At 46.9% G+C, this 57671-nt stretch carries 35 protein-coding genes (2 of these 35 running past the window's edge); 28 read left to right on the top strand and 7 right to left on the bottom strand.

The genetic code is table 11. The features are described from left to right. The 12 genes from AC1DOV_RS20545 to AC1DOV_RS20490 form a co-directional block, all read left to right on the top strand. Nucleotides 1–6849, top strand: the 3' portion of a protein-coding gene (locus AC1DOV_RS20545) for an amino acid adenylation domain-containing protein (RefSeq protein ID WP_477550929.1). The gene continues 5259 nt to the left of window position 1, outside the view; only the last 6849 of its 12108 coding nucleotides appear in the window; its start codon lies off the left edge, out of view; it ends in the stop codon at nt 6847–6849. Between the two features lie 30 nt (nt 6850–6879). Continuing rightward, nucleotides 6880–7734: a lysostaphin resistance A-like protein gene (locus AC1DOV_RS20540; RefSeq protein ID WP_477550928.1), complete on the top strand. Its 855-nt coding sequence runs from the start codon at nt 6880–6882 to the stop codon at nt 7732–7734. Between the two features lies 1 nt (nt 7735). Further along, nucleotides 7736–8536, top strand: coding sequence for a lysostaphin resistance A-like protein (locus tag AC1DOV_RS20535; protein ID WP_477550927.1), 801 nt, complete (start codon nt 7736–7738; stop codon nt 8534–8536). Next, complete coding sequence (locus AC1DOV_RS20530; protein ID WP_477550926.1) at nt 8533–9324, top strand: lysostaphin resistance A-like protein; 792 nt, start codon at nt 8533–8535, stop codon at nt 9322–9324. Before AC1DOV_RS20535 ends, AC1DOV_RS20530 begins: the two co-directional genes overlap by 4 nt. Before the next feature lie 64 nt (nt 9325–9388). After that, a complete protein-coding gene (locus AC1DOV_RS20525; RefSeq protein ID WP_477550925.1) occupies nt 9389–22852 on the top strand; it encodes an amino acid adenylation domain-containing protein in 13464 nt (4487 codons plus the stop codon). Nucleotides 22853–22940: 88 nt separating this feature from the next. After that, nucleotides 22941–23912, top strand: coding sequence for a cysteine peptidase family C39 domain-containing protein (locus AC1DOV_RS20520; protein WP_441876005.1), 972 nt, complete (start codon nt 22941–22943; stop codon nt 23910–23912). A 41-nt stretch (nt 23913–23953) separates the two neighbouring features. Next, entirely contained in the window at nt 23954–24682 is a 729-nt protein-coding gene (locus AC1DOV_RS20515; protein WP_441876008.1) for a thioesterase II family protein, read from the top strand. A 15-nt stretch (nt 24683–24697) separates the two neighbouring features. Beyond that, nucleotides 24698–27910 (top strand): non-ribosomal peptide synthetase, encoded by a 3213-nt coding sequence (locus AC1DOV_RS20510; RefSeq protein WP_477550924.1) that lies wholly within the window; start codon nt 24698–24700, stop codon nt 27908–27910. Then, nucleotides 27904–29175 carry an ACP S-malonyltransferase gene (fabD, locus tag AC1DOV_RS20505; RefSeq protein ID WP_477550923.1) on the top strand — a complete coding sequence of 424 codons (1272 nt, stop codon included), beginning with the start codon at nt 27904–27906 and terminating at the stop codon, nt 29173–29175. Before AC1DOV_RS20510 ends, fabD begins: the two co-directional genes overlap by 7 nt. A 43-nt stretch (nt 29176–29218) precedes the next feature. Then, complete coding sequence (locus tag AC1DOV_RS20500) at nt 29219–30562, top strand: M20/M25/M40 family metallo-hydrolase (protein WP_477550922.1); 1344 nt, start codon at nt 29219–29221, stop codon at nt 30560–30562. Nucleotides 30563–30616: 54 nt separating this feature from the next. Further along, nucleotides 30617–31306 carry a 4'-phosphopantetheinyl transferase family protein gene (locus AC1DOV_RS20495; RefSeq protein ID WP_477550921.1) on the top strand — a complete coding sequence of 230 codons (690 nt, stop codon included), beginning with the start codon at nt 30617–30619 and terminating at the stop codon, nt 31304–31306. 169 nt (nt 31307–31475) lie between these two features. Continuing rightward, nucleotides 31476–32207: an MOSC domain-containing protein gene (locus AC1DOV_RS20490; RefSeq protein WP_477550920.1), complete on the top strand. Its 732-nt coding sequence runs from the start codon at nt 31476–31478 to the stop codon at nt 32205–32207. 65 nt (nt 32208–32272) lie between these two features. On the opposite strand, the gene AC1DOV_RS20485 is transcribed toward AC1DOV_RS20490, so the two are convergent. From AC1DOV_RS20485 to AC1DOV_RS20475, 3 genes are read right to left on the bottom strand one after another with little or no spacing between them, the layout of a single operon-like run. Next, on the bottom strand, nt 32273–34258 hold the full coding sequence (locus AC1DOV_RS20485) for a CotH kinase family protein (RefSeq protein WP_477550919.1): 1986 nt from the start codon (nt 34256–34258) through the stop codon (nt 32273–32275). Between the two features lie 18 nt (nt 34259–34276). Further along, entirely contained in the window at nt 34277–34993 is a 717-nt protein-coding gene (locus tag AC1DOV_RS20480) for a DUF4956 domain-containing protein (RefSeq protein WP_477550918.1), read from the bottom strand. A gap of 1 nt (nt 34994) precedes the next feature. Continuing rightward, a complete protein-coding gene (locus tag AC1DOV_RS20475; protein WP_477550917.1) occupies nt 34995–35708 on the bottom strand; it encodes a polyphosphate polymerase domain-containing protein in 714 nt (237 codons plus the stop codon). A gap of 238 nt (nt 35709–35946) precedes the next feature. Between AC1DOV_RS20475 and AC1DOV_RS20470 the strand changes: the two genes are divergently transcribed. Then, nucleotides 35947–37128 (top strand): purple acid phosphatase family protein, encoded by a 1182-nt coding sequence (locus tag AC1DOV_RS20470; RefSeq protein WP_477550916.1) that lies wholly within the window; start codon nt 35947–35949, stop codon nt 37126–37128. A 63-nt stretch (nt 37129–37191) separates the two neighbouring features. Here AC1DOV_RS20470 and AC1DOV_RS20465 read toward each other — a convergent pair whose 3' ends face one another. Continuing rightward, entirely contained in the window at nt 37192–38169 is a 978-nt protein-coding gene (locus AC1DOV_RS20465; protein WP_477550935.1) for a VanZ family protein, read from the bottom strand. A 226-nt stretch (nt 38170–38395) separates the two neighbouring features. Here AC1DOV_RS20465 and AC1DOV_RS20460 point away from each other — a divergent pair, with 226 nt between their 5' ends. Next, nucleotides 38396–39427, top strand: a complete 1032-nt coding sequence (locus AC1DOV_RS20460) for an ROK family transcriptional regulator (RefSeq protein ID WP_477550934.1) — start codon at nt 38396–38398, stop codon at nt 39425–39427. A gap of 68 nt (nt 39428–39495) precedes the next feature. Further along, the gene (locus AC1DOV_RS20455) at nt 39496–40056 is read left to right on the top strand and encodes a maltose acetyltransferase domain-containing protein (protein ID WP_477550915.1); all 561 of its coding nucleotides are present in this window, start codon (nt 39496–39498) and stop codon (nt 40054–40056) included. 51 nt (nt 40057–40107) lie between these two features. On the opposite strand, the gene AC1DOV_RS20450 is transcribed toward AC1DOV_RS20455, so the two are convergent. Beyond that, complete coding sequence (locus tag AC1DOV_RS20450; RefSeq protein WP_441876044.1) at nt 40108–40881, bottom strand: copper amine oxidase N-terminal domain-containing protein; 774 nt, start codon at nt 40879–40881, stop codon at nt 40108–40110. A 176-nt stretch (nt 40882–41057) separates the two neighbouring features. On the opposite strand from AC1DOV_RS20450, the gene AC1DOV_RS20445 reads away from it, so the two are divergent. Continuing rightward, nucleotides 41058–42248, top strand: coding sequence for an acyl-CoA dehydrogenase family protein (locus AC1DOV_RS20445; protein WP_076269411.1), 1191 nt, complete (start codon nt 41058–41060; stop codon nt 42246–42248). Between the two features lie 80 nt (nt 42249–42328). On the opposite strand, the gene AC1DOV_RS20440 is transcribed toward AC1DOV_RS20445, so the two are convergent. Continuing rightward, nucleotides 42329–43870 (bottom strand): sensor histidine kinase, encoded by a 1542-nt coding sequence (locus AC1DOV_RS20440; protein ID WP_441876047.1) that lies wholly within the window; start codon nt 43868–43870, stop codon nt 42329–42331. After that, nucleotides 43867–44553 carry a response regulator transcription factor gene (locus AC1DOV_RS20435; RefSeq protein ID WP_441876050.1) on the bottom strand — a complete coding sequence of 229 codons (687 nt, stop codon included), beginning with the start codon at nt 44551–44553 and terminating at the stop codon, nt 43867–43869. Before AC1DOV_RS20435 ends, AC1DOV_RS20440 begins: the two co-directional genes overlap by 4 nt. A 301-nt stretch (nt 44554–44854) precedes the next feature. Here AC1DOV_RS20435 and AC1DOV_RS20430 point away from each other — a divergent pair, with 301 nt between their 5' ends. The 12 genes from AC1DOV_RS20430 to AC1DOV_RS20375 form a co-directional block, all read left to right on the top strand. Then, nucleotides 44855–46510: a urocanate hydratase gene (locus AC1DOV_RS20430; RefSeq protein ID WP_441876053.1), complete on the top strand. Its 1656-nt coding sequence runs from the start codon at nt 44855–44857 to the stop codon at nt 46508–46510. After that, nucleotides 46507–47607 (top strand): DUF917 domain-containing protein, encoded by a 1101-nt coding sequence (locus AC1DOV_RS20425; RefSeq protein WP_477550914.1) that lies wholly within the window; start codon nt 46507–46509, stop codon nt 47605–47607. The genes AC1DOV_RS20430 and AC1DOV_RS20425 overlap by 4 nt, the downstream gene beginning before the upstream one ends. 45 nt (nt 47608–47652) lie before the next feature. Then, complete coding sequence (locus tag AC1DOV_RS20420) at nt 47653–49212, top strand: HAL/PAL/TAL family ammonia-lyase (RefSeq protein WP_477550913.1); 1560 nt, start codon at nt 47653–47655, stop codon at nt 49210–49212. Further along, a complete protein-coding gene (locus AC1DOV_RS20415; RefSeq protein ID WP_477550912.1) occupies nt 49202–50572 on the top strand; it encodes a dihydroorotase in 1371 nt (456 codons plus the stop codon). Before AC1DOV_RS20420 ends, AC1DOV_RS20415 begins: the two co-directional genes overlap by 11 nt. Before the next feature lie 39 nt (nt 50573–50611). After that, entirely contained in the window at nt 50612–51874 is a 1263-nt protein-coding gene (locus AC1DOV_RS20410; protein ID WP_477550911.1) for an allantoate amidohydrolase, read from the top strand. Continuing rightward, nucleotides 51867–53117 (top strand): allantoate amidohydrolase, encoded by a 1251-nt coding sequence (locus tag AC1DOV_RS20405; protein WP_477550910.1) that lies wholly within the window; start codon nt 51867–51869, stop codon nt 53115–53117. The genes AC1DOV_RS20410 and AC1DOV_RS20405 overlap by 8 nt, the downstream gene beginning before the upstream one ends. A gap of 96 nt (nt 53118–53213) precedes the next feature. After that, a complete protein-coding gene (locus AC1DOV_RS20400; protein WP_477509296.1) occupies nt 53214–53858 on the top strand; it encodes an ABC transporter permease in 645 nt (214 codons plus the stop codon). A gap of 18 nt (nt 53859–53876) precedes the next feature. Then, on the top strand, nt 53877–54782 hold the full coding sequence (locus AC1DOV_RS20395; protein WP_477550909.1) for an ABC transporter substrate-binding protein: 906 nt from the start codon (nt 53877–53879) through the stop codon (nt 54780–54782). 68 nt (nt 54783–54850) lie between these two features. Continuing rightward, nucleotides 54851–55807: an ABC transporter ATP-binding protein gene (locus AC1DOV_RS20390; protein WP_477550908.1), complete on the top strand. Its 957-nt coding sequence runs from the start codon at nt 54851–54853 to the stop codon at nt 55805–55807. 5 nt (nt 55808–55812) lie between these two features. Further along, nucleotides 55813–56451, top strand: coding sequence for an ABC transporter permease (locus AC1DOV_RS20385; RefSeq protein WP_477550907.1), 639 nt, complete (start codon nt 55813–55815; stop codon nt 56449–56451). A gap of 48 nt (nt 56452–56499) precedes the next feature. Further along, entirely contained in the window at nt 56500–57243 is a 744-nt protein-coding gene (locus AC1DOV_RS20380; RefSeq protein WP_477550906.1) for an IclR family transcriptional regulator, read from the top strand. Between the two features lie 145 nt (nt 57244–57388). Beyond that, nucleotides 57389–57671, top strand: partial view of a peptidoglycan-binding domain-containing protein gene (locus AC1DOV_RS20375; protein ID WP_477550905.1) — the 5' end (the start) only. Its footprint extends 869 nt past the window's final position; only the first 283 of its 1152 coding nucleotides appear in the window; it begins with the start codon at nt 57389–57391; its stop codon lies off the right edge, out of view.

Here is a 57671-nt window from a genome sequence, read left to right as displayed (position 1 = left end):
GGTATAGCCTATCATATCCCGCTAGCGCTGCGCTTAACTTGCCATGTTCAGCGAACGGATATGGAACGGGCCATAAAAGGACTTATTGCTCTGCATGAGCCGCTTCGTACATCATTCCAGCTTATTGACGGTGAGGCGCGTCAAATTATACATGAGTATGCTTCGTTCGAGCTTCAAGAGTTAAGCGATACAACAATAGATTTGGAGCAACAGTTCTGCGAATTTACCAAGCCGTTGCCGCTTTCACAAGCACCGCTCCTTGACGCACGGCTGCTCAGCAGCGAATGCGGAGAAACTTATTTGCTTCTAAATATCCATCATATTATTGCTGATGGCATTTCGGTGAGTCTGCTTATTGAAGAGCTAGTCAAACGACTAGACGGCAAGCGCTTGGAAGAGCCGCATATTCAGTACAAGGATTATGCGGTATGGAGAGCAAGCCAAGGGAATACGGAACGCATGCGCAAGAGCATCCGATATTGGGAGACCGAGTTAAGCGATCCACCCCCGAGCCTCGACATGCCGCTTGACTTCCCGCGTGGGGAACGGCAATCGCTAGAGGGGGAGACGTTTGGATTCCATGTCCCTTCAGAGCTAGCAATTCGGCTTCAATCTATATCCGATACGCTCAATATTAGCTTAAATAGTCTGTTGTTTGCTTCCTACGCTCTGCTTCTTCAAAAGTATACAAGTGGAAATGACTTGATTATTGGGGCGCTAGCGGCAGGAAGATCACATCCCGAAACGGCTAATATGATCGGTATGTTCAATAATTTTCTTCCAATTCGCCTTAAAATAGGCGATGGAATGAAATTTGATCAATTTGCGAAGGCGTCACATGATCATCTTCTTGCAGCACTCGAACATCAAGATGTGAGCTTTGACCAGATGATTGAAGCTGCGCAAATGACGATGGATCCCTCACGAAACCCGCTGTTCGATACGATGATGATTTTGCACAACCAGATCGGAAATGATCTGGAAGTAAAGGGTCACACTGTAGGGGTACAGCCTATACGCGCAGGTAAAAACATGACATCTAAATTGGATTTTAAACTTGATCTTTATCCTCATGGTGACGGAGGCCTTCGAGCAGAGCTAGAGTTCAATACGCGATTATTTCATAAAGCGACGATGATGAGGCTGGCGGACCATTGGCTCAATATACTGAAACAAGTGACGGATGAGCCAGGTATGAGATGCTCTTCCCTCAGCCTAATTATGAAGAAGGAAGCGCAAATGCTTCTTCAAGAATGGAATGATACAGCAAGGCCGTATCCTGGTGGCGAAACCATCCATGGCTGTTTTGAGGCACAGGTGCGCAAGACGCCTGATGCTCCAGCTATTCGATCGAACGAGGGCATGTTTACTTACCGTGAGCTTGATGAATGCGCAAATCGACTCGCTCTGCTGCTCCGTCAGAAAGGTGTTGGAGCTGACACAATCGTCCCGATTGTTGCAGAGCGCTCTTTTGAAATGATGGCAGCGATTTTAGGCATTCTAAAAGCCGGGGGCGCTTACTTGCCTATCGATCCGCATTTTCCAGAGGAGCGTATTGGGTACATTCTTGAAGATAGCGGAGCCAATATATTATGTTCCCAGCACAAATGGATGAACCAACTGCCGTTTAATGGTGAAATTATAGATATAGATGCTGTTGAAGACAAGGGTTCCCATGATACTGAGGAATGGCTATGGGAGCCTGCAGTGAACGCGCATCATTTGGCATATGTCATCTATACATCAGGTTCTACTGGAAAACCAAAGGGAGTTATGATCGAGCATGCTGCGGTCATCAACCGTATACATTGGATGCAAGATCAATATCCACTTGATTCGCAAGATGTCATTCTTCAGAAGACACCTATAACTTTTGATGTTTCAGTGTGGGAGCTGTTCTGGTGGAGTTTTGCAGGGGCATCTGTTTACTTGCTGGAACCGCGGGGGGAGCGGGAGCCGCAGGTCATGATGAAAGTCATCCGTGAGCAAGCGGTGACGGTCATGCATTTTGTCCCATCCATGCTGGGCGTATATCTCCAGTATGCATCGGAAGTTAAGGCGGACAAGCCTTTCGGAGGTTTGCGTTACGTATTTGCAAGCGGAGAGGCGTTGAAGCCTGCACAGGTGGAAGGGTTCTACAGCCAACATTCTGCAGGCAGCGAAAGTCCACGACTCATAAATTTATACGGACCGACTGAAGCGACCGTGGATGTCAGCTCATATGACTGCGCGAACTATAAGCAAGGATCTGTTCCAATTGGCTCACCGATTCAAAATATTCGGCTGTACGTTGTGGATGAGCAGCGGCGGCTGCAGCCCATTGGAATTCCGGGCGAGCTCTGCATCGCTGGAGTGGGACTCGCTAGAGGTTATTTGAACCGTCATGAATTGACAGCGGAAAAATTTGTACTTGATCCTTTTTTTGCTGGGGAACGAATGTACTTGACTGGAGATCGCGCGCGCTGGCTTGCTGACGGTCATATCGAGTATTTGGGTCGATTCGATCATCAAGTGAAGATTAGAGGATTTCGAATGGAATGTGGAGAGATTGAGCATGCGCTGATGCAGCTGGAGGAGGTTTCCGATGCGCTCGTCATGCCCGTGAAGGATCGGACGGGAGAACCAGCCTTATGTGCATATGTGGTTTCTTCTTTTGAACGCAATGAACGTGAGTTGAAGGAGAGGCTAAGGGGGATGCTTCCGGAATATATGATTCCTTCCCTGTTTGCCTGCCTGCATTCCTTTCCTCTTAATGCTAGCGGGAAGATAGACCGCAGTCGCCTTCCACAGCCGACGTTTGCTGATTCTATTGGCGGCGCCGATCCGCGCGGTGAGACGGAGCTCCGACTGGCAGAGCTATGGAAGAGCATACTTGGTGTTCACATCGTACGCACCGACGATCATTTTTTCCAGCTTGGCGGACATTCGCTGCGCGCAGCGCAGTTAACGGGTGCAGTGGAGCGGCAGTTAGAGGTCACATTTACACTAAAGGATGTGTTCGCCTACCCGGTCCTAGAAGAGATGGCGTCGTTCATTGATAGATCGCCGAAAAGGACTGCAGCATCTATCACAAGGGCCGAGCAGAGGGATGTTTACCCATTGTCGCTTGCGCAGAACCGACTATTCGTTTTGCATCATATGAAGCCTTCCAGTACAGCCTACAATTTGCCGCTCGCACTCAGTATGCGTGGTGAACTGAACGTTGAGAGATTGCAAGAGGCGCTGCAGCGGCTCATTGATCGTCATGAGCCGCTCAGAACAAGCTTTGAATGGCGCGATGGCGCCCCCGTGCAACGCATTCATGAGCGAGTAATGGTGCGAGTTGATGTAACAAAAACGGATCAAGTGGATGGATGGAGCAGCATGCAAAAATTCGTTCAGCCATTTGATTTGAGCATTGCTCCGCTGCTGCGCGCTTCGCTTATTACGAATGGCGCGCAAGAGCATTTGCTGTTGCTTGATATGCATCATATCGTATCTGACGGTATTTCAATGACAGTGCTGGCGCAGGATTTCACCAAGCTTTATGAAGGCGGCACGTTGCTGCCGCTTGAAGTCCAGTACAAGGACGTAGCTGTATGGCAGCAGGGCTTTATGAAGAGCCGCGAGCGGGATAGGCAAGAGCAGTACTGGCGAGAGGAGCTGGCGGGAACGCTGCCGCTTCTGGATTTGCGAGTGGACAAGCCAAGGCCAGCCGAACAAAGCTTTAAGGGGAGAAAAATCATTCATGCGCTGCCTCTCTCGTTAATGTCCGAGGTAGAGTCATTGGCAGCAACGGCTGGCATGACTAGTTTTCCATTATGGCTTGCTTGTTTTCACGTGCTGCTTCATAAGCTGACGGGGCAAGAGGATATCATCTCTGGTACACCGATTGGAGGAAGATCCCATCCAGAGACAGCCCCGCTTGTTGGGATGTTTGTCAATACCGTTGCTATCCGGAGCCAGCCATCTGGCGAGCACAGCTTTCTTCATTTTGCCCGACAGATCAAGGAGAAGGTGCTTGGTGCGATGCATAATGGGATGCTGCCGTTCGAGCATTGTGTAACCGCACTTGATGTAAAGCGAGACCTGAGTCGAAATCCAATCTTTGACGTCATGTTCGTTATGCAAAATATGGATGTGCCGGCAATGAAAGCTGATGTGCTGCAAATAAAGACGCAGCCGCTGGAGCACGCTGTATCCAAGCTGGATCTGACGTTTGAGCTTGCAATGCGTGAGGATGGTGCAGACCTTACTGTAGAATATGCAACGGATCTATTCGAACAACAAACAATCAACCAAATGATTAGTTACTATATTCGAATTGTGGAGCAAATTACAAAAGATACGCATATCTCTTTAAACCAGATAAGCTTGCTGAATTCGGATGAAGAAGCCATTCAACTTGTTCAATTCAACGAAACGGCTACCGCTTATCCAAGCCATATAACCGTTGAGTCTTACTTGGAAGCACAAGCTGAGTGGATACCGCATGCTACTGCCCTGATCTATGAGACTGGGGAAATGTCCTATCGTGAACTGAATGGGAAGGCCAATCGGCTGGCAAGAGCTCTGAGAAAGCACGGGGTGAAGCATGAGGATACTGTAGCCGTCATCATGGAGCGTTCTGTAGACATGATCATTGCGATTTACGGCATATTGAAGGCAGGAGCGGCGTATATCCCGATCTCACCTGGGCTTCCTGAAGAGCGAGTTCGATATATGCTGGATGACTCGGGAGCAAGGATTGTTTTGACTCGGGGCTTAGACGGGCAGATCGGCAACATGTCACTAGACTCTGAACGATTGAACATAGAGGAAGCGCTGCAGCATGAGCAAAATGATGGGCCGTTAGAAAAAATCCATCGATCGCGCAGCTTAGCGTATGTGTTGTACACCTCAGGGTCAACAGGACAGCCGAAAGGGGTAATGATTGAGCACCATTCCGTAGTGAATCGCCTTACGTGGATGCAAAACAGATACACACTTGATATGCATGATGTGATTTTGCAAAAAACGCCATTTACGTTTGATGTGTCGGTATGGGAGTTGTTCTTATGGAGCTTCTCAGGCGCTAAGCTATGCTTGCTTGCACCAGGCGGAGAAAAGGACCCTGGGGCGATATATGATGCCATTAATAAGTATGCGGTGACTACGCTACATTTTGTACCTTCTATGCTTCATCTGTTTTTGGATTACCCGGGCCTTGTTAAGGATAGTAAAAAGCTTGAGAGCTTACGTTATGTTTTTGCCAGTGGAGAAGCGCTTACGGTCAATCAAGTAGAGAGATTTAGAGAGCGAATCGGAGAACCTAATGCTGCGAAGCTCATTAATCTGTATGGTCCAACGGAAGCGACGGTCGATGTGTCCTATTACGAGTGTATAGGAGAGCAAAGTTTAACGAGCGTGCCTATTGGCAAACCTATCGACAATATTTCCTTATATGTGGTCAATGATGTTATGCAGGTTCAACCGGTAGGCGTGGCGGGAGAGCTGTGTATTGCGGGAGCTGGCTTGGCGCGGGGGTATTGGAAACGTCCTGATTTGACCTCGGAAAAGTTTGTCATAAATCCATTCGCAGCTAACGAGCTCATGTATCGTACAGGCGATCTTGCGAGGTGGCTGCCTGATGGCAGCATCGAATTTCTGGGACGAATGGATCACCAGGTGAAAATTAGGGGGTACCGCATTGAATGCGGGGAGATCGAGCATGCGCTTACGGGTCATCCAGACGTGAGGGAAGCCGTTGTCATGAAGCGTGACGGGGCTGCGGGGGAAAGCGCTTTTCTATGCGCGTATGTCGTAACGAGTGATGCAGTCACTACTGCACAATTACGTTATCATCTGGCTAAAACATTACCCGATTATATGGTTCCGGCTGTCTATGTGGAACTGGATCAAATGCCGCTTTCTCCAAATGGCAAGGTAGATCGCAAGTCATTGCCAGCGCCAGACGAGCGGTTGGATGCAGGCGTGCGTTATGTGGAGGCAGCAAGCGAAACGGAGAAAACCATTGCTATCGTTTGGGGAGAAGTACTAGGCCGAACCGCTATTGGGACGCATCATAATTTCTTTGATGTTGGGGGAGAGTCGCTGCTGCTTGTCCGTACCCACCAGCGACTGGAAGAGCTGTACCCAGGTTTACTCAAGGTGACGGATCTATTTAATTATCCGACGATTGCCGCGCTTGCGGAATATATTGATTCCCAAAGCAATCTTTCTCGCACTTGGCATTACGCTGGAATTGCTACAGGTGAGGACTCCTTCAATAACACATACACTGCGCAGCGGAATGGTTCGTACCAATTCACCCTTGAGGACGATTTAATTGAGGGACTGGCAGAAATGGCATATTCGGAGTCCGTGTCCATTACAACCGTTGCACTAGCAATCTATCTGCTCTTCTGGAAGCAGCAGTCAGGCGCTAATGATCTGGTAATGCCGGTTGCAACATCAAGGGGACGGCTCACACCTTTAGCGCTTGACTTTAGTACGGTGCTGGAGTTTAGCGAACTAATCCGAGCAGCCGACTCGTTGTTTGACGATACGAAAATTTCCTACGATTGGAATCAAGTGGAGAGAGAGCTTGGGAGCCATAATAGTTCCCGCATAACGCCTTTGTTTGTAGATCGCTCGCGCACAGGCTTCATTCCCGAAAATCAACTCATGCACCACTTCGATATCATTCTGACGTTAGACAGCGGCAGGGGAGGAGCAGGTAAAGGGATGAGCGGTTTATGGGAATTTAATGCACGTCGATTAAAGAAAGAAAAGGTTAAGGCATGGGCTCAGGGCTATATTAAACTGCTCAGAATGGCCGTTCATCAATTTCAGCAGACTTCTAATGCTAGAGCTGGCGGCAAGCAGTAAGGACAACCCTATATGCAAAGGAGCATTACGTTGAAAAAGATCTTGTTTATGCTCGGGAATATCGCATGGTATTTAGGTATCTTCTACGCTTTGCTTTATCTGCTGCGATCAACCTATCAGTATGAAGCTACACTCGGCCTTGCCAAGTTTATGGATCGTAACCCGGCGATGTTCATGGCGATATTATTTACCTCCATTTTACTCATCTATATGCTTGTTTTCCGTTTGAAGAGAAGCATATGGAAAGAGCAGAAACAAACTTTGTTTCAAGTTAGCGGATTCAAGAAGATCGGGGTCAAAGATGCCGGGTTGATGCTGGCTATGGGGGCAGCCGGATGCCTGTTTAGTATTGGTCTAATTGAAATTGATGTCATCGCTCGGCACTTTCCGTCCATCCCCTTTCTCGTAGATGATCTCATTAGGGGAGATTCCATTTTATTCGTTATTTTAGGTGCGGGGCTTATTGCCCCCATCTATGAAGAAATTTTGTTTAGAGGATTAATTTACGGACAATTACGTCAAGTGATGCCGCTGTATGCTGCGCTTATTTTGCAAGCATTGGTTTACGCCTATTTTCAGCCAAGCCTCAGCCTGTCATTCATTGGTTTTGGTTCTGGACTCATCTACGCGATATTGTATATCCGAATAGGGAGCCTATGGGCGCCAATTATTGTACAAACCTCAGCCATGAGTCTTATTTTTATAACAAAATACGTTGGATGGCATGAAGCGATTAACGAAATAGGAGAACCCGCGTTGTATGTTCTAACGGCTGGAAGCCTGCTCTTTCTCGTAGGAGGAACGGCATATATTTGGCGCAGAGGGCTCGAAAAAGGTGCAAGTTCAGTACAAGCAGACCCGATTACGGTTGGAAGAGGGCGATAAGATGAGAAATTGGACTGTATCGATAGGGCGTGTTCTACTAGTCATCGGGTTGTATTTCGCCTGGTTTCTTACCGTTACCAAGTTATTTTTTGCTTATATCTACCCGTTAAGTCCTTGGTTTGAACAAAATACGCTTATTGTCATTATATTAAATGACATTATTGGTTTTCCGCTTATGTACTTTGCAATAAAGCTAATATTTAAACAAAACCTATTCAAGGAAGCCCGATTTCAAAAGATGGATGGCAGCGCTATTTCCTTGTCGCTATGGGTGGGTTTGGGTGCGGGGTTGTTCACTGTAGCATTCTCGCAATTGCCTGCGATCCAGTCTGATCAGTTCAAATTCCAAGAGTTATTCGAATATTTGAATCGGGCAGAATGGTATGTTTTCCTCGTTTTTTTATTGCTAGGCAACGTATACAAGGAAACGTTATTCAGAGGTTTACTGCTGAACAGCTTTAGAGGCGTTCTGCCTGTCGCCGTTGCGATTTTGCTGCAAGGGTTGTTATATGGCGTTTTATTCTTCTTAGGTGATATTCCACTTTCCTTGTATGGGTTTCTTGGCGCTATCATTTTTGCCCTCTTGTACGTATGGTTTGATTCCATCTGGGCGCCGATTGCCGCGCAGGTGGCTTGCCAAGGAGTTCAATACTTGCTCTGGCATCTAGGCCCGAAGAGTGACGATATATTCATATTGTCAGCTGTAATGGCAGTTGCAGGTGCCATGATTGCAAATGGCTTATATTTGGGCAATCGCCGCTTTCGCAAGCCAAACAGTCACGAAGAGGTCATTCACACATGAGAACTTTAACCGTAATTAGTAAAGTTCTACTTTATTTAGCTATTTATATCTGCGTAGTTTTATTCACCAATTGGGCGTTGAACAATTGGATTCAAGATGATGAGTTTAGTGCGTGGCTTAGCAAAAATCCAGCGAGCTCTCTTATCGCAGCGAATACGATTGTGATCGCCATTTATGTACCGCTGCTTCGCTGGCAAAACATTCGAATGCAAGACCTCGGCTTCGTTCGACCACAATCAGCAGCGATGGCTGCTGGGACAGGAATTTGGCTTGGTCTGTTCATCGCGGTGTTCACACAGCTTGGTTGGATCGCTGAGAATTTCCCGGAAATTGCGAATTTGGTTCAATTTGTAGCTGGTGGAGGGAATTTCTATGTATTTGTATTAAGCAGCTTATTGCTAGGTTCTTTGCTCGAGGAATTGCTGTTCCGGGGGATGCTGATCCATGTATTCCGCCAACGATTCTCCTCTGCATGGTCTGTGCTGCTGCAAGCTTTGTTGTTTGGCACTGTATTTATGAGCGTAACCATTGGGGCCTTCGCTGCTCTTGGAGCGATTATTTATGGTGTAATTCGCGTGACCACTGGATCGATATGGTCATCTTTGCTCGCGCATGTGTTCAGTACAGCAACCTTGTATGTCGTCTCTCATTTTATGAAGGATTCCTCTCCCGAAACTTTTCTTATTCTGTCGTTCATAAGCGGATTAGCGATTATTGTGCAATTGTATATATTGCTGCGTAGACAATCGGAGAATTTGAAGCGGCACAATAAAAGTATATCGAGTTAAATCAATGATTTATGGTAGTGATCACATTGCCACTGCAAACAACCGCAAAAGAGGAGTGTGCAGCATGTTCCAGTTGGATTTGTTGGAACCAAATCGCAATGAAAATGAAGGAGACGCAAGTAGTGACGCGGTGCTGGAAACCGCAAGCCAAGAAATTGCGATCATCGGCATTTCTGCCAAGCTTCCGAAGTCAGACACACACCGAGAGTTTTGGGATATGCTGCAAAATGGAGTGGACGGTGTACGTTCCTTCCCGCAGTCGAGGCGGCAGGAGTTGGAACCGTATCTTCGTCGCCTGAGCGCATTGTATGAAACCATTTCAATATTTGATGGTGCATATTTGGAGGATATCTCTTCCTTCGATTATTCCTTTTTTCGATTGTCTCCGAAGGAAGCTTCTCTAATGAGTCCGAACCAGCGCATGTTTCTGCAGACCGCATGGAGCGCATTGGAGGATGGCGGGTATGGGGGCGAAGCGCTCCATGGCTCACGAACAGGTGTATTTATCGGTCATAACGCCGATGCGCTGCATGATTATAAACGTATTATTGAGACGGTAAATCCAGAAGCGCTCGCAATGGCAGCGCCAGGCAATTTAAGTTCAATGATCGCAAGCCGCATCTCTTATCTCTTGAATTTGAAAGGGCCGGCACTTAATGTCGACACCGCTTGCTCATCCTCTCTTGTGGCCGTCCATTTAGCATGTCAGTCCATTCGCAGCGGTGAATGCGATGCTGCTATCGCTGGAAGTGTGAAGCTCAATTTGCTTCCGATCGATATGGGCATTCGGCTTGGGATCGAGTCAAGCGATAACCGTGCAAAGCCGTTTGATGACAGATCTGACGGGACCGGTATCGGGGATGGTGTAGTCGCATTGCTGCTTAAACCGTTCGCAAAGGCGCTGCAGGATGGGGATCATATTTATGCACTCATTAAAGGGAGCGCTATGAATCAGGATGGCAGCTCCGTAGGCATCACTGCGCCCAACGCCTTGGCACAGGAGGATGTCATTGTCCGTGCTTGGCAGGATGCAGCCATTGATCCCGAAACGATCATGTATTTGGAAGCGCATGGTACAGGAACCACATTGGGAGATCCTATTGAAATTGACGGCATTACAAGAGCATTTAGACGTTTCACAGACAAGAGGCAGTTCTGTGCGATTGGCTCAGTCAAAAGCAATATCGGACATCTCGATCATGCTGCTGGTATTACGGGGCTGCTGAAGGCAGTTCTTTCCCTTTGCAATAAACAGATTCCACCTACGCTGCATTATCGTTTCCCCAATCGCAAAATATCGTTTGTTGATTCTCCAGTGTATGTCAACGACAAGCTATCGCATTGGAGTGATGAGTTTGGTGCGCGTAAATGCGGTATTAGCGCATTTGGTATGAGCGGAACCAACTGCCATGTTGTGCTGGAAGAAGCACCGTCAATGTCAACGAATGATCACGTTATGTTGGACGAGGTAGCGAATGCAGCTTATGGGGAAGAAAAAAATGAAGTTTTTTGCCTATCCGCCCAAAGCGAATCGGCTCTTAAGCGATCCATTATTAATTATCGTGCTTGGTTTGCCGATCAGGAGCAGCATGAATGGCGCTTATCGGACATCTGCTATAGTGCGGCGATAGGTCGCGGACATTATCGATATCGTTTGGCGATCGTCGCCAAAAATGAAGTTGAGCTTAGAAATAGGCTGGAAGCCTTAGATGTTGAGCGGTTGCAAAACACGATGATGCCGAATATTTGTTACGGCGATTCAAATGCAGTGCATACGGGAGGGAATGACGAGCGAAAGCAAAAAGAGCTCTTAGAGCAGGTTGTCCGCAGTGACCGGGGCAACGATGATGCAAGTACACAGTTAGCTCAGTTATATGCAGCTGGTGCTAAAGTAGATTGGAAGGAGCTTTATCGTGATGAGAGACGCAGAAGGGTACCGCTGCCTGTATATTCATTTGATCCCTATCCGTGTTGGGTAGAGGAAGATGATCGCAGTGTTAATATAGCACCTCTGAGAGAGATTAAACATGAATCGGCAGTTAACCATGTGAGGCTGTGCAGTGAAGGTGCCGTCTCGGAATCGGAGCAAAGTGTCGCTAATGTATGGGGGGAACTGCTCGGTTATCGTGAGCTCAGCAATGATGCTAACTTCTATGAATTGGGCGGTGATTCGATCATTGCGCTGCGAATTGTTAATTCACTTAGTCAAAGCTGGGGAATTCGACTAGAAGTGCAGCATTTGCTAGGACATCCTACACTTAGCGATTTTGCTGGAGTTGTGGAAGAGCGGCGATTAAGGAGCGGTTCGCCAGAAACGGAAAAAGTAATTCATATGCCTCGAGTGGCGGAGCGGGAGTATTATACGATCTCTTCGTCGCAAAAGCGAATGTACTTGCAGCAAGCTGCATCGCCTAGCGATAGAAGCTATAATTTGCCGGAGCTTTTACATTTAGAAGGGGAAATTGATGCAAGCAGATTGGAAGCGTCTATTCATTCATTAGTAAAACGGCATGAGATGTTAAGAACGTCATTCGCCATAGTAGACGGTGAAATTTGTCAATTCGTTCATTCTGATGTTCATTTTTCCCTTCAGCGGCTGCAGGTATCCGAAGAAACGGTGCTTGAAACGCTGCATAGCTTGTTTACATCATTTGACCTGAGTCATGCGCCGCTGCTTCGCGCTGCTTTACTCACCGTTAATCTTGAGCGACATGTGTTGTATTTGGATATGCATCATATTGCTTCGGATGGCTTCTCAGCAGGTATTTTGCTCAAAGAGCTTATGATGCTTTACCAAGGAGAGAGTCTTGAGCCGTTAACCTTGCGGTATATAGACTACGCTGCGTGGCAGAGAGAGGAACTGCAATCGGAGCGGATGGAGCGACAGAGAAGTTACTGGATGAAGCAATGCCAAGGGGAGTGGCCTGTGCTGGAGCTTCCGACTGACTTTCCTCGTCCTCTGATAAAAAGTAATCGCGGCGAAACATTTGATATATATGTGGACAACGAGTTATCGGATAATCTGCGAAAGCTGGCAAAATCAACGGAATCTACGCTATTTATGGTGCTTTTATCCGTCTATTATACCCTTCTTGCAAAGTATTCTGGCGGGGAAGATATTGCTGTAGGCACACCGATTGCGGGGAGAGTCAACCGTGAAGCTGAGACTCTGGTAGGGATGTTCGTCGGAACACTTGTATTGCGTGGGTATCCCGTGGCAAACAAACCGTTTACCCAGTTTTTGGAAGAGATAAAAGCAGCATCGACAGAGGCTTATGAAAATTCGGACTTTCCATTTGAAGAGTTAGCGTCCATGGTGGATCGGCGAGATAGCAGCCGCAATCCGTTATTCGATACGATGTTTATTATGCAAAATTTGAACATTCCCAACTACTCGAGTAAAGAATTGACCTATCGGCACGAGAGGTTCCCGCATGGGACGGCGAAATACGATCTGATGGTTCAAGCCGTGGAGCAAAATGAAGGTACCCTGCGATTGGTAGTCGAATATGGCAAGGACTTGTTCCGCGAAGAGACCGTAAGGTCGATGATGAGACATTACATTACGTTGCTAAGTTATGTAACGGACTATCCAGACCATACATTAGGCGAGTGCGAAATGTTGTCCCCTCAAGATTACAACAAGTTGCTGACGGAATTTGGCAGTCGTGCGGCTGCTTTCCCTAGCGCTCGCTGTATCCACAGCAGCTTTGAAGAACAGGCAAGGCGGGTTCCTGGAAGAGTCGCCGTTCAGTGCAGAGGGGAGTCATTAACGTACGAGCAATTGAATGGGCGAGCAAATGCGCTGGCGCGTAAGCTTGTTCGCTGCGGTGTTGGCCCTAACAGCATTGTCGGTGTGATGGCTGAACGTTCGATTTCAATGGTGACAGGAATGCTTGCGATTATGAAGGCTGGCGGTGCATACATGCCAATCGACCTTCAATATCCGCAGGAGAGAATTCGATATATGCTTGCTGGCAGCAGAGCAAGTTTGCTCTTAGTAGACGATTCGGTTCATAGAAATGTGTATTCATCCGTTCAGGAAATTCGATTAACGGATGAAACGATATATGACGGGGATAAAAGCAATGTGGACGTATCCATTTCAGCAGATGATCTTATGTATGTTATCTACACTTCGGGATCTACTGGGCAGCCGAAGGGGGTTATGGTTCCGCATCGCAGCTTCTATAACTTCAGCCATTCGTTGAAGCTGTTTTATGACGGAAATTTTGATGAAAGAGACCGCTGCTTAAGCCTTACCAATATTTCGTTTGATGTGAGCGTATGCGAGCTGTTTATGCCTTTTATGTTTGGCGCATCCCTTGTCCTTTATCCAAATCCTAAGCTGCTTGACCCTAGAGAGCTAGCTAAAGTAATAGTAGAAGAGCAGATAACTTTTGCTTATATTCCGCCGACGCTGCTTCGGGATGTGGCGCAATCGTTGGAACAATCGAGGATGACGATTTCCTTGGACAAGCTGCTTGTTGGTGTTGAACCTATAAAAGATACAACGCTTGCGCTTTTTGTTCAATTAAATCCGAATATACGAATGGTTAACGGCTATGGTCCGACTGAGGCGACGATCTGCTCCAATATGTATGTGTATAAATCAGCTGCTGCCAGCGGCGTTAATGTGCCAATTGGCGGACCGATGCATGGCGTCGCTGTTCACATTTTAAATTTTGGAGACAAGCCTGCACCGGTGGGAACGGCTGGGGAGCTATGCATCTCCGGCAGCGGCCTTGCTGCCGGGTATGTTAATAAACCGGAATTGACCGCGGAACGGTTTGTTGAACACCCGCTGCTGCCTGGCACCATCATGTACCGTACCGGTGATTTAGCTAAGTGGCTGCCAGACGGAAATGCGGTGTATTTAGGCCGGATGGATGATCAAATCAAGCTGAGAGGCATTCGGATCGAGCTTGGAGAAATTGGTGCGCAGCTTCAAAGACATGAGGCGGTAGACGAAGCGGTTATCATCGCTCATGAGGATCAAGCAGGCGATAAAAAACTTTGCGCATACATGGTTGTAAATCAAACAATAGGAGCTCAGGAATTTAAGAGCTTTTTGAAAAGTAAAATGCCAGACTATATGATCCCTTCGTTTTTTATGGAGATCGCTGCGATACCATTAACACCTAATGGCAAAGTGGATCGCAAGGCGCTCCCAGAACCTGTTTTACAGCAACGAGTCGTTGCTGAGCTTACCCTGCCGCGAACCTCGCTGGAGGCAGAGGTGGCTGAAATATGGAGAGATGTGCTCGGCATGGAGCAAATTAGTATTTATGATGATTTTTTCGAGTTGGGTGGACATTCCCTGAAGGCTGCAGTATTGGTAAGCCGGATTCAAGCTAAATTTCATGTTGAAATGCCGCTGAGCATCGTATTTGAACGACTGTCTGTTGCGAGTATGGCTGAGTGGCTGGCAGGGGGAACGCTGTTAAATTCTGAGCTGGGCATCGGAGGAGCTAACATTCCACTGCAAGCAAATCGGGATCATTATCCAATGTCTCCTGCACAGAGACGCCAATATATGATCGAGCTCATTGCCGGACAATCGACGATGTATCATATTCCGTTTGTACTTCACATCCAAGGTAATTTGGAAAAAAAGAAACTGGAAGCCGCGTTTACTGCTCTAATTACGAGACATGAGAGCCTGCGAACATCATTCCACTATGTGGGTGAAGAGTTCTGTCAGCGAATTCATCCTGCTAATCCATTTCAGCTAACGGAAATGGTTATGAAAGGCGAGCAGGCTGATCTATGGCAGCGCGCGTCAACTGCAATCGGAGCAGATGTACGGATCAATGAATTAATGGCCCAATATACAGATCCATTTGATCTCGGAAGCGGCTCACTGCTAAGAGTCGGTCTTGCTCAATTGGCAGAAAACCGTCACTTGTTGTTGCTGAATATCCATCATATTGTGACGGATGGGATATCGATGAGCGTGCTCATAAAAGAGTTGATCGATTTATACAACGGGCAGGCCTTGCCAGAGCTGACGGTGCAATATCGAGATTATGCAGTCTGGCAGCTGGAACGATTAAGCGGTGACTATTACTCGAAGCTGAGGCGTTATTGGCTGGGCATGTTCTCGGACGAACTCCCGGTGCTTGATCTGCCTGCAGACAAGCAGCGTCCGGCGGTTCAGCGTTTTGAGGGCCGAAGGTATGCTTTTCAGCTAAACGAGGAGCTGGCATATCGGGCGCGGCAATTGGCAAGGGAACGAGGGACGACGTTATATACGCTGCTGCTTAGCGCTTATACGGTTCTCCTTGGGAAGTATAGCGGACAAGAGGATATTATCGTGGGTACTCCCGTAGCCGGACGCAATCACATTGATGTAGAAAGGCTAATCGGCATGTTCGTCAATACGGTCGCCATTCGTTGCCGCCCGCAATTCGGAATGACGATTGGCAGTTACATTACTGAAATGCACGGGAATGTGCTGCAAGCGCTGGAGCATCAGGAATTTCCGTTCGAGGATCTTGTAAATCAGCTTGATATGGAACAGGATTTAAGTCGCAATCCCCTATTTAACACGATGTTTATTTTGCAAAATATGGAGCAGCCAGCAAGGCAGGCGGGGGATTTGATCTTCGAGCCGCAGCCGTACGAAACCGGATTCAGCAAGTTTGATTTGTCGCTGGAAGCAGTGGAGACGGGGAAGGGGATTACATGCAACCTTGAGTATGCAACCTCTTTATTTCATGAGAGTACGATCGAGAGAATGGCCGCACATTTCTGCACAATCGTTAAGGAGATGACATCAAGCGAAGGGTCAAAGAGGACGATTGGTGAGCTGGAATTATTGGATGAGGCAGAGCAATTGCAGCTTTCTTCGCTGTCAGCAAGCGCTGATGATGAAGCGGAACAGAAGAGTAATGACATCGCGGAGAAGGTAAGAGATGCACTGCTCGATGAAACAAAAGAGATGGTAGAGATGACAGCAAATAATACACATTTCTCCGCATCCACCGAAGAGCATCCCTGCTGGATGAGCATCATGGCGGAGATAGAGCGGCAAGCGGCAGAAACGCCACATTCCGCTGCGATTTTATTTGGTTTGGAGACGCTCTCGTATTTCGAATTAAATGAGCAAGCGAATCGTCTTGCCCATACGCTTCGCAGCCGCGGAGTAGGACCGGATCGAATTGTAGCATTGATGGCAGACCGTTCACCTCTGTTGATGATCGGCATTCTTGGCATTTTGAAAGCAGGAGGCGCTTATGTCGCTATTGATCCGGCATACCCTGCTGAGCGTATTCAGTGGATGCTGGAGGATTGCGGCGATCAATGGCTTTTGACAGAAAGGAAATATGCCGGGTTTGTCATGAATGCGTCAGAAGAATGGTATTTGGATGATGCTGATCTGTATAGCTCGGAACGAGGGAATCTGGAGATCGTAAGCCGTCCCGAGCAGCTGGCGTATGTACTGTATACTTCCGGCTCAACGGGCAGGCCGAAGGGTGCAATGATCGAGCATCGCGGTTTGGCAAGCTTCGTAAGTTCATTCCGTGAGCGAATTCCATTCGAAGCAGGCCAAAGCATATTGGCAATGGCGACCGTATCCTTCGATATTTTCATTGTAGAGAGCCTGCTCCCATTAACAATGGGGATGAAAATGGTGCTTTGCAATGAAGAGGAACGGGGTGATGCTCATCTGCTGCAGGAGCTTATAAGTAAGCATCGGGTAGAAGTGCTGCAAATTACGCCATCACGCTTCAAGTGGTGGATGGCGCAGGTGAGCCATAGCGAGGTTTGGAAAGCCTTAAGCGTAGTCATGATTGGAGCGGAGCCGTTGACGATGGACCTGCTGGAGAGACTTCGTGCGGTGACGAATGCACGTATCTTCAATCTTTATGGACCAACGGAAACAACGGTATGGACTTCGGTGTGCGAAGTAACTAGCGGTGAGAACATTACGATTGGCAAGCCTATTTCCGGGGCAGCAATGGTTGTGTTAAATCCAGCGCTGCAGCTGCAGCCAACGGGTGTGATTGGTGAAATCTGCATCTTAGGAGCAGGCGTTGGACGGGGTTATCTTCGCCATCCAGAATGGGATCATGGAGTATTCATCACGAGCCCGTTTAATGCAAGTGAGAGGATGTATCGTACGGGTGATCTTGGCCGAAGGCTGGCGAACGGTGAATTTGTATACGCAGGTCGCCGCGATCATCAGGTAAAAATACGAGGACATCGCATTGAAACCGGTGAGGTGGAGCAGCAGCTGCTGCTGCATGAGCGTGTGAAGGAAGCTGTTGTCATTGCATTTCAGGAGGAGAAGGGCGAGCACGCGCTTTGCGCGTATGTTGTACACGCTTCCGACTCTAGTTGTAACAACAATATTATCGAGCACAACCTCTCCGACATGATTTCGGAGCTGCAGACCCATCTCAGCAGCAAGCTGCCTGCCTATATGATTCCAGCTTATGTGATGCTGCTAGATGCAATACCGCTGACACCAACCGGAAAGCTGCATCGAAAGGCGCTGCCGAAACCTCATAAGGTTGCGCGGAGTGAGCGCCAGTTCTTAAGGCCAAGAAACGAAACGGAACACAAGCTTGCCGAGCTGTGGAAAGATTTGCTGAAATCGGACGATATTGGCGTGATGGACAGCTTCTTCGAGCTTGGCGGCCATTCGCTCAAGGCTGCAGCGCTGGTGAGCCGAATCCACGAGCAGTTCGGTGTACATGTGCCGCTGAGGGAGCTGTTTTTAAATCCAAAGCTAGGGTCCCTTGCTGAAGTAATTGAAGGTAAACATCTGCAAACATATGAATCGATTCCTCGCCAGATGGATCAGGAGCATTATCCGATGTCGCATGCGCAGAGAAGACAATATTTGCTGGGGCTGCTAACAGGAGAATCGACGATGTACCATGTTCCGTTTGCACTGCGAATTCGGGGCAATCTGGACGCTTCGAGACTTGAAGCTGCGTTTTCATCATTGGTCGCTAGGCATGAAAGTTTACGAACTTCGTTTCATTATATGGATGAACAATTCAGGCAGCGAGTTCATCCAGCGACGGCATTTCATTTCGAGGATGCTGTAGAGGAGCTTGTACCAGCTGGCAAGTGGTTGGGAGCATCTAGTGATGATGTAAGCGCTGAATCCGAATGGCTGAATGAGCTTACTACGAAGTTTATAAGACCTTTTGATTTGGAAAGCGGACTGCTGCTAAGGGCAGGACTTCTTCAACTGGAAGAAGAGCATTACTTGCTGCTGCTGGACATCCATCATATTGTGACTGATGGCGTTTCAATGAGTGTGCTGGTAAAGGAATTAACAGCATTATACGGCGGAAATGAACTGCCAGAGCTGCGGGTGCAATATAGAGATTATGCGGTCTGGCAGGAGGGACAGCTAGGCGGCGAAGCAATCGAGGCGCATGAGCGTTACTGGTTGAAGAAGTTTGAAGGCGAGCTGCCGCTGCTGGAATTGCCGACAGATAGGAAACGCCCGATCGTTCAAACTTTCAAGGGGCGAAAACATGTCTTCCATCTAGACGGAGAGCTTGCACAGCTGGCGCGGCGTTTGGCGGTAGAGCAAGGTGTGACACTATATTCAGTGCTGCTGAGTGCGTATGCTTTTATGCTTGGGAAGTACAGCGGACAAGAGGATATTATTGTTGGCACGCCAGTAGCTGGACGTAATCATGTTGATGTGGAGGGACTCATCGGCATGTTCGTCAATACAGCAGCCATTCGTTGTCGACCACAGCTCGATCGTACGGTTAGCAGCTACGTTGCCGAATTGCACGAGGATGTGCTGCAGGCGCTGGAGCATCAGGAGTATCCGTTCGAGAAGCTGGTGGAGCGGCTAAACCACGTTCAGGACAAGAGCCGAAATCCGTTGTTCGATACGATGTTTATTTTGCAAAATATGGAACATTCAGCGTTGCAAGCGGGCGGTTTGAGCTTCGAGCCGCAGCCGTTTGAACACGGTGTCAGCAAGTTTGATTTGACACTTGAAGCTGTAGAGCGCGCGGAAGGCATTGCCTTCAGCTTGGAATATGCAACGGATCTGTTTCATGAGGAGACGGTCATCAGGATGGCGCACCACTACTGCGTGATTATTAAAGCAATGACGTCGAGCGAAAATCAATTGCGGACTCTTGGCGAACTAGAGCTGCTAAACGATGAAGAAAAGTTGGAGCTGCTTGCGGCATTGAATAGTATGACGTGGATGAAGAGCAGTGGGGCTGATGCTGAAGGGGCTGTAGCTGCAGGAGATGCACCCGCTAAAATGCCGCTGAGTTTGCAGGGCCAAGATTCATCTTTACCAGGTGTCCCGTTCAAATGGCGATCCGTCATTGAAGAGATAGAGCAGCAGGCTGCAAAAACTCCAGATGCGGTTGCAGTCCATTTTGAATCGGAGCAGATGACCTATCGCGAACTAAATGATAGATCCAACCAGCTGGCACATACGCTTCGCAGCCGCGGGGTAGCACCAGAGCGAATCGTAGCGCTGATGGCAGACCGTTCACCCCTGTTGATGATTGGCATTCTTGGCATTTTGAAAGCAGGAGGAGCTTATGTCGCTATTGATCCGGCATACCCTGCTGAGCGCATTCAGTGGATGCTGGAGGATTGCGGCGATCAATGGCTTCTGACAGAAAGGAAATATGCGGGTTTTGTCATGAGCGCAGCAGAAGAATGGTTTTTGGATGATGCTGATCTGTATAGCTCTGAACGAGGGAATCTGGGAAATATAAGCCTTCCCGAGCATCTGGCGTATGTACTGTATACTTCCGGCTCAACGGGCAGGCCGAAGGGTGCAATGATCGAGCATCGCGGACTGGCAAGCTTCGTGAGTGGATTCCGTGAGCGAATTCCATTCGAAGCAGGCCAAAGCCTATTGGCAATGGCGACCGTATCATTTGATATTTTCATCGTAGAGAGTCTGCTCCCATTAACAATGGGGATGAAAATGGTGCTTTGCAATGAAGAGGAACGGGGAGATGCTCATCTGCTGCAGGAGCTTATAAAGAAGCATCGGGTAGAGGTGCTGCAAATTACGCCATCACGCTTCAAGTGGTGGATGGCGCAGGTGAGCCAAAGCGAGGTTTGGAAATCCTTAAGCTTAGTCATGATTGGCGCGGAGCCGTTGACGATGGATCTGCTGGAGAGATTGCGTGCGGTGACGAGTGCACGTATTTTTAATCTCTATGGCCCAACGGAAACAACAGTATGGACATCGGTGTGCGAAGTAACTAGCGGTGAAGCTATTACGATTGGCACACCTATTGCAGGGGCAGCAATGGTCGTACTGAGTCCAGAGCTGCAGCTGCAGCCAACAGGTGTGATTGGTGAAATTTGCATCGGAGGAGCGGGCGTTGGTCGGGGTTATCTTCGTCATCCGGAATGGGATCAAGGAGTATTCATCACAAGCCCGTTTAATGCAGAGGAGAGAATGTACCGCACGGGTGATCTTGGCAGAAGGCTGGCGAATGGTGAATTTGTATACGCAGGCCGCCGCGATCATCAGGTGAAAATACGAGGACATCGCATTGAAACCGGTGAGGTGGAGCAGCAGCTGCTGCAGCATGAGCGTGTGAAGGAAGCGGTTGTCATCGCGTTTCAAGAGCCTGAGGGTGAGCCTGTTCTCTGCGCTTATGTTGTCCTACAAAAGGCTGATGATGCTGATCTGCCAAATATGACCTCGTACGCGGATCATTATGTTGCAGCAGCACTCGAAAGTATCCATAAGGGAGAAACCGTATGGTTAGAGAGCGTAGGCGGGCATTCTCTCAGTGTAACTGAGGAGCTAATCCAACATCTGAGAGGCAAGCTGCCTGCTTATATGATTCCAACCTATGTGATGCTGCAGGATGAAATACCGATGACGCCAACAGGCAAGATAAATCGCAAGGCACTTCCAAGACCGCAGCAGACAGAACGGAATGTACGACATTACCGGGAGCCGAGTACGGAGACGGAGCGCAAGCTGGTTATAATCTGGCAGGAGCTGCTATTGACGGATAACATCGGAGCGACAGATAGCTTCTTCGAGTTAGGGGGACATTCGTTAAAGGCGGCAACATTGGTCAGTCGGATAGGCGTACAATTTGGTGTGCGCGTGCCGCTGAGAGAATTATTTCAAAATCCGACACTAGAGTTGCTCGCTCTAGTAATTGAAGGTCAAAGCCAGCAAACGTATGAATCGATTCCGCGTCAGATGGACAGGGCGTATTTCCCGATGTCGCGCGCTCAAAGAAGGCAATATGTTTTATCTCTGCTGTCTGGAGAAGCAACGATGTATAATGTCCCTTTTGCACTGCATATTCGTGGGAATCTGGATGCGAAGAAGCTGGAGCAGGCGTTCACCGCTTTAATCATGAGGCATGAGAGTTTACGGACGTCTTTCCATTATGAGGATGGACAATTCAGGCAACGGATTCATCCATCTGCGGCATTTAAGCTGGAGGGTAATGCATGGGCACGAATGACTGCCAAACGTTTGTTGTCAGAAACGGGAATGGATGAAACCATTACTAGATTAATGGCGCGGTTCATCCGTCCATTTGATCTTGGTAGCTGCATATTGCTGCGGGCAGCTCTTGTTCCGCTAAGCTCTAGCTCTCACTTGCTGCTGCTTGATATGCATCATATTGTTACGGATGGTGTATCGGTCAGTGTGCTTCTGAAAGAATTGATCGAATTGTACTCCGGCAATGAGCTTGCAGAGCTGCGGGTGCAGTATAGAGATTATGCCGTCTGGCAGAAAGCTCAATTAAATGGTCCAGGGTACGAGGCGAATGAGCGCCACTGGCTGGATATGTTCTCAGGCGAACTGCCAATACTGGAGCTCCAGGCGGATAATCCGCGACCAGCGATGCAGAGCTTCGAGGGGCGCAGATATAGTTTTAGGTTGAATGAGAAACTTACGAGACGAGCGCAGCACATGGCAAGAGAGCTGGGGACAACTTTGTATACGGTGCTGCTTGGTGCTTATGCGCTTTTGCTTGGCAAGTACAGCGGCCAAGATGACATTATAATTGGCACGCCAACAGCGGGACGTGACCATGTCGATCTTGAGGGGCAAATCGGTATATTCGTTAATACAGTTGCGATTCGATGCCGACCACAGCCTGAAAGAACACTCGGCGGTTACATCACCGATGTGCATAATGACGTACTGCAAGCGCTGGAGCATCAGGAGTATCCGTTTGAGGATTTGGTGAAGCGATTGGAGCTTGGGAAAAATCAGAGTCGAAATCCTTTGTTCGACACGATGTTCATTTTGCAAAATATGGATCGTTCTGTCATGCAAGGAGGCGATTTAACCTTTGAGCTTCAGCCGTTCGAGCCAGGAGTTAGTAAATTCGATTTGACGCTGGAGGTTGTGGAGAGTAATGGAGAAATGATTTGCAGCTTGGAGTATGCCACAGCACTGTTTCACTCAGATACGATTACGCGCATGGCTCAGCATTATTGTGCAACCGTAGAGGAAATGACGGCTGCTGCCAGCCCTCTGATGAAACTAAGCGATCTATTGCTGCAAGATGGTCCGAAATAACATCGTTCTCGGAGGTATTTCCTTCGTGCAGTACCGCCGAGAAATGATTAAATGATACGAGTTTGGATCTATTAAGGAGGATAAGCGGATGAAAGTTACGTTGGACAGACAACCATTTAATGAATTCTGGGCGAACTGTATGCTCAATCAAGCCTATTCAATCGCTGTTTCTGCTCATCCCAGCTATCGATATGCGGCATATTTGAACATTCATCGATATTATCCTTGGTCTGCAGCGACAGACCAGCAATTTCGATATCCGACGATTGATACGCTATATTATCTCGACGATTGGACCAAATTCCCACTAACCGGTGTTATTAAGTGGATTGAGCCGGGGCACTTCCGCGATAAGGAAATGTTTATAGATGAAATAAAAGAGGTGCTTGACGGTGGGCGCAATTTAAGTGTGAATGTCGATTTGTTCTATTGGCTGCCGGGAAGCATGGCTTGGAAAAAGTTTCATTGGTACCATTATTCGCTGTTTAATGGTTACGATAATGAACGCTCATCCTTCTATGTCATTGACGATACGCTTGCTGGCTACAATGAACATGAGGTTCCTGAGGATCGGCTCAGAAAAGCATTCAAAAATTCAGAATACAATATCAACAAAAACTATAATGGCCCTGCCTATTATATTTATAATCTTCATCCAACGATTAAACCGTATCAATTGAACTTATCGGAAGTTGTTGACAATGCGGAGCGGCTCACGCGGGAGCTTGATGATTTCTCTATGGAGGGAATGTGGCAAGTAGATTCAAGCCCGGATAAATATAGCGCTCATATTACGTATGCACTCATTGGAATCAACATTATATGCAACCGGCATATTGCAAATGAAGGACTTATTCGAACGCTGCGAGAGCAGAAGAAAATAAATGTGACATTATACGAATCCCTTAAGGATCAATTGGAGATGATCTGTGACGGCTGGCATGCGATCAAGCAATCTTTTGTTACGTATAAATTTCAGCGAGACAGAGAGATAGCTCTAGCAGAAAAACTATTTGCAATGGAAAAAACATTTTGGCGTACGCTAGCTAGTGGTGTTTAACAAAATCAAATCGCTTCCTAACAAGGTGGTCGTTCCTAATTATGGATAGTATACCGTTGCTTTGTTTGCCTTACGCGGGGGGCTCGGCTCAGGTCTATAAGAAATGGTCGCGGCAGCTCGATCCTTCTATTCAATTGATTCCGATTGAATTAGCTGGGAGAGGAAGCCGGATGAGTGAGCCGCTCTACGAGGATATTCATGAGGCAGTTAAAGATATATTGCATTTAATCCATGACTATACACAAAATCAGTATGCTTTATTCGGCCACAGCATGGGATGCTTGATCGCTTATGAATTAATTCATAGCATTCATGCAGCAGGATTGACGCTCCCATCCGTAGTTTTTATGTCAGGGTACGGGGCGCCTCATTCCAGCCATGTGAACCGAGAAATATATCAGCTTCCCGATAAAGCTTTTATCGAAGAAGTATTAAGCCTTGGCGGAACATCTGCTGAGCTATTCGAGCATAAGGAGCTGCGAGACGTATTTATGCCCATATTGCGAGCTGACTTTAAGCTGGTTGGCACGTACAAGCCAGAGGTTAAGCCGCCGCTCCCTCTTCATCTCATTGTTATGAATGGCTCTGAGGACAGCAGCCTGTACGGGACTTCAGAAGATTGGCAGTCACAAACGACGGAGACCTGTAAAATCGTCAACTTCGAAGGAGGTCATTTTTTCATACATGAACGGGAACAACAAGTCGTTTCGCTCCTAAATGATACGCTCCTGAGGATATTGGCTGGCAAAGAAATCATCCATTCACAATAGAGAGGAGCAAAAAATATGGATAAGGTAGTCATAGACGCTGGTGAGAGAAATCAATATTTGTGGCGAGAGGATGGAGGGTTTCCCCCAGATTTGCTTAGCAGAGAAGCGGAGTATCGTTCTATGGAGCAGCGCATCCATTTACCCAAAGAGCTCACAGAAATGCTGCTCCGATATGCTGAACAGTCCAATCAGCGATTGTATAGCGTACTGCTTACTGCGGTTTACATCATGCTTTATAAATATAAAGGGGATAACCGATTAACGATCGGCATTCCGTCTCAGAGATTCGGAAGTCATATGGACGGGACATGGATTCCGCTTCAAATCAGGGTAGATGAGCAAAATATGCTTCAGTCATTGCTAAAGCAATTAGACGGAGCTCTGAATGAATTCGAGGACAGTAATAAGGGACATATTTTGGAACTAGAAACTATCGATTCCGCCAGAACAAGCAGCTTCAATTCGGGACAGGCTGTAGCCGTAACCTTGGAAAATAGTTATGGGAAACCGAGCGCTGAAGGGGTTGGTTTGCTCTTTTCGTACAGTGTCTTAGAGTCAGAATCACCCGCCATAACGCTTACTATGACATACAATAGCTCTGCTTACAGCACGACAATGATGAAAAATCTAGCTAATCATGTTCATCGGGCAGCGGAGCTGTTAGTTCGAGGCGACGACATTCTCCTTAGAGATGCAGCCATATTGGATGAAGATGAAGTTCAAGCATTAATAAAATCACTTTGTGTTGGTTCATGCTCATCCACTGAAGCTAAGCCTTTACATAGAAAGAGAATAGCTGGTGAATCAAGCATGACCCTGCATCACCTATTCGAGAAGCAGGCTCAATCTCGCCCCTATGAGACTGCACTTATTTGCGGCGAGGAGTCGTTTACTTACGACACGCTGAATCAGCGGGCACACGAACTTGCTAGTAGACTGCGTAGCGAAGGCGTGCGTTCAGGAATTGTGGTTGGACTGATGGTGGAGCGAACGGTCGAGCTGGTAGTTGGCATCATTGGCATCTGGAAGGCTGGAGGCGCCTATTTGCCCATTGATTTGGAATACCCAGAGGATCGCATTCATTATATGCTGGAGGATACTAAGGCTCCGGTTTTGTTAACGCAGCACGATTACCTCTCGAAAGCTTCTCAATATGAAGGCAATATTGTTTGTATCGATGAGAGAGACGAGCAGTGCGCTGCTGGCGGGGAAGAGAAGGATTCACACATACTCTCAAGCAGCATGGAGCAGGATAATTCCTCTCAAAATCTAGCTTATGTGATCTATACATCAGGTTCAACAGGCAGACCAAAAGGTGTCATGATTCAGCATGAGAGTGCGATACGGTTCATAGAAGGAATGGCAGAGCAAGTAGAATATGTACCAGGAAAAACGATTGTTGCTTTAGCAAGCGCCGCGTTCGATGTATCTATACATGACTTAATTATGCCGCTTCTTTATGGGATGAAGGTGATTCTAGCATCACAAGCGGAGCGCAGAGACCCAGAACTGCTGGATCGTCTCATCGTCAAACATGATGTTGAGATGATGGTAACTACCCCGATGAGACTGCAAATGCTGCTGGCTGGCAAAGAAGAGAGATCATGCTTGCGCTATTTAAAAGATTTGATCATTGGGGGGGAGCCATTTATTCCAACCCTATGGAATCGACTGAAGCCTTATCCACAGCTTCGAATATACAATGTGTACGGGCCGACAGAAACGACGGTATGGTCAACGATACAGCGGATAGAGGATAATCATCCCGGAATAGGCAAACCGCTTGCTGGAGTGCGAACGTACATTTTGGATAAGGTGGGACGTCTTCAGCCTCCTGGAGTAGCTGGTGAACTTTGTATAGCAGGGACAAGATTGGCCCAAGGTTACTTTGGGAAGCCGGAGCTTACGGAGGAACAGTTCGTTAGCGACCCTTTTTATCCCAGTGAGAGAATGTATAGAACAGGTGATCTTGCACGCTACTTAAACGACGGAAACCTCGAATTTCTCGGGCGCAGTGACTTTCAAGTGAAAATCCGCGGACATCGCGTCGAGCTGGAGGAAGTTGGAATGATGCTCGCACGGCACGAGGACGTTACTGAATCGGCGGTGCTGCTGGAAGAGGAGCAGTCTAATGGCGGATTGTTATGTGCTTATTATGCAGCGGAGTCTGAATTGTCGACATCAGAGCTTCGCAGCTTTATGGCAAGTCGAGTGCCTGAATATATGGTGCCGCAGCGTTACATTTGGCTTGCAGCATTGCCATTGAATAATAATGGAAAGATTGATCGCAAGGCGCTGCCAAAGCAGAGTGAAGTGGCTCGTTTGCAGGATAATGCTGCATTTGCTCTGCAGCTGCTTGAGCTGGATACCGATACGGAGCGGAAAGTAGCGGCTCTTTGGCAAGAGGTGCTGCATACCGTCGATTTTGCCGCTGAAGACAACTTCTTCGAGGTAGGAGGCAACTCCATTCTGCTTGTTGCTTTACATCACAACTTGGAGCAGCACTACCCTTCTCGTGTATCCGTTGCAGATCTGTTTGGACATGCGACACTCCGCGGAATGGCTGCGCTAATGGATGCACCATTCAGTGAAGAAGGAGATATGGATGGACTAGCAGGGCTGAAAGGTTTAACTTTCCCTAATCGCATCATAAGCAGAGAAACGGGTATAGATCATGCAGCCATTCCCCGTTCATGCAAGCTGGATGAAGCGCTGCTCGGGAAATTGATGCAGCTATCAGAAGACATTGGATCAGATATCGTCGATATATTGCTTGTCCTTTATATGTACGTGCTATCCGATATTACGATGTCCGATGAAGTTACAGTCATCGTCAAAGACGGTGTAGGAGATCGGATGGTGCCTGTGACGCTGAATATGTCCCACTATATGACGGTTGTGGAAATGATCCCTGAAGTAGCTAATCAACGGGAAAGCGGCGACTATTATACCTTTTCCTCGCTTGCGACAGCAGCTGGTTTCCTTACATTGGACAATGGAATCATACCATGGTTCTCTTCAACCGACTTGAGAGGAATGGAGTCCTATATGCCGCTAATCGGCTTTGCGCTTCAGCTTGAGTTTAGTGAAGACGAGTTAAACATCCGATGTCTATATGATGCTTGTTCATGGGACATAGCGAGTGTGGATGAATTGCTCTGTCTGTATCTAGCATCTCTCAAAGTTGTAATGGCAGAATTAGAAGAGGGAGCTGAAAGCGTATGGTAGGCGGCACATTGCTGTTTCCCGGTCAAGGCTCACAGTATGTTGGCATGGGCAAGGATTTGTATAGGAAATATGAGCTCGCCAAAGAGATCTTTCATGAAGCGAGCGAAGCGATGAACATGGATCTCACAAAACTTATGTTTGAGGGCAGCATGGAGGAATTGACAAGGACGGAATATGCACAGCCAGCTATATTAACTGTAGGGATGGCAATGTACAAAATATACAGAGACCTGCTGGGGAAGGCTCCGCAATTTTTAGCCGGTCATAGCCTTGGAGAAATTACCGCCTTGACTTGTGCAGGTGGTATCCCATTCGACAGCGCTGTCCGTATCGTTCATCGTCGTGGTGAGCTCATGCGTGATGCGGACGATGCTGGTAGTGGTGCAATGGCGGCGGTAATGTCGCTTAGCGCAGCTGAAGTTGCAGAGATCTGCAAGCACGCTAGTTCCTCGTTTCAGGGTGGAGCTGAAATTGTTGTAGTGTCTAATATTAATTCAGATGATCAGGTTGTCATTTCTGGACATAAAGGAGTATTGAACGAAGTGGTGCAGCGTATCTCCAAGCGGGGAGGCGTTGTCATCCCGCTTCATGTGAGCGCGCCGTTCCACAGTCCTCTTATGGCACCAGCAGCGCAGCTATTTGCAGAGGAGCTTAAAGGACTGAAGCTTGGAACACTCCAACATCCGGTTGTTTCCAGTGTGACTGCAAGATTATATCGGAGTGTGGATGAGATTCCAGCAGTGCTGACTGAGCAGATTACCGCACCCGTTCAATGGACAGCGGTTATCCGTTTTTTGCTGGAGAACGGGGTTTCGGAAGCGGTTGAGATGGGCCCCCAATCGATATTGAAGAAACTAGCCAACAATAGTACAGCCCTGAGGGTGCTTTCTTTCGACCACGAACCGGATAGGGAACAGCTCCTTGAGAAGGGCCGGGATGAGGGGCAAGACTATTCGTTAGATTTTATTATTCAATGTTTGACTATCGTTACGTGCATGCGTAATCGGAACAGGGATTTAGAGCAGTATGAGCAAGGTGTAGTTGCACCTTACCGCGAGGTTCAGACGATGTTGAATGAGCTTCAGCTTTCTCGTGGCAGGGCAGAGTGGAAGGATCTGGTTAAGGCTTATGAGATGCTGATCTCTGCGTTCCATACGAAGCTTGTTCCAGAGAACGAACAGCAGGATCGATTGGAACAAGTGCTTCACGACAACGGCCTTAAGGATAAATTAGGGAGTCGATTTTTAGCTTCTAATAGAAGTTAAAGGATGTAAAAGGGAAGTCAACCATGCCAAGGAGGACTTTACGATGATTAGCAGCTTGGACGGGCCAATATATGAGTCACCTCAATATCTATTGCAGCAATTAATACGGTTTAATACAACGAATCCGCCAGGCAATGAGCGAGATTGTATTTATTTTATTCGTGATCTTCTTCTTGAATCGGGAATCAGCGATACGATCATTATTGCTCGAGAAGAGCATAGACCTAATTTAATTGCACGATTAAAGGGGTGCGGAGATGCACCTCCTTTTCTCATGTACGGGCATGTTGACGTTGTAGGTGTAGAGAAGCAAGTATGGAGCCGCGATCCATTCGGGGGTGAGATTATCGATGGTTACGTATGGGGGAGAGGAAGCCTAGATATGAAAGGCGGTGTAGCGATGATGCTTGCCGCCTTTCTAAAAGCCCACGCAGAGAAAACAGCATTACATGGCGATATGATTTTGGCTATTGTAAGTGATGAAGAAGCAGGTGGGGATTTAGGAGCCTCTTACTTAGTTAAACATCATTCTTATCTCTTTGCGGGCGTGAACTATGCGATTGGAGAGTTTGGGGGCTTCTCCTTTCAAGTAAGCGGCCAAAAATTTTATCCGATTATGGTGGCAGAGAAACAAATTTGTTTCCTTAGAGCTACGGTTAGAGGAGGAGGCGGACATGGTTCTCTTCGCCAAAATGAAGGAAGCATGGCGCAGCTTGCCTATATGCTGGGAGCGTTAAATAAGGTCAAGCTGCCGATTCATGTCACGCCCGCAGCGTCGTATATGATTCAATCCATGGCATCGGCATTGCCTCTATTGCCGAGGTTATTATTGAAAGGGCTGCTTCGGCCACGCCTGAGCAATCTCATGCTGAGGATAATGGGTGACAAGGGAAAGCTGTTTCAGCCGCTGCTTCGCAACACAATAAGTGCTACGGTTGTGCATGGTGGCGAAAAAATCAATGTGCATCCCAGTGAAATCATCGTGGAGATGGATGGGAGGCTGCTGCCCGGTTTTACTCCAGAGCAGTTCATTGCCGAGCTGTACGATCATGCCATACAACATCAAATAACGTTAGAGGTGATTCGTCATGACCCTTGTCCAGAAATCCCGGAAATGGGAATGTTTGAATTGCTGTCAGATGTGCTGAAGAAAGCGGATGAAGCTGCAGTGCCCATTCCGATGCTGCTGCCGGGTGGAACAGATGCGAGACATTTTTCAACATTAGGTATTCAAACGTATGGTTTTTTGCCTATGACGCTCCCAGAGGACATGAATTTCTCGGAGTTGATCCATGCTGCAGATGAGCGTGTGCCTGTTGAGGCTATTCGTTTTGGAGCAAAAGCTATTCATGAAGTGATGGCGCGTTATGGAAATTCGAGTTTATGATAGATTCAGACGAGTGCTTTTAGGAATAGTTGAGGGGGAAAGGAGCAGCATATCGTGCAGGCTGAGATCATGGTTTTGAAAACACCTCAAAACATCACGTCGAATGACTACCGGCAATTGTTAAGTCTCGTATCAGAAGAGAAGCGTTTAAAAATAAGTCGATTGCGACAGCAATGTGATGTTTATCGGACGTTATTTGGTGAAGTGCTTGTACGTGCTGCAATTGTGCGAAACCTAGACCTATCCAATCAAGCAATTCAGTTTACTTGCAATTCATATGGTAAGCCGTCACTTATCGGCTGCGAAGATTTTCACTTTAATATTTCGCATGCTGGAGATTGGGTTGCCTTATTTATAAGCTCTTCCCCGGTAGGCATTGATGTGGAACAAATATGTGAAATAGATGAAAGTATAGCAAAATCATATTTTTCGAAAATGGAATATGAACGTTTGTTTTGTTTGAGAGGGGAGGAGCGAACCGCTTATTTCTATGAGCTGTGGACGCTGAAGGAAAGTTACATAAAAGCAAAAGGTAAAGGGTTGTCCATACCGCTGGATTCCTTCTCTATACATATTGGCGAGGATAGCTCCATCGCTTTAACTCCGAGAACGGAAGCTTATTTTTTCAAACAATATGAACTGAACCGAAGTTATAAGCTGGCGGCTTGTACTACTGCTCCAAAGGGATTCCCTAATCAGCTTCAGCATTGGAGCATGGAGGATTTAATACACCTCTTTTTCTAATCGTATTACATTGCGTTTGAACCAATCATGTGAAACGACATGACGCGTGATAAGCGAAAACCCTTTCTGTATCGAAAGGTGGACTTGGCTTATCGCGCGTCTTTTGTGTTTATACTATAATCAAAGATATTTGTGAATGGAAGAAAACGGATGTATGGAGGTTGTTGGATTGACATTAACGTTGATTGGTGAAATTAGTGGCATAAGCAGGTACCCGATTAAGTCATTTGCAGGAGAGGAACTGGATGCCTGTAAAATCGATAGATACGGATTAATGGGCGACCGTTGTTATGCTTTTTATGATGAAACAAAAGAAGGCTGGGATAGCTTCTTTACTGCAAGAGAAATTCCGGCGATGCTGGCATACAAAACGAAGCTGGTTGATGAACGCACGAGCGCAGAGCATCCCGTAGTAGAAATAACTTCTCCAGAGGGTCAGACCTTCAACTGGGACGAGGAGCTGTTAGCTGAAATGCAGAAGTACTCCAAGAAGAAGATGCGGATGCGCAGTTATCAGGCACAAAGTCCTGACCTTAAAGCGGTGGATGAAGGCAGTATCCTCATCATCACCGATAAGAGCTTGCAAAAGCTCGAAGCGATATGGGGAAAACAGCTGGACGCGCGGCGCTTTAGAGCAAATATACTCATTACAGTAGAGGAAGGCGCTTTTGGAGAAAAAGAGTGGATAGGCAGACGAATAACGGTAGGCGGTGCTGAATTGCAAGTGGATAAATATTGTGATCGCTGCTCCATGGTTACGCTTGATCCAGATTCGCTAGCACGTGATGCTTCCTTATTGAAAAAAATTAACACAGAGATGAATTTAAACTTCGGGGTGTATGCTTCTGTAAAAAAGACAGGAGACATTGAAGTAGGCGAAAAGGTATTTCTTATGGATTGAAAAAGATCGCTGCCCGAATGCCACTGTGGCAAAGGGTTCGCGATCTTTTTTTTGAACTAGAATGCTTATAGTCGTTTACGTTTATAGAAGACGATGAATGCACAGGAGAGAAGCAGGATCACGATGGCGATCCCAGCCGTCGCGGCTTCTTTAGGACTGCCTTGTGCCTGAGTTTGCTGCGTGCCAGGGCCGCCGAAGCCTCCGCCCATGCCGCCACCCATATCGTTTGGTCTTTGGCCGCCAAACCCGCCTTGCATGCCGCCTTGCTGATTAGGCATTTGACCATCTGGTGGCGCCATGCCCACATCGCCCTGAGGGACTTGACCATCAGGAGCAGCAGTACCTGCATTGCCCTGAGGTAGCTGCCCTTCAGGAGCAGCAGTACCTGCATTGCCCTGAGGTAGCTGCCCTTCAGGAGCAGCAGCATCTGCATTGCCCTGAGGTAGCTGCCCGTCAGGAGCAACAGCGTCTGTATTGCCCTGAGGGAGCTGCCCTTCAGGAGCAGCAGCATCTGCATTGCCTTGAGTGTTCTGTGTAGTAGGGGAGGTAGTGTTATCAACTACTTGCTGAACGACGCCATCTGCCAGAGCACCTTGCGGACTCAGCTCTTTGTTCACTGTAATGCCGGCATTTTGCTGCCCAGCTCCTGCATTAACAGCAGCATTGCTGTTTCCGGTGTTGCCCTGAGTGTTACCCTGCTGCCCGTTTGGCCGATTGCCGCCGAAACCGCCACCTCCGCCCATGCCACCACCCATCCCGCCGCCGCTGCCAGATCCGTCGCCTGCTGCAGGAATGGTACCGGCGAGCTGCTGTGCAATGGTGCTGGTTTGCTGCGAGTTAAAGGAAACAACCTGAGCAACACCTTTCTCATATTGCTCATACGTGTAGAAGGAGGAAAGGTCTGCCTTTACATAATCTGAGATCATAGCTTTAATTACATCGACCCTTGCCTGAAACGTATCGGTTGCCAAATATCCTTCTAACATGCTTGTAACGATTTCGTGATATTTATCTTTATAGGCATCCACTTTAAGCAGCTTGTCAATAAGCGGCCTATCAGCTATCGCGCCGGTAGTTGGCTCATCAATGAGCACACTGGAGCCGCCGAAACCGCCAAAGGACATATTGTAATCCCATGGCAAAATGCTGAAAATACCATCATCCTCATACAAATAATAATTATGTTTTTTCTCAGAGAGGTAGCTGTCAAAGTTGCCGACTACTGCGTTTAAGGCGATGAACTTAAGCGCTTCATCAACGTCCAGCACACTCTCGTAACTTGCGCCATTGTTCAGTTCATCCAGCATATCGAGCAAAATATCATCATTTGTTTTGTCGGACTTCAAATCGAGGCCCGTATAGGAATCGATCGTTTCTAACCAGTTGAGCTCACTGCCGGTGCCGCCGTTTGCTTTGTAAAGCGCGCCATATGCATTGCCGAAATTACGTTCAAGATAGGCATCGCCAATCTGCTCGACAGCCAAATAAAAGCCCCAAAGCTCGCCATTGACGTAAACATTGACATAAGAATATTTTGGGGTTGGAAGTCCCATTTGCTCAGCAAGCTCATACGATAGAAACTCTCGCATATAAGAGGCATCGCTGTAGTTGTTATTTAAATTAATTTTGCTTATTCCTTGCAAGGTTTGATTAACATACTCATCGAATGAAATTTTAAAGCTGTACCGATCGGATTCGGTCATTCTTACGACACTGTTCAAGCTGAGATTGCCCTTCGTTCGAATGGCTACGTTTTCGAACTTCTGACCGTTATATTCGACCCAGGCTTCTTTATATTCCTCCGCGCTGGCGTTGTCCAGCATATTTTGGAACGCGTCCTCGTCGATCGTAATTTTTACATCTACGATTTTATCTTTAGGAAAAACCGTTTCATCTAGCTTTTGCTCATCCGCTGATTTCTCATCTGTACCCGTTGCCGCACCAGAGCTGCTGAGACTGAAGGATGTACCACCTGCGGCACATCCAGCGAGTAAAGTAACCAGGAGAATGGAGCAAAAGCATAATAAGATTACACGCGCTTTCGCTTTCATGAAAACACCTCCCGATAATTAGGATACATAGTCCCCGCTATAGCTAATAAGTACGGCGTTACGCACGCCAGCCAGCTCCGTCAGTTGGTTAACGAAACGTCCGGTTTCGTCGCGAAGGCGAATTTCCAGCGTCATTTCAATATTGCCCTGCGTTACTGTTTTTTGCTTCACGTTATAACGCTTAACGAGCGTGCCGACTTGCTTGTGAACAAGCTGCTCGGTAGCATCGCTGTCGCAGTTAACAACAAGCAGGTAAGGGGTTTCCACCGATCCGCCCTTAACGAAGAAGAATAGAATAAGACCAACCACAACCGAACCAATTACCGCTAGTGTAAAGAAGCCCGCGCCTGTAACGATACCTGCAACGGCAGCCCAGAATAAGAAAATTAAATCGGTTGGATCTTTAATTGGAGTACGAAAACGGACGATGGATAAAGCGCCAACCATACCGAGCGACAGCACGAGATTGGAGTTAATCGCGATAATGACAACTGCTGTAATCATGGTCATGCCGATCAGCGAAACGTTAAAGCTTTTTGAATAAAGCACACCGCTAAATATTCGTTTATAAAGCAAGTAAATGAAGAAGCCAAGTAAAAAAGCGACGCCCAGTGTAATCAATATTTTCGAAAGGCTAATATCAGAAGCAAAGTTATCCAGTACTGAATTTTTTAAAAGATCGGCAAAATTTGTTGTCGTCTCCGTTGCAGCCGCGGCAGTTGTTTTGGTTTCCATTTTAATAATCCTCCCATGTGTTGAACTTCAAATGTTTTCGGCAGATGACATATTTTGATGCGGATTGCCGGTTTAGTCCTTCCAGCTGCAAAGCGATTCGGATAAAGGCTGGAATGTATTCGTCATATTTCACCTCAAGAATGATTAAATCATTGTCGAGTGCGCGTACGGGCTCCACCTTTTCATCAAAAATATTAACGGCATGAAGCCCGGTGCGCAGCTCCTTATCGAACGTAATGCGTACGTTGCCGTTAGCGTAAACATATGGCTCACGGACATAATCGACGATGACCTTCGGACGCAGCAAATGATGCTTCATTTCATTGTGAATTTCGTTCAAAAGTGGCTTGTCCGGCCCTCTAAGGACGTCGTATTCGCCATCCATAAGCTTGTCGTACATTTCCCTCGTTAGCGGTTCCTTCACCTTTGCGATGTAGTCCTTGAATTTAATTTTTTTCTCAAAATGAATGACATGGTCTTGGCCATTGTATATGCGGATACGATATTTGACCCGATCGCGAATGCCGCCAAGCTTCTCATGCAAAGCTTTGTTGTTTATATCATCAAAATATAAGCTTCTAATATGGTACTCGCCTGACGGACCGACATGTTTGTCTTGTTCCAACAGATCCTTTAGCCGCTGGCGAATAATAAAGTATTGATGATAGTTAATGAAAAATTTCAATTCATGGCGATAGTTTAGGTTTTTGTTCATCTCACACCTCATTTCATGTTCAGCGCCCCTCGCTGCTTACAAATGTTATTCTACGGGCCTTTACTTATTCTTAACTTAAGGCTGGCTGAAAGATTGCTGAATGCGCCGTGCAACAGCTTTTTGTTAAGATATAATTAAAATTAGATAGAGAAGAAGGAGTGTGACTAGGATAAAAATCCGAAAAGACATGATGATACTGCTCATATGCTGCGCCTTATTAGTTGTTGGAGCCATTGGCATGGAATGGTTAAAGGCCAATAAGTCGGTGAAGCCAGCCGCGATTGTGACTACGTTCAAGGGCGATCCAAAAACTAGCCGCGCCTTCACTTGGCATAGTACGAAAGCACACTCCGATTCAATTGTTCAGATCATTGAAGGAGCCGCCCCTAGCGATTGGGAAGAGGCTCTTGTAATGACCTTTAAGGGTACGTCATCATCGATTGACATAGGTGAGGATACTTTACGGGGTGTTCATAAAGGAGAAGCAACCGGCCTTAAGCCGGGAACCACATACACGTACCGAGTAGGCAGCGGAGAAAAAGAGGCATGGAGTAATGCTGCACAATTTAGGACGGAGGCTGAAGCAAGCGATGCTTTTACTTTCATAAACATAACGGATTCGCAAGGCGTGACGGAGCAGGATTTTGAGCTGTGGGGAAATACGCTGGATCAGGCGTTTAACGTTTTCCCATCCTCTGCCTTTATCGTTCATAATGGTGATCTGACAGAAGAGCCCACCGATGAGCAAGCCTGGACCGAGCTTTTCGCAAAAGCAGGCAAGTGGGTAATACAGGTTCCATTTATGCCAGTTACGGGGAACCATGATGAAGTGGATGGAGATGCCAAGCGATTTGTTTCTCATTTCAACTTACCTGCGAGTGGGGCGAAGGGATCGAATGCGGGAACGACATACTCGTTTGATTATGGTTCTGTTCATTTTGTTATTTTAAATTCGGAATCGAATATAAAGGAGCAAACAAGCTGGCTGAAAAAAGATTTGGAGAGCACGGATAAGCCATGGAAAATCGTTGCTCTGCATCAAGGGCCTTATGGAGGCAATACGAACAAGAAGGTGAAGGATTGGACAGCGCTATTTGACGAATTTGAGGTTGATTTGGTGCTGCAGGGTCATAATCATGAGTACTCCAGATCCTATCCGCTTCGTGATGGTCAAATCACAGGCGACGGTGATCAAGCGGTGCAAAACCGAGCGGGCACTGTATATGTGGTAACCAATACAGCAGGGCAAAAATTCAATGAGAAAAAGGAAGATAAGTTTTATCATAAGGTTCATTTTCAGAATGAGAAGCAAATGTTCGCAGGGATTACGGTAAACGGCGACAATTTAACTTATCAAGCCTATGACGTGGAAGGTGCAAAGCTGGATGAGTTTGTGCTTCAGCACGGAGCTGCAGATTGAAAAATGAAGTGACATTACAAAAAGCCGATTTCTTTGCAAGCTAAGAAATTCGGCTTTTTCCATTTAAAATAATGTTTTTAGTTTTTGTTTGATCCCATTTATTATTTTTTGTCCGGTATTTACTTTATGAAGTGCAATGTCCCACAGCAGGACATCTCGATCGGATGTATGATTAACAAATTTTATAGTAAGTTCCTTTGCTCCATTTAAGGGGATTTGAAAAAACTCGGAAGGAAGCTCTTCCTGTCCATCGAAACTCCATCCAAATGAATGGATTACGGTTCCGTCTGCGCTAAAAATGAGATCGATATTTCCATTGCCGGCACTTTGAGTTAAGGTTTTTGATATCGCGAGATTACCTGCTATCATGTGATATTTGCCGTCTAAAAGATAGGTAAACTCATTTGTTCGTGTATTGTTTCGGCTGTACATATTTAGTTTCGGCTCAACGTTCTCTTGGGCTGCGGGAAAGCTGGAGAGACTTTTATCCCAAAGAACAGTTCCAGCCTTTAATGGCAGTTTATCTAAAGCGATAACCTCGCTGCTTGCTTTATCTAGATAATTATTAATGCCTCCAATACTGCCGATGACACCAATCGCAAGTACAAATGCTGTTATTATTATTTTGCAGAAGCCTTTGAATGTATCACGCTCATGTCGAACAAACCTTTGTGCGCAGTAGCCTACTGCAGCACCTAACGTATTAATAATAATATCGTTGATATCAAAGGAGCCTAAACGGGAAAACATCTGCAGCGTCTCAAGTATGGTAATCGATACAATAAATAGCAGTATAAAACCCAGAAAACGATAACGAAACAGAAGCGGGATCATAATTCCAAAAGGTATAAATGCTACAAAGTTGCCGAACTCAAAAAGCGAAAATGAAAACTCTCTCTGCATAGGGAGGAATAAATGAATCTTCTCGGGTATTAGATTATATCGCAAGCCGCTGTCATGAATAGAAGCAGCTCTGTTGAATCCGACATATAAGAAATAGAAGATTAATATGGTATATAAAACCAACAGTAAAATAATCATTTTTCGCTGCTTTCCTTGATACATCAAAACATCCTTTCTTGTCTCTGTGCGGTAATTACCAGAACAATTGCTTTACGTGTTATTCTATAGAATAAACATGAAAACTTTTTTAAGCATCTCTTATTTTTTCCTGAAGATTACTTTTATCCAAGACGATATTCTGATATTATCGGTGTAACTTATTAAATAAATTTAATAAGTATTGCGCTTAGAGGTGGTGATCATCATAAATGAGCTATTTGCAACTCCAAAAGAATGGAAAAAAGTTATTTTACGCAGCATTCGAGCGGCTCTTCTGGAGCATGGGAGTGCGACGAAGGTTGAGCTAAGTCAAAAGCTAGGAGTAAGCTTCCCTACCATTAGTAAGTTTCTCACGCAAATGGAAAAGGACGGTGAACTCATTTTAGTTGGTCTCGACCATTCAAGTGGCGGTAGAAGAGCAAACAGATACGCATACAATCCCGAGTTCATGCTCGGTTTGGCTATATTTTTAGAGAAAACGGAAACAAATTATACCATTTTTAATTGTTTAGGTGAAGAGAAGGAACAAGGCAGTACTTCAAGTGTGCTAATGGATGATGCTTTGAGCTTATCTCATTTACTTGAAAGCATTATAGAAAAGCATCCCAAAATCAGCTCTGTAGCTATAGGTGTGCCGGGTTCAGTCAATAATGGCCGAATTATTTTCATCCCAAGCTATGAGCAGTTTCATGATTTTGATTTAAAAGGATATTTTGAGGAGCGTTTATCCATACCTGTCGTTGTAGAGAATGATATGAATGCGGCTGTCCTTGGGTACTACGACAACCGAAACAATAAAGACAAGGGTTCCTTGGTTTACTTGTATTTGGGTCAAAATGGTCCTGGTGCCGGCATTATGATAAATGGTGATGTCGTGCGAGGCAGTACGTTTTTCTCAGGAGAAATATCCTTCGTTCCTCAGTATGATGACCGAAATTTTGTACAAGCCCTAAATAACGAGGATGGAACAGAAACTGCATTGGTTCATGATGAGAAAAAGATTGATGCGATTAGTCGGTTGGTAGCCTCATTTACAGCTACAATAAACCCGCACACGATTATTTTTTCCAATGATGAAATAAATAAGCAAATAACCGACCAAATAACATTAAGAAGCGCAGCCTATATTCCTAAAGAACATTTGCCGGAGCTTACTGTGAGCGACTGGAAACAAGATTATTTGTATGGATTACAGAAACTTGCTTTAGGCCTCATGATTTCAGGAACAAGAAAATAAACGAATGTAGTGATCAGACAAACCGTATTTCTGCTTAAATTTGAAACAACAAACAGGAGTGGTACCAAATGAAGACAGAAAAAGAGAAAATGCTGAATGGTGAGCTTTATAATGCAGCCGATGCTGTGCTGGTTGCGGATAGAATGAACGCTCGCAGACTAACGAGGTTATTCAATCAAACCTTGGAGACAGAGGATAATAAAAGAACGGAGCTGCTTAAGGAATTGTTCGGGTCCACAGGCAAAACTCTATATGTCGAGCCCACTTTCCGTTGTGATTACGGCTACAACATTCATGTTGGAGAAAACTTTTATGCTAATTTTGATAGTGTACTATTGGACGTTTGCGACATTCGGATTGGCGACAATTGTTTTCTTGCACCAGGAGTACACATCTACACAGCAACTCACCCCTTGAATGCAAAGGAGAGAATATCTGGCGTTGAATACGGAAAACCGGTAACGATTGGCCATAATGTATGGATAGGCGGGAGAGCCGTTATAAACCCTGGCGTGAACATCGGCAATAATGTCGTTGTTGCTTCCGGTGCTGTCGTTACAAAGGATGTGCCAGATAGCGTAGTTGTAGGTGGAAATCCCGCCAAGATTATAAAGCAGATCGAAGAGTAATGGAACGCAATGAAATATTTTATTAAACAAAATCGTTGGTTTTATACTTGTTTAAGGTGCCGAGCTTGAGAAAATAATATCGTCGACCATCCATGTATTTTGAATTTGTTTAAGGATGATTTTTCGCTCGACAATCATACCTCCAGCATTTAAGGGGGATTCATATTGATTAATATATCCTTCCTTTCCTTCGGAATGACTGTATGCTGTACCTGTGAATGGAACGTTGAACTCTAGTCCATTTTGTTTGATGATTTTATTAATGAATGTCCCAGTAAAATTGGATTTAAAATGGGCTCTTATTTGTGAATAGGAAGATAGATTAGTCGCTTCGTTCGCTTTTTGGATCAGCGTATTAATATGTTCTTGCGGGATCGTAGACAAGTTAAAAGTAGACTCTGTAGTAATTCTAACTTGTTTGTCGCCTAAAGAAACGTCTGCTGATCTACGTTCGGCATCCCAACTAATGGTGCCGCCTAAGGTCTGTGAAATAAAGCGAATGGGGACGTATGTAACCCCTTTGGTTATTTGAGCAGGAACATCAATCGTGATTTCAGTACCATTCTGCATCACTTTATTTGAATTAATTTTGAGCATAACCTCGGTTTTTCCGTTAAGAATGGTTACCGTTTTGGACTGTTGGTTCCAATTAACCTCAGCCCCTAACCCTGCAGCAACATAGCGTACTGGAACTAAAGTGCGTCCCTGAACCACTTTTCCCTCTATTACGAATGGCTGATTTGCTGCTTCTGCATGAATGTGATTAACTGAAAATATACTGGCAGACAACATTAGCGCTAATAATGCAATAGTAGTTTTTTTCATCTGAAAGCCCTCCATATCATGTATATCGTAATAGACGTCTCTACAAAGGATTAGTTGCTTAGATAACCTAAGCAATTTAATCCTTTTTTCATTTTTATTTTGGCAGGATGGGTGTAAACTGAAAGGAAAGATTGCTATACAGATATGAAAGTGTGGATAGGAGGCTGGACAGCTTTATGCAGGTGAAAATCGAAAAGGATCGGTTCGTTCGCAATGAGCGCGAAGCGGAAATCGCGGCGACAGCGGATCAGCTGGCGAGCAAGTTTGCAGGAAGATCAGCTAAGCATGATAGGGAAGGCTCTTTTCCACATGACAACTTTGCCGATATGCGGGAGTGCGGTTATTTGAAGCTTACTGTGCCGAAGCAATATGGCGGGGATGAAGCGTCATTGTATGAATTTGTACTAGCGCAGGATCATTTGGCCCGCGGTGACGGTTCAACGGCGCTCGCCGCGGGCTGGCATCTGGGGCAGGTAATGCAAATGCGGATAAGCCGTCCATGGCCCGAAGCTTTATACGCCAGCTTTTGCAAGGAGGTTGTAAGCAAAGGCGCCACAATAAATCATTATGCAAGCGAGCGAGCAACTGGAAGCCCAAGCAGAGGCGGCAAGCCGGAAACTACAGCGATAAGAACGGCTGGAGGTTTCCTTATTAACGGGCGCAAGACCTATAGCACGCTTAGTCCTGATGTGTCTTATTTCACCATATCTGCATGGATGGAAGAAGAAAATCGTGCAAGCGAGTTTTTAATTCCAATGGGTGCAGGCATAAGTATTGAAGAAACATGGGATACACTCGGCATGCGGGCAACAGGGAGCCATGACCTCCTGTTGAATCAAGTATTCGTGCCAGACAGCGGTACGCTTGAAGGCGCAGAAATTAATCGTAAAGGCGGGACGGCCTTCGATGGCGGAACGCTGCTTCATATTCCTGCCTGTTATATCGGCATTGCACATGCGGCACGTGATTTTGCAATTCACTTTGCCCAAAACTATCGGCCTAACAGTTTGCCAGGCCCGATATCCGAACTGCCAACGATCCAGCGGCAAATTGGCGAAATGGAAGCGGAGCTAATAACGGCTCGCACCTTACTCTACAGCATCGCCGATCGCTGGGACCGGGAACCGGAGGGACGGAGCGGATTAAAGCCAGAGCTGGGCCTCGCTAAATATGTGGCGACCAATTCAGCCGTTCGTATCGTTGATCTTGCCATGAGAATAGTGGGGGGAAGCAGCTTGTCTCGCACGCTTCCGCTGGAGCGGATGTACCGCGATGTTCGCGCAGGCTTGCATAATCCGCCGATGGATGACATTACTTTAAACGGATTAGCTCAGCGGGCATTAGCAGAGATGCAGTCTGCGGAATAAATAATAAATCATGAAGAAGAGGCAGTCTCAAAAAGTAGAAAATCTACTTTTGAGACTGCCTCTTCCTGTTTTTTTCTAAATTAATCTTGCATATCAACCGGCTGGAGCGGGGTGGTTGGGAGCAAAATGCGGAAGGTTGTTCCTGCTCCGGGCAAGCTGTCTACTGTAATTGTACCTCTATGAGCATCTACAATCGATTTCGTAATGGCAAGCCCGAGACCTGCGCCGCCTTTCTTTCGCGTTCTGGATGATTCGTTTCGATAAAAGCGCTCAAACAAATGAGGCAGATGCACGGCCTCAATCCCTGTTCCATTGTCGGCAACGCGTATTTCAGCTTGATTATTGTACGAAGCAAGCGTGATGCTGATCACGCCTGTCTCCGAATCGGTATGCTGCACCGCGTTGAAAAATAAATTGAGCACCACCTGTTTCAGCTTATCCGCATGGAACTGACCGCTCACATGAGGAGTGAGAAGCAGCTCTACTGTGCGATTGCCAGCAATCAATTGTAACTGCGGCTCCATCTCGAGCAGAAGCGCATCCAGCTTTGTTTCGGCCAGCTGCAGCTGCGGGTCTTGATCAAGCTTCGCCAGCACGAGTAAATCCTCGACCAGCTTGTTGATACGATTGGATTCAAGAAACATGCTGTTAAGCGCGCGCGCGAGTTGCTCCGGATTCGAGGCCGCCCCGCGCAGCAGCACTTCTAGAAATCCGTGAATCGAAGTAAGCGGCGTACGCAGCTCATGGGAGGCGTCCGCTACGAAACGCCGCATTTTTTCAGTTGTTTTCCGTTCCGCCTCGAAGGAATGATCGAGGCGCTCAAGCATGCCATTAAACGCATCGGATAAACGATCGATTTCCTCTTGTCCTTGGCTGGCGGGAATTCGTTTCGTTAAGCTGCCTGCATCGGTTTGCTGCGCTGCCACAACGACGCGAGATAAAGGACGAAGCGTACGCCGAAGCAGCGGCAAATAAAGCGCGAGCCCTGCTGCAAGTGCAAGGACAGATAAGCCAGCGAATATGGCAAGCTGTGTCATGAGCAGCTGCTTCAGTGAATCGGTTTCGGCGCTCACTTGAATGAGGCCTTCGGCTCTGCCTGGCGGTCCAGCCATACGGAAGACGACTAGCTGCTCGATGCCTTCGGCATTGTTCAAGATTTTATAACCAATTTGCTTATGCGCTTTAAGCTGATCTCTAATTTGCTCATATTCGTCCGTTGATAGAAGCGGGGCGTTAAGGTTATTATCCTTCGATACGTCAGCGGTGACACCGTTTGGATCAATCAGGACGATAGACAAGCCCGGTTGATAGAACATGGGCGAGTCGCGTCGATCACGCTGCGGCCGTTCAGCCGGATTAGCGGGATCACCCTGATTGCTCGTTTCAGGGCGGTTATTCGTATCCTTCCCATCCATAAACCAATCCATGGGCATCGACATGATTTGAGCATTTAAGGCATCGGCTTTATTTTGAAAAATAAAGTCCTTCATAATGAAATATTGAAGCACGCCAATTAATAGAAACAAAGCCGCTAGTATAAGCAGCGACCGATATAATAACTGATATTTTAGTGAACGTGGAGCAAAGAAACGAGTGACGTCTGACCTTTTAATACGCGTCATGGCAGATCCATCCGATAGCCGGCCCCGCGGAGTGTTCGAATGAGGCGATGCTCCTTGTCGTCCAATTTGTCGCGAAGCGAGCGGATATACACCTCGACAATATTTTCTTCTCCACCGAATTGATATCCCCATACCTTATCTAAAATGAGCGATTTACTAAGCACGACACCATGATTTAGAATGATAAACCTTAGCAGCTCATATTCGGTAGGAGACAGCTCAAGAACCTGTTCCATATAAATGAGTTCTTTGCGGCGGTCATCGAGCCGGAACGGTCCATACACAGCTTCACCAAGCAAATTAGGAAACTGATTCCGCAGTCTTGCACCTATGCGGGCAAGCAGCTCGCTGAAGCTGAAGGGCTTCACCAAATAGTCGTCAGCTCCAAGGGTTAAGCCTTTGACACGATCCTCAATCTCATCTTTTGCTGTCAGCATAATAATAGCGATATTATCGCCGGTAGCCCTTAATGCCTCGCATACTTCGAATCCATTCAGCCCGGGCATCATCACATCGAGGATGACGACATGGGGCTGAAAGGTACTCGCTTCCTGCAAAGCGGATTCCCCGTCATAGGCGAATCGAATATCAAATCCTTCGTTGATGAGCCCGAGCTCCAGAAATTGCACGATAGTTGGTTCATCATCTACAAGCAATATTTTAATCCCTTTGAAGGACACCATTTCAAATTCCCCTTTCGCAGCTTACCCCTCTATTATCTGTCTTTTTAGAAAAAGATGCATCTGTTTACTCGTTCTTTCAGCAAACTTTCAGCCACATACGAAACCGATTGATGGGTTTAGTTTACAGGTTCTATTTTGCAAAAAATGAGGTAACCTTTATATTTATAAAGCATCTTATTCCTAGTGCGTTACTTAAACTGACGTAAACTTGTTTTTTTGTATTGACTAGAGAGGAAACGTTTGTTAATTTATTGATTAATAGAAACTAATTATTGAATAATGATAATAAGGAGAATCGGATATGGATCGAATTGTAGCTGCCAGAGGCGTTGAACTGCGTTGCAAAGGCTGGAGGCAGGAGGCGCTGCTGCGAATGCTTGAGAATGTTCTTGAAAATGGCGAAAACCAACAAGAGCTTACTGTCTATGCTGCCCTCGCGAAAGCAGCGCGTAATTGGGACTCCTATCATGCAATTGTCAGTACGCTCAAATCATTAGAGGAAGATGAGACGCTGGTCATTCAATCAGGCAAGCCTATCGGCATTATGAGAACGCATAAGTACGCTCCAATTGTTGTAATGGCGAATTGCAACATTGTTGGCAAATGGGCAACGAGCGACAATTTCTATAAATATCAAGAGCAGGGATTAATCGTTTGGGGCGGTTTGACCGCGGCAGCTTGGCAATATATCGGTTCACAAGGAGTCATCCAAGGAACCTATGAGATTTTTCAATCGATAGCTAGAATGCATTACGACGGCAATCTGGCTGGGAAGTTTATTTTGACAGCCGGTCTCGGAGGAATGGGCGGCGCACAGCCGCTTGCAGGAACGATGGCGGGTGCCGTTATTTTATGCGTAGAAGTGTCTGAGGCTAGAATCGACAAACGTATCGAGGTCGGCTATTTGCAGAAAAAAACGGCAAGCTTGGATGAGGCTTTGGAATGGATTCAAGCAGCTTGTGCGAATAAGGAGAGTTTGTCAGTCGGTCTTCTTGGCAACGCAGCCGATATTTATCCTGAGCTGATTCGCAGAGGCATTCAGCCTGACGTTGTCACCGATCAGACGTCGGCGCATGATCTCATGTACGGTTATATCCCTTCAGGCTACAGTTTAGATAAGGTAGCTGAGCTGCGCAGAACAAAACCGGATCAGCTTCAAGCGGATGCAAGAGCTTCAATCGCATTAGAAGTTGAGGCGATGCTGGAGTTTCAGCGCAGAGGTGCAGTCGTTTTTGACAATGGCAACAATATTCGTTCGCAGGCTGTACAAAATGGAGTTACAAATGCTTTTGATATTCCTGTGTTTACCGAAGCGTTTCTAAGACCGCTGTTTTCTCGTGCGATTGGGCCGTTCCGCTGGGTCGCTTTGAGCGGTGAGGTTAGTGATATTCGCAAGATTGATCAATATATATTGGAGCATTTCAGCGATAACGAGGTTGTAGTCAACTGGATTCGCTTAGCGAATCAGTATGTTCCGGTCGAGGGCTTGCCTGCGCGCATTGGCTGGTTCGGTCATGGCGATCGGACGAAGCTGGCACTAGCGGTGAACGCCATGGTTCAAGCTGGCGAGCTGAGCGGTCCCATTGCCTTCTCGCGTGATCACCTCGATGCGGGAGCGATGGCTCACCCGAATATTATGACGGAGAACATGAAGGATGGCAGCGATGCAATATCGGATTGGCCGCTGCTTAATGCAATGATTAACTGTTCATCGATGGCTGATCTTGTAGCGATACACTCTGGCGGCGGTGGCTACAGCGGATATATGACAAGCGCGGGTGTCACGCTCGTTGCAGATGGCACATCCGATGCAGAGCTTCGATTAAAAACGACGCTAGACAATGACACAGGCCTTGGCGTCCTACGATATGCTGACGCTGGTTATGAGGAAGCGCTGGATGAAGTAAGCAAAAAGGGAATACGTCGAATTGATACGAATCGGAAGGAGAATGCATGATGCGTGAATTAACGATAGAGGATGTAAAAGCAGCAGTAAGAGGAGGGGCAGTATTCGCATCCGGAGGCGGGGGCTGGGTTGATCATGGTCTTGAGATTGGCGGAGCAGCAGTAGGCATTGCTAGACCAAAGCTGGTTTCGGTTGATGAGCTGCCTGATGATGCCATTATTGTGACAGCGACGGCGATCGGCGCACCAGCAGGCAATGACTGGGAAATGTGGGGCATTGATTATATTAAGGCTGTTCAACTGCTGATGGACAACTATGACGGCAAGGTTGTGGGGGTTATGACACCGCAAAACGGCATGTCGAGCACCATTAATGGCTGGCTTCCAGCTGCGGCGCTCGGTCTGGTTGTCGTTGATGCGACTGGTGATATTCGTGCGCATCCAACAGGCAAGATGGGTTCGATGGGCCTTGCTTCCCGCACCGATTATGAAACGATTCAGGTCGTTGTTGGCGGACGCAGAGATACGGGTTCTTATTTGGAGCTCGTTGTAAAAGGCACGCCAGCTAAGACATCGAACATTTTGCGGACAGCAGCAGACATGTCGGGAGGATTTATCGCTTCTGCTCGCCATCCGATTCAAGCATCTTATGTGAAGGAGCATGCAGCGATTGGCGGCATTTCGTTAGCGCTTGATCTAGGTTATGCGATGATCGAGGCTGAGCCGAATGGCGCGGAAGCGATTATGGAAACGGTTTGCAGCAAAACAAATGGACAGATCATCGGTCGCGGTGTCGTATTGAAAAAGGACGTTCATTATTCAGGCGCTTTCGATATTGGCACCATTACAATGGCGGATGGATCAGGAGGTCAACTGACGATGCATGTCATGAATGAATATATGGCTGTGGATGATGCAGACGGCAAGCGACTTACAACTTATCCGGATGTCATTACGACCTTTGAAGCAGCAACAGGTTTGCCGATCAGCGTAGGCGGCGTGAAGGAAGGCATGGAGATCGCATTGTTTGCAATCGATAAGCAATTTGTGCCTTTAAGCTCCAGCGTGAAAGACCCGACCGTATATCCAGAAGTGGAAAAAGCGCTTGGCATACCGCTTGCTGAATATGGCTTGAAGGGTATCGTCTAGCACGATCATTCTAATTTATCGATATCTACTAAGAAGGTGCCTGTTATGAATGAAGTTATAGATGGTATCGGTTTGGATGATACGAAGTCGTCCGAACGAGTGGTTACGCTTGATGGCAATGCGCTCACGATTCGCGAGCTTGAGCAAATTGCATTGGAAAGTTATCGCGTGGAGTGCTCACAGCATGCATTAAAGCGAGTAGAGGAGGCTCATGTTCTCATTCATGAGCTTGCCGCCGAAGGCATTCCGATCTATGGGCTAAACCGCGGCGTAGGTCTTAATAAAGATCGAACCATTACAACGGAGATGTATGAACAGTTTAACCGCAATCTTATTTATTCCCATTCGGCGGCTATTGCGCCTGCTGCTTCTGAGCAGCAGGTGCGGGCCGTGCTCGTTGCCAGGCTGAATTCATTGCTTATTGGTTGTACAGGTGTGCAGCCTGCGGTCGTACTCATGTATCAGGATTTGCTTAATGCAGCTATCCATCCGATCATTCCGCTTCGAGGATCTGTTGGCGCAGGCGACATCTCGGTTTTGTCTCATATCGGCTTAACGATGATGGGAGAAGGAAATGTGAATTACAAAGGCCAGATGATGAGCGCGGAAACGGCTTTTCAAGCTGCGGGGATTACTCCTGTGAAGCTGGGGCCAAAGGATGCACTGGCAATTGTAAGCTCCAATGCGCTGTCCGCGGGCACTGGTGCACTGGCAGCAGCAGCGGCTTTAAAGCTGCTCGGTACGGCAGATGCTATTTTTGCATTGTCGCTTGAAGCGCTTAGGGGATGCATGAATCCGCTTGATCCGGCGTTATTTGAGGTAAGGCCATTCGAGGGAGCTGCAGCAAGCGCGGCAAATGTGAGAAGTTATTTGCAAGGCGGAACGCTACAGCAGTCAAGTAAAAACGATAAAATTCAAGATCCGCTCAGCTTTCGCAGTGCTTGCCATGTACATGGCGCAGCTCGTGATGCGCTTGCTTATGCGACAAGGCTGCTGCTCATTCAATTAAACGGTTCTGATGATAATCCTTGTGTATTAATAGATGAAAGAAGAGTAGTGCCCTCCTCAAACTTTGACGTAACCTCATGGACCGTGGCGTTTGAGATGGTTGCGATAGCGCTAAGTCATGTATCCAAAATAAGCTGCTACAGATCACTTAAGCTCGGAACGCCATCCTTTACCGGTCTGGAGAGGTTTCTAGCACCAAATCCAGAGTCTATCGCTTTCGGAACGCTTCAAAAAACATACACCTCCCTTGATGCGGAAATCCGCTTGCTCTCTAATCCGGTATCTGCTGATTATTTATCGCTGGCAGGCGACATGGAGGATCATGCAAACAATACACCGCTCGTCATTCGTAAGCTCGAAGACATCATCGATCGCTTAACCTACATTATAGGGATGGAAGCGCTGCATGCAGCCCAAGCCATTGATTTACGCAGTATACAATCTGAATTAGGCAGAGGCTCGGCCGCTGTTTATTCGCAAATTCGCAGTGCAGTGCCTATGTTGACGGAAGATCGTCCGCTAACCCCAGATATTTCTGCTATGTATGAGCTTATTCGCAGTGGCATTCAATTGGAAGGAGGAGCAAATGGTGAATAACAGCTATGATCTCGTCATTTATGGAAATCTCGTACTTCCAGGGGGCGTCGCATACCATTCCGCAGTTGGAATCAAGGACGGTAAAATTGTTCGTATTGGTGATAGAGACGACACGGACATGGCTGCCGCAACAGAAAAGATTAATGCCGAAGGCAGCTATGTGCTGCCTGGTGCAGTCGACGCTCATGTCCATTGTTACAGCTCGCTTGACGAAGGGTTTTACACAGCGAGTGCAGCTGCAGCTGCCGGAGGCGTAACGACGATTATTGAAATGCCTTATGATGCGACGGGGATGATCTGTACGCTTCCTGCTTTCGAGGGAAAAAAACAACAGCTAGAACAGCAATCCATCGTTGATATGGCGATGCTTGTTACGATTCATAAGCAAGACGGTTATGACCATATCCGCCAGCTTGCCGAGGCCGGTGCATGCGGCTTTAAAGTATCGATGTTTAATACGGATTCCTTCCGCTTTCCGCGAATAGATGACGGACAATTGCTTGATTCGTTTGCGGTCATTGCTGAAACAGGTTGTCCGGTTGGCGTGCATGCAGAAAACGATGAGATCGTCCGCAGATATATTGATAAATATCGCTCCCAAGGTGCAGATCCACGTTCGCATGGCTGGAGCAGACCGAAAGTAAGTGAATCAGCAGCAGCGCTGACCGCTATGGAGCTTGCTTATGAGACAGGAGTCAAACTGCATTTATATCATTGTACGTATCCGCGTATTTTTCAGCTGGTGGACTATTTCCGTTCTATTGGAGCGAAAGTCACTGCGGAAACCTGTACCCACTATTTGACGCTTAGTGAAGAAGATATGCCGCGTTTGCAGGCGAAGGGTAAAATCAATCCACCGCTTCGCACGAAGCAGGATAAAGAGGATTTATGGGACTTATTGAAAACCGGATCGATCGATATGATTACTTCCGATCATGCTCCGTGGCTAATTGGGCGTAAATCAGACGCGGATATTTTTAATAATGCTTCAGGTGCTCCCGGAGTAGAGCATTTGCTTCCGATTATTTACAGCGAGGGAGTGGCGAAAGGAAAATTAGCGCTTACCGACATGGTCAGGCTGATCAGTCAAAGGCCTGCTGACGTATTTGGGCTTGGTCATCGCAAAGGCAGATTAACTGAAGGTTACGATGCCGATATCGCGATTATCGATCCTGCTGCAGCTTGGACGCTAGATGAGCGTGAGCTTCAATCGAGTGCTGGCTGGAGTGCTTATAACGGCATGAGTATGCAAGGAAAAGTGACGCACACGTTCGTAAGGGGAACGCTTGTGTATGTAGCGGGAGCTGTTACCGGCAAGGCGAGTCATGGCGAATTTATTAAAGCAGAGCATCTTGCTTAATCATTTTGCGAGAGAGGAATGAATGGGATGGGTAGCAAAATGGATAGACTGGTGCCAAGTGTATCTCGAATGATGTCTGATATTGAACATCTATCAATATTTGTTGATCCAACTAAACCCGGCTGGACGCGTCGTCCATTTACGAAGCAATATGCTGACGGCAGGCGCTGGCTGACCGAGAAAATGGAGGAAGCGGGCCTGTCTGTTTCGCTGGATGCAGCTTCAAATTTAATAGGCAGCTTGCCTGGCAACGATCCGGATTTAGCGCCTATCATGATTGGCTCGCATACAGATACCGTTACTGGCGGCGGGCGGTTCGATGGAATCATAGGAGTGCTAGCCGGCATAGAAATTGCCCGTTTGCTTCAACAAACAGGAACGAAGCTTCGGCATCCGCTGCAAATTGTCGATTTCACGGCAGAGGAGCCGAGTGAGTTTGGCATCTCCACGATTGGGAGCAGAGGGATGGTTGGCAAATTGCCTGAAGCGATGCTGGAGCTTCGCGATGATACTGGGCTGAAGCTTAGCGATGCGATTAATCAACAAGGGGGAAATGTCGAACGGCTGATGAGTGAGGCGAGGCAGCTGGGTGATGTAGCGCTCTACCTTGAGCTTCATATCGAGCAAGGTCCGGTGCTGGAGCAATCAGGCCATCAACTTGGAGCGGTGCTCGGTATCGTAGGTATTCATCGCTATCGTGTCACGCTCAAAGGTGCGCCAAATCATGCAGGGACGACGCCGATGACGCTTCGGAACGATGCGCTGGCAGGCTTTTGCGAGATTGGTTTAGCATTTGAACGTCACTGCAACGATCATGCGAGCGTAGCCGTAGGCACGATCGGCAAAGTGACGAATGAGCCGAATGCATCTAATGTCGTGCCCGGCCTCGTTCGGTTTGAGCTTGAAATCCGCTCACTTGATCGTACGGTGGCTGACGCGGTGTACGCCGCTTTTGCAGCGGAGACGATCCAGATTGCTGCAAGGCGAGGCCTTCGTTTGTCGCTTGAGCTGCTGTCGAAGTCAGATTCCGTCATTGTCAAAAAGTCTGTGCTGGGTGGAGTGCTTGCAGCCTGTGCTTCTGTTGCTCCAGCTATTCACCTCGCAAGCGGGGCGGGGCATGATGCGAACCAGCTTGCGCGTATTGCGCCAATTGGCATGATCTTTGTTCCTAGCAAGGATGGCAGAAGCCATTGTCCCGAGGAATGGACCGATGAGGATGATATTGCTTCGGGAACGCAGGCTCTAGCCGCCGCATTGCTTTATTTTGATAAGGAGGATTTAAGCGGGTGGCAAGATGGCTAAGGCTCAGCATGTGCAGGTCAACGGTAAACGGTTATGGGATTCAATACAAGCTTTAGGTTTAATCGGCGCAGATCCAAACGGCGGTGTAACACGTCTATCGCTCAGCAATGAGGAATTTATAGCGAGGCAATTTATTATCAGTGAAATGAAAGCAGCGGGACTAGAAGTCAGGCAGGATGAAGCGGGCAATCTAATTGGGCGATTGGAGGGGGAGGAGCCGCGGACAGGAGCTGTAGTGACGGGCTCTCATATCGATACGGTCATTCAAGCAGGCCAATTCGATGGAGCGCTTGGTGTACTTGGCGGTATTGAGGTTTTGCGAACGATCAAGGAGCAGTCAATCAGGCATGATAGACCTTTCGAGGTTATTTGCTTTACGGACGAAGAGGGCGTACGCTTTGGAGCCGGCTATTTGGGAAGCCGTGCGATGGCAAATACTTGGGATGAAAAGTGGCTGGATCTTACGGATTCTTCCGGCATGTCGCTTCGCGAAGCGATGGAGCATGGCGGCTTGAACCCTGATCAAGCCGCTCTTGCAAGTCGCAGATCAGAAGCCATTCATGCCTATGTTGAGCTTCATATTGAGCAAGGACGAGTTCTGGAAGAGCTGAATAAAGCGGTTGGCATTGCAACAGCGATTTATGGACATCGCTGGTTCGAAGTGACCATTCATGGACGAGCGGACCATGCGGGAACAACGCCCATGAAGTTAAGACAGGACCCTTTGCCTGCCGCAGCAGAAGTTGTGCTTGCTGTGGAACAAATCGCAGTGAAGTATGGGGGCGTCGTAACAACAGGGACGTTTAAGCTTGCGCCAGCCGCAATTAACGTAATTCCGGGTGAAGCGGTGTTTACACTCGATGTGCGGCATGAATCCTTGGAGTCGCTCAATAAGCTGGAGGTTGCGATAAAAAGCGAGTTGTCACGCCTTACTGCAGCAAGAGGGCTGAGTTACGCTATCCGGATATTAGATGCTGCTGTGCCTGTTCAAACGTCGGAGTATATTACAAAAGTGATTGCAGATAGCTGTGAGGATGCAGGTTTGCCTGCGGAGTATATGATTTGCGGCGCAGGCCATGATGCGGTGGTCATGAGTGAATTAACGGAAATGGGGCTCATCTTGGTGCGCTCAAAGGACGGAATCAGTCATCATCCGCTTGAATGGAGCAGCCGTGAGGACTGTGAAACAGGAGCAAATGTACTGCTGCAAACCCTTATTCAGCTAGGAAAGGATATAAATTAATAATTCCGATTGACATAATGGGGTATAAAGTTTAATAATAGTGGTAACAAGTTATTGATTAGTGATAATACTTAGGGGAAGGAGGATGACAAACGGGTGAATGTGTTCCTCGAAGCTTATGAATATGTGAATGCTAACAGCGACAGATTTTTGGAAGCGGTCAAGGTGCATTTAAGCATAAGTTTCTACGCGCTCCTTATTGCTTTCGTCGTATGTGTGCCGCTCGGCATATTATGTGCCAAGAAAGAGTGGCTGACCGGTCCGATTATGGGGCTGTTCAACTCCTTGCGAGTCATCCCAAGCCTTGCGGTTTTAGTCATTATTTTACCGATCATGGGAACTGGCTTTGCACCGGCATTAGTTGCATTAACGCTGCTTGCTTGTCCGCCTATTCTCATTAATACATACATGGGCTTTAGAGGTATTGAGCCAGCGATTATTGAAGCTGCTTCAGGCCTCGGTATGGGAGAGAAAATGATTATGCGGAAAATCGAGCTGCCGTTAGCTGCTCCGCTGTTGCTGTCAGGACTAAAAACAGCCGCTGTAGAAGTTATCGCCAGTGCAACATTGGCCGCATTCATCGGAGGAGGCGGGCTGGGAACGTTTATTATCAACGGTCTTGGCATGTACAAATTCTCATTGCTGCTTGTCGGGGCCCTGCCGGTAGCGCTGCTAGCTATTTTATCGGAGATCGGATTTGCTGGAATTGAAAGAGCAGTAACCAAATATCAGCGTGTATAATGAAAGGGGAAAATTCAGATGAAAAAGAAATGGGTAAGCTTGGCATTATTGATTATAAGTGTGGTACTCGTTATTAGCGCTTGTTCTTCTAAGGGAGGTTCAGGCAAAGAAAAGATTAAAGTCGGCTCGAAAAACTTTACGGAATCATTGATTTTGGGCGAGATGTACGCACTGGCACTTGAGGACGCAGGTTACAAGGTAGATCGCAAGCTCAATCTTGGCGGCACACTCGTTGCCCATGAAGCGCTCAAAAAAGGCGACATCGACTTTTACCCGGAGTATACAGGAACAGGTTTAATCAACGTATTGGAATTGCCGCCAAACTCTGATGCCAAAACCGTATATGATACTGTAGCAAAAGGCTACAAAGAGAAATTCAACCTGGTTTGGCTGGAGCCAACAAACGCAAACGATTCACAAGGTCTTGTTACAACAAAGAAAATTGCTGAAAAATATAATCTTTACAAAATATCAGATTTGGTGAAATTAGCTCCTGAGCTTAACCTCGCTGCTGTTCCTGAGTTTGAAGAGCGTGAAGACGGATTAAAGGGACTAAATACTTTCTACGGTAAAATGAACTTCAAAAGCATCAAGCTGTTTGATTACGGCATCAAATATCGCGTAACACTAGATGGCGAAGCGGATGTAACAGTTGGCTTCACGACTGATGGCGATTTGACGAATCCGGATCTTGTATTGCTTGAGGATGATAAGAAGTTTTGGCCTCCTTACTTCGTAGCTCCAGTGCTTCGCGGCGAGCTGAACGAGAAGGACCCTGAAATTGCTAAAGTGTTGAACAAAATTTCTGCAAAGCTGGATAACACAACGGTTCAGAAGCTGAACGCGCAAGTGGATATCGACAAAAAAGAATATGCGGACGTAGCGAAGGCATTTTTGGAAGAGCAAGGTTTATTGAAAAAATAATTCATAATTAAATGCAGCGGGGTTTCTCCATATTGGGGAAGCCCCCTTCCTACAGGAGTTGATATAAAATGAGCAAAGAGGCCATTATTTTTGAGCAGGTGTCCAAAACATTTCCAAAGTCTGCGAATCCCTCCGTTAATGAAACGAGCCTTATTATTCCGCAAGGCTCCTTTGTTACGATTCTAGGTGCATCAGGCTGCGGCAAAACGACCTTGCTAAAAATGGTAAACCGAATTATTGAACCGACGGCAGGCACGATTTCGATATTTGGCAAAGACATTCGCAGCTTGCCCGTGACGGAGCTTCGCCGAAGCATCGGTTATGTAATCCAGCAGGTAGGATTGTTTCCGCATTTGTCGATTGAACAAAATATTGCAACGGTCCCTAATATACTGGGCTGGGAACGCCAAAAAACAGCGGAGAGAATCGATTATTTAATGGATCTTGTTCATTTGCCAGCAAGCTATAAGAAGCTTTACCCGCGGCAGCTGTCAGGTGGGCAGCAGCAGCGTGTAGGGATTGCTAGAGCGATGGCAGGTGATCCAGCTATATTGCTGATGGATGAACCGTTTGGAGCGATTGACGCTATTACGCGTACGAAGCTGCAGGATGATTTTAAGCAAATACAACGTGAGCTTGGCAAAACCGTATTGTTTGTGACGCATGACGTGGAAGAGGCGATGAAGCTCGGTGATCATATGATCGTGATGAACGAAGGGACGATCCAGCAGTATGATACGCCTCTTGCCATCATGTCCAAGCCCAATAATGCTTTCGTATCGCAACTGATTCAAGCCGATGATTTGTTCCAACAACTTCACCTGATTCGGGCAGAAGAGAAAATGGTTGCGCTGGAAGAACCGGCTGGATCTGATATTCCCCGCATGCCCGCTGGTGATAGTCTAAAGTCGGCGCTTCAAATTCTGCTGCAGCAAAATGCACCGTATGTGGCTGTGGAAAATACCGAACATGAAATCATTGGCATAATAACGCTTGAGCAATTGAAGCTGCAGAACGGCAGGTGAGAGGCATGATTGACTATTTAACCCGCCATTATGATGATTTAATAACCTCGTTGCTGGAGCATATTTATCTCACCTTTGTTTCGTTATTTATCGCACTTGTTATTGCGCTGCCATTAGGGTATTGGCTGTCGAGGCATCGGCGGATTTCCGTTCCTATTTTGTCCGTGCTAGGCATTATCTATGCGATTCCAAGCCTCGGGATGTTCGCTTTGCTAATTCCGCTAGTTGGCCTCGGCAGCAAGCCGGCGATTATCGCATTAGTTGTGTATAGTCAGCTGATTTTGGTGCGAAATGTCATTTCAGGCTTTCAATCGATTGAACCTTCGATCATTGAAGCAGCCAAAGGAATGGGCTATGGCAAGTGGAGGCTGTTCGTCCATATCGAGCTGCCGCTGGCACTGCCTGTCATCATTGGCGGCATTCGTATAGCATCGGTATCCGTAATAGGTATCGCAACCATAGCGGCATGGATTAATGCCGGCGGGTTAGGCGGTATTTTATTCGAAGGCTTATATCAAAACTCAGTACCAAAAATGGTATGGGGCACGCTGCTCGTATCGTTATTAGCTTTATCTACAAATACGATTTTGCTGCAAGTTGAAAAATCAACGATGCGCAGAGCACGCGGAGAACAAAGGGTATGATATACTGATCCTTATAATTGACTACTATTGTAAATATTTTGAGGTGCAATGATGAATGGAACTCAAACATTAGGACGTGCTATCGATATTTTATTCGTGCTCGCTGAATCGGGTGCAACGCTCACGGTTAGTGAAATTGCGGAGAAGGTAGGCATCCCCGACAGTACCGCATATCGTTTTATTCAAACACTTATAAAAAATGGTTTCGTAGAGCGTAAGGGCAGAGGGCAAATTGGTCTAGGTCTGCGTATTTTTGATTTGGCAAGAAGCTTATCGCAGCAAATCGAGAAGGAGCTTCTTACGATCGCGAGGCCGATTATGGAGGATCTCACCGCGCTTACGAATGAAACGACGGTGCTTTTTGTCCGCTCCGGTTCCAAAGCCATTTGTATCGAAAATGTAACGAGTAAACGTTTGATCAGGCTTTCTATTGAAAATGGAAGAATATTGCCGCTTAATTCAGGCGCTTCTGGGAAAACGCTGCTCGCTAATGAAAATGACAAAGTTATTGAAGAGATGTGCAAGCTTTTTGGCGAAGATGCCGGCGAGCCTTTGCTTTTGCAAGAAATGCATCGTATTAGGGAAGCGGGTTATTGCTTTACTTTGGGTGAGGTGGATACGGATGCTTTTGCAATTGCTGCCCCTATTTTTGATCCTCAGCAGCGAATCGTAGCCAGCTTGTCTGCAGCAGGACCTATCCATCGGCTTAACGAGAATGAAATTCCTAATATGATCCAATATGTAAAGGCAGCTGCATCACAAATTTCGTGCAAGCTCGGTGGTTTGGCATAAGTATTTTCAAATAAGATGAAGAAGAGTAGCGGAGCGCAAATAAGCGATCCGCTTTTTTTATTGATTCAATATGGAATGAAATTAAATATTTGGGGATAGTAAGGGGGGAGTTAAATTCAAGAATCAAAAGGATGGTGTATTTTGCATGCAGCAACATAAAAAGGCAATTGGTTTGGATGAACAACGCAATAAGATTGGGAGGTTTGCTGCAAGGTACATAGGCGCAGCATTACTCGCGATCACATTGATGTTCAGTATGCCTCATACTGGTCAAGCGATTGGCAAAAATGCTAAGGGTCCAGATGTCTATGTTATTCAAGGCATGCTGAAATCCCTGGGCAGCTATTCTGGTAAAATTGACGGTCGTTATGGGCCTTCTACAGTGCGCGGCGTAAAATATTATCAAAAAACACATGGCTTGCCTACAA

The sequence above is a fragment of the Paenibacillus sp. 01T47 genome (assembly GCF_056398245.1).
Note: the sequence above shows the minus strand (reverse complement) of the source record. Positions and strands in the feature narration are given on the sequence as shown.

Bases quoted from the DNA above. Each gene is read 5' to 3' on its own strand.
- AC1DOV_RS20535 (WP_477550927.1), top strand. From the start codon at position 7,736: ATGAGAAATTGGACTGTATCGATAGGGCGTGTTCTACTAGTCATCGGG.
- AC1DOV_RS20530 (WP_477550926.1), top strand. From the start codon at position 8,533: ATGAGAACTTTAACCGTAATTAGTAAAGTTCTACTTTATTTAGCTATT.
- AC1DOV_RS20525 (WP_477550925.1), top strand. From the start codon at position 9,389: ATGTTCCAGTTGGATTTGTTGGAACCAAATCGCAATGAAAATGAAGGA.
- AC1DOV_RS20520 (WP_441876005.1), top strand. From the start codon at position 22,941: ATGAAAGTTACGTTGGACAGACAACCATTTAATGAATTCTGGGCGAAC.
- AC1DOV_RS20515 (WP_441876008.1), top strand. From the start codon at position 23,954: ATGGATAGTATACCGTTGCTTTGTTTGCCTTACGCGGGGGGCTCGGCT.
- AC1DOV_RS20510 (WP_477550924.1), top strand. From the start codon at position 24,698: ATGGATAAGGTAGTCATAGACGCTGGTGAGAGAAATCAATATTTGTGG.
- fabD (WP_477550923.1), top strand. From the start codon at position 27,904: ATGGTAGGCGGCACATTGCTGTTTCCCGGTCAAGGCTCACAGTATGTT.
- AC1DOV_RS20500 (WP_477550922.1), top strand. From the start codon at position 29,219: ATGATTAGCAGCTTGGACGGGCCAATATATGAGTCACCTCAATATCTA.
- AC1DOV_RS20485 (WP_477550919.1), bottom strand. From the start codon at position 34,258: ATGAAAGCGAAAGCGCGTGTAATCTTATTATGCTTTTGCTCCATTCTC.
- AC1DOV_RS20480 (WP_477550918.1), bottom strand. From the start codon at position 34,993: ATGGAAACCAAAACAACTGCCGCGGCTGCAACGGAGACGACAACAAAT.
- AC1DOV_RS20475 (WP_477550917.1), bottom strand. From the start codon at position 35,708: ATGAACAAAAACCTAAACTATCGCCATGAATTGAAATTTTTCATTAAC.
- AC1DOV_RS20470 (WP_477550916.1), top strand. From the start codon at position 35,947: ATGGAATGGTTAAAGGCCAATAAGTCGGTGAAGCCAGCCGCGATTGTG.
- AC1DOV_RS20465 (WP_477550935.1), bottom strand. From the start codon at position 38,169: ATGATTATTTTACTGTTGGTTTTATATACCATATTAATCTTCTATTTC.
- AC1DOV_RS20455 (WP_477550915.1), top strand. From the start codon at position 39,496: ATGAAGACAGAAAAAGAGAAAATGCTGAATGGTGAGCTTTATAATGCA.
- AC1DOV_RS20450 (WP_441876044.1), bottom strand. From the start codon at position 40,881: ATGAAAAAAACTACTATTGCATTATTAGCGCTAATGTTGTCTGCCAGT.
- AC1DOV_RS20445 (WP_076269411.1), top strand. From the start codon at position 41,058: ATGCAGGTGAAAATCGAAAAGGATCGGTTCGTTCGCAATGAGCGCGAA.
- AC1DOV_RS20440 (WP_441876047.1), bottom strand. From the start codon at position 43,870: ATGACGCGTATTAAAAGGTCAGACGTCACTCGTTTCTTTGCTCCACGT.
- AC1DOV_RS20435 (WP_441876050.1), bottom strand. From the start codon at position 44,553: ATGGTGTCCTTCAAAGGGATTAAAATATTGCTTGTAGATGATGAACCA.
- AC1DOV_RS20430 (WP_441876053.1), top strand. From the start codon at position 44,855: ATGGATCGAATTGTAGCTGCCAGAGGCGTTGAACTGCGTTGCAAAGGC.
- AC1DOV_RS20425 (WP_477550914.1), top strand. From the start codon at position 46,507: ATGATGCGTGAATTAACGATAGAGGATGTAAAAGCAGCAGTAAGAGGA.
- AC1DOV_RS20420 (WP_477550913.1), top strand. From the start codon at position 47,653: ATGAATGAAGTTATAGATGGTATCGGTTTGGATGATACGAAGTCGTCC.
- AC1DOV_RS20415 (WP_477550912.1), top strand. From the start codon at position 49,202: ATGGTGAATAACAGCTATGATCTCGTCATTTATGGAAATCTCGTACTT.
- AC1DOV_RS20410 (WP_477550911.1), top strand. From the start codon at position 50,612: ATGGATAGACTGGTGCCAAGTGTATCTCGAATGATGTCTGATATTGAA.
- AC1DOV_RS20405 (WP_477550910.1), top strand. From the start codon at position 51,867: ATGGCTAAGGCTCAGCATGTGCAGGTCAACGGTAAACGGTTATGGGAT.
- AC1DOV_RS20395 (WP_477550909.1), top strand. From the start codon at position 53,877: ATGAAAAAGAAATGGGTAAGCTTGGCATTATTGATTATAAGTGTGGTA.
- AC1DOV_RS20390 (WP_477550908.1), top strand. From the start codon at position 54,851: ATGAGCAAAGAGGCCATTATTTTTGAGCAGGTGTCCAAAACATTTCCA.
- AC1DOV_RS20385 (WP_477550907.1), top strand. From the start codon at position 55,813: ATGATTGACTATTTAACCCGCCATTATGATGATTTAATAACCTCGTTG.
- AC1DOV_RS20380 (WP_477550906.1), top strand. From the start codon at position 56,500: ATGATGAATGGAACTCAAACATTAGGACGTGCTATCGATATTTTATTC.